Source organism: Novosphingobium sp. CCH12-A3, assembly GCF_001556015.1.
Lineage (GTDB): Bacteria > Pseudomonadota > Alphaproteobacteria > Sphingomonadales > Sphingomonadaceae > Novosphingobium > Novosphingobium subterraneum.
This window is the reverse complement of sequence record NZ_LSIA01000204.1, coordinates 1-44123: the sequence shown is the minus strand read 5'-3', so window position 1 is coordinate 44123 and position 44123 is coordinate 1. Positions and strand designations below refer to the sequence as shown.

Below are 44123 nucleotides of genomic sequence, written 5' to 3'. Positions count from 1 at the left end.
CCCATCGGCGTGGTAGCACCTCGAAGCCCTTGGCTTTGTCGGAACGCTTGATGATCTGGATTGTCCACCTGCCCATGCCGACGAGAGCGGATCGTAGTTTGTCGCCGGCATAGCCGCCATCAGCGAACACATGGCGCAGCCAGGGGAACCGCGTGCGAACAGCGGCCAGCACATCGACAGCACCGTCGCGATCCTGAATGTCGGCGGTGTGGACGAGAATGAAGATCAGGAAGCCGCAGGTGTCTGTCAGGATGTGCCGCTTGCGGCCTTTGACCTTCTTGCCAGCGTCAAAGCCCGTAATTCCGCCACTTTCAGTGGTCTTCACCGACTGGCTATCGATCACTCCAGCACTCGGCGAGGCTTCGCGTCCTTCGATTCCCCGCAAGTTCATAACCAGCACGGTGTTGATGGCTTCAAACAGACCGGCATCGCGCCAGGCGTAAAAGTAGCGCTGCACCGTCGACACCGGCGGAAAGCACTTGGGCAAAAGTCGCCACGCACACCCGCTCGCGGCAATGTAGAGTATCGCGTTCAAAACTTCGCGCATGTCTGCCGTTCGAGGTCGGCCTCCGCGCTTGGCCGGAGGAACGAATGGCGCTGACAGCGCCCACTCCGCATCGGTCATATCCGATGGATATCGCAATCCCTCCCGGCTATGCTCACGCCGGGCAATACCAGTCCATGTCACCATTCACTCCTTCTCTTCGCAAAGAGGCGTGAATCACAACATGCTGGTATTGCTCAACAACTTTCGGTTCGGGCTCTTAGGCCCGCCGCCGGTAGTCTGGATGAAGGGGGCATAGTCGAAGCAGAACGGCGGCGCAGACGGCGTGCCCGCCGGGCACTGCGGGCCGAGGTTGGCTCCGCCGAGCTGGCGGCTGTTGACGAAAGTGACGCTCGCCAGATCCGAATCCACGAAAGCCACGTTGGCATCGAAGCCGAAGCCGCCGAAGCGCCCTTGCACTTGCGCTTCCACGCCCTTGATCTCGACAGTCGAGATGTTCTCCACGCCCGCAAAGCCCGTGCTCGGTTCCACGACGTTGAACTGGAAGTTGGCATACTTGTTGTAGAACGCGCTGATCTGGGTGCGGATGCGGTTGCGCAGGAAGGCGGATTTCCACCCCGCTTCGTAGCTGATCACGCGCTCCGGATCGAAGTTCGATGTGGGCGAATTGAAGCCGCCGGGCTTGTAGCCACGTGCAACCAGCGCATAGAGCAGGTTGTCGGCATCGACCTTCCAGTTGAGCGCGAACTTGCCGGTGGCGAGCGAGTCCTTGTGGCTGCCTGCCAGCGAGGCAACGGCCAGGCCGCCCGGAGGGAAGCCCGGAATGCCCGCGCCGATCGTCACGTCGCCATAGCCGGTGGCCTTGTAGGTGGAATAGCGCGCGCCGAGCTGGGCTTCGAGGCCCGGGACGATCTCGTAATTGCCCTGCGCGAACAAGCCCGTGGTGGTGCGCTGGTTGCCGCCGATGATATCGGTCGGAAAACCCTGCTGGTCCTGCAGGATGCGGATCGCGATATCGTTGCGCTGGAAATATCCGCCAAGGATCCAGTCGAACCGGCCTTCGGTGGGCGAGATGATGTTGATTTCCTGCGTGTAGACTTTCTCCCCCGCAAAGTAGTCTTCGGCAATGCCGCCTGGCCCCGCCGAGGCGTCGACGTCGTTCAGGGCATTGATACGCTTGTTCTGGTAGCCAGTGACCGAGCGCAGGGTGATGCCGCTTGCCAGCTCCTGCCGCAGCTCGAGGCTGGCCTGGAATGAGCGTTCGCGGTTGGCGATGGGGGTATCGAAGCTGATCGTGCGGATATCGCCCACGCGGAAGACGTCGTAAGGCGTGCCCAGGATCGGGCGATAGGCATAACCGCCCGTGTCGCGATCGTTGAACGAGACCTTGGCCACCGCCTGGAACGAGCCGGGCTTCCACATGGCAGTAAGGCGGCCGCCACCTTCGCGCAGCTTGCCCGCATCATTCCCGACCGGGCCGACGCTGGTGTAGAAGCTGTCGCGGTTGCGATAGAAGCCTGCTGCGCGCAAGCCGAAGGTGTCGGACACGGGCAGGTTCACTGCGGCTTCGGATTGAACCGAGTTGTAGTTTCCGCCGCCGAACATGGCATATCCGCCCAGCCCCTCATCCAGCAGCGGGTTCTGCGTGTTGATGAAGATTGCGCCACCCGTGGAGTTCGAGCCGACGAGCGTGCCCTGCGGCCCGCGCAGCACCTCGACGCTGGCAAGGTCGTAGAAGCTGTTGGCCTGCACGATCGGTGGCTGGAACAGGCCGTCGACATACGTCGCGACACCTGCCGTCACGCTTGGCGAATTGCTGGCAAGGCCGATGCCGCGAATATTGATCGACTGCGTGATGCCGCCATCGGAGATGGACAGCGCGGGGCTGGCGTTCTGCAGGTCGGCCAGGTTGGTCACGGCCTTGTCGGCCAGAGCGCTGGCATCGAAGGCGGTGGCGGAAACGGCGACGTCCTGGAGCTTTTCCTTGCGACGCTGCGCGGTAACGATGATTTCGCCAACGCCTTCGCTGGCCTCTTCCGGCGCGCTGGCCGTATCTTGCGCCGCTTGCGCAAAAGCGGTGCCAGGCTGGGTGACAAAGGCGAGCGTCATCGCGCAGCCCAGCGCGAACCGAGTCTTCATGGTATCCTCCCTGTTGTTATTGCTTACGGTGCCGGCTTCCACGCAGAGGCGGCGGCAAGGAACGCCATGGTTTCCTGTCCGACACTGCCTTCCGCAGGAGGGAAGTAGCTCAGCTTGACCACCACGGTCCGGCTGGCGGGATCGACGTAGACGTACTGCCCCTGCAGTCCGATGGCCGAATAGGCAGGCGAATTGGCCATCGTCCACCACTGGTAGCCATAGCCACCTTCCGGTCCGTCCTCGTGGCCGGCCGGCGCTTGGGCCACGTTGACCCATTCCTCGCTGATGATGCGCTTGCCGTTGGCCATGCCGCCATCGAGCATCATCTGGCCGAAGCGCGCCCAATCGCGCAGCGTGGCGTTGAAGCCGGCGCCGCTGAACTCGCGCCCGGTGCCGGGCTGGCCATCCATGATGTAGAAGCCATCAGCCTCGGTGCCGAGCGGTTCCCACAGCTTGCGCGCGGTATAGGCCGCCACCGAGCCCCCGCTGACCCGTTCGATCAGCCAGCCAAGCACGGCGGTGTCGATGGTCTTGTAGGCGAAGACTTCGCCGGGCTTCGACTTGCGCTTGATGGTGCGGGCGACATCGGCAAAGCGCGCGATGTTCTTGACGAGAGCGTTGATGTGGTTGGTTGCCGCGATGCCGGGATTGGCGAAGTCGTAGCGCTCCTCGTAATCGACGCCCGAACGCATCTGCAGGATCTGGCGGATGGTCACGCCATCGTAGCCGCTCCCTTTCAATTCGGGCAGATAGCGCACGATCTGATCATCGAGCGAGCTGATCAGCCCATCGGCAAGGGCTGCGCCAACAAGCGTCGAGGTCAGCGACTTGGTCATCGACCAGCCCATGAAGCGCGTGCGCTCGTTCGAGCCATTGCGATAGATTTCGGTGACAATCCGCCCGTCCTTCATGATCAGGAGAGCGTTGGTATAAGTGCGCTCAAGCGCCTGTTCGGCGGTCCAGGTCTTTCCGCCGAATGCGTAGGTGAAATCCATCGGGCGTTCGACCTTGGGCAAGGCCCACGGTGCCCCGGAATGCGCGACCGTGCGCGTGGTGAACAGCTGATCCATGTTGCGAAAGGCAAAGCTGTTCACGTCGGCGTCGTTCATGCGCCAGCGCATCACCTGCGTTGCCACCGGCACTTCCGAAGCGGGACCGGATTGCAGTTGCGCCGGCAATTGTTGCTGCGCCTGAACGGGCAGTGGCAAGGCAAGCAGTCCGGACAGCGCGGCTGCGGTCAGGCGAAATGCAAGAGTCATCGTGAACTGTCTCCCTCGTGGACGACTCGCATCGGTCGACCTCGGGAGAAAGGCTAGGCTGCGCCCGAACGCGGCGCATGAACCATTTGGTATATGCCATAACAATTTTATTCCGCCCGCTGGTGACGGGCGGAACGCACAAAGAGAAAGCCCTCCCCTCCGCATCGGAGAGAAGGGCTTTCGTCATTGATCGTCAGGTAGCGGCCAAGGGCCGGCCTGATCAGAAGGCGACAGTAGCCGAAACAACCACGCGCGAACCGGCGATCGACGAACCATCCTTGGTCGACGAGAAGTTCGGCGTCAGGTAATTGAAGTCGGTCGGGGTGAGGTCGGTATCGACATAGGCCACGCCGAGCGTGACGTTGCCGAGGGTGTAATCGGCGCCAACCAGCCAGTCGACATAATCACCGGTCGGCGAAACCGAGGTGCCTTGAGGGCCAAGGCCCTTGTTGCCGCCGGTGGTGTAGCCGATGTGGCCCTTCACGGTCAGGCCGGTGTCAGGGATACCTGCCGACGCATCGGTCCAGACATAGAGATTGTCAGCCTTGGCACCCGGATTGTCGTAAACGCCGGTGGCAGCCGAAGCACCCGAATTGTACCACTGGCCGAGAGCTTCCTGCTTGGGAGCATAGGCTGCGCCGACAAGAAGATTTGCAGGACCGACCGAGCCGGACACCTTGACGTAGGGCTCGGCGAAGTCAGTGTTGTCGAGACCGCCCGGATACATGTACCAGGTCAGGCCGACATCGACCGTCACGCCGCTGATTTCGGTCTTGTAGCCACCGATGATGTCGAGTTCCATGTTGGAACCCGCGAAGGTGCCCCAGCCTGCGAGGTTTGAACCCCAGGTGCCGACATAGAAGCCGCTTTCATGCGCCACGGTGACGCCGGCCTGAACCGCCATTTCCTTGTCAGTCATGGAAACGCCGCGGAAGCGGTAGTCCGAAACGAGAGCAGCGCTGCCCGAAACGGTGATGGCGGGGGTTTCTTCCTGCGCGAAAGCCGGAGTCGCAAAGAGTGCGAGGGCGACAGGTGCCACGGCTGCGGCGAGACGGGTCTTCATACGGAACGCTCCCTGGATAGGTTATCACGTTCCACCTGCGTCTGCCGTGCGAGCGCTTCTCAAGAACGGAGCGACGTCACTGCAGAGCCCAAAGTATTACACCCGGTTTTGCTGCACTGCAAGATAGATTCTTGTGCAAAGTGGCAAGAGCCCGCAATTTCTGCGGACTCTTGCCACCATGCGCGCAACAAGAGGGGGTGGGATGTCGCGCGCGATTTGCCAGCTTTGGCCCTGAATCAAGCCAGTGGTCAGGCGTGCGCCAGTGTCTTCAGCAACGGCGCGGGGCCCGAAACGGTCACCGCATTCCCGCGCTGCTTGCGACGCGCCAGCCACTCCGTCAGCATCTCGGCCGTGGTGTGGTCCATCGCGTGGACACGATCGAGATCGACGTGGACAGGCTTGGCAACCGGAACCTGCTCGAGAGCATTGGTGAGGCGCGTGAGACCGAGGAAAGTGGCCGCGCCTTCCAGTTCAAGCCGCACGGTTTCGCCCACGGTCTGCTCGCCCACGCGGAAGCGCAGGTTACGCAGGTGCGGAACAAGTTCGAGCGCAGACAGCGCAAGACCGACGAGCACACCAGTCAGGAGGTCGGTCGTCACGACGAGTGTGAAGGTCGCGACCCAGATCAGAGCTGGCATGAAGCCGTGCACCTCAAAGAGGCGGCGAACCTGCTTGATGCTGACCAGCTTCCATCCGGTGACCACGAGAACGCCGCCCAGCGCCGCCATCGGCACTTCGCGCAGGATAAAGGGCAGCAGGGCCACAAAGCCGAGTATCCACACTCCGTGCATGACCGCAGACATTCGGGTCATCGCACCCGCCTGAACGTTGGCCGAACTGCGCACGATCACGCCCGTCATCGGCAGCGCGTTGACCACACCGCAAAGCAGGTTGCCGACACCCTGCGCCCGCAATTCCTTGTTGTAGTCCGTCCGCACGCCATCGTGCATCCGGTCAACCGCTGCGGCCGAAAGCAGGGTTTCAGCGCTGGCGATGAAGGCGATGGCAATCGCCGAGACGATCAGCGAGCCGTTGGTCAGCGGAGCAAGAAAGTCCCCACCGGGCAGAGCGAAGGCAGCACCGATCGAATCCGGAACGGCAATCCGCGCCACGTCGAGCCCGAGGCCCCACGCCACGCCTGTCGCCGCCAGCACGCCAAGCAGCGCGCCCGGGACCAGGCCAAGCCTTGCCGGCTTGAGCTTTTCCCACGCCAGCATCGTACCGATGGTGAGCAGGCCGAGCATGAGGGCGAGTTCCGTCGAACGCAGATCGAACGGGGTCAGGCCAAGCACGCGCGCTGGCATCATGGCAAGATTGTCAATGCCGTTGGAAAGCGGCTTGGCGTCGAACAGGATATGGAACTGCCCGATCACGATCAGCGCGCCGATCCCGGCCAGCATGCCATGGACCACTGCAGGCGAGATCGCGCGGAACACGCCGCCCAGCCTGGCCACACCCGCCACGACTTGCAGGGCGCCGGCCAGCACCAGTACCGGCCCGAGAGCGGACAGGCCATTGTCGCGAACGAATTCGAAGACGATCACGGCAAGGCCCGCGGCCGGCCCGCTTACCTGCAGCGGCGAACCGGCGAGGAGGCCAACGACGATCCCGCCGATGATCCCGGTGACCAGCCCTTTCTCCGGCGGCACGCCGGAAGCAATGGCGATCCCCATGCACAAGGGCATGGCGACAAGGAACACCACGATCGACGCGGTGAAATCGCGCACGAAGTAGCGGGAGAGCCCGCCACCGGCACCGTCGGCAGTGGCGGCTGTCATTCTGCAGCCTCGGCGATCCAGGTGTCGAGAATGCGGCGCGACCGGGCGGGAAGCGCCACGGGCAGGGGCTTGTCTTCGCGCAGCGGCACGAACTCGCCAGTCTCGCCATCGAGACCAAGCACCATGCCGGCACTGATGTCGACGAACCAGCCATGCAGCGACATTTCACCCTTGGCAATCGCCGTCGCCACCGAAGGATGAGTGCGCAGGTGATCAAGCTGGACGATCACGTTCTGCAGGCTGACCGCACGGCCGCGCTCATCGGTGCCGAGGTGGGGCGAGCAGCTTGAAACGACGCTTTCGGCTGCGGCACCATGACGCAACCACGCAACCACATTCGGCATGCCTTCCGGCAGCGTCGGCGCGGAGAGCGCCTTCATCGCGCCACAGTCGGAATGGCCGCAAACGATGATGTCACGCACGCCAAGCGCCATGACCGCGTATTCGACGGTCGAGGTCACGCCGCCGTTCATCGTCGCGTAGGGCGGAACCATGTTTCCGGCATTGCGGCACACGAACAGCTCGCCCGGCTGGGCCTGCATGATCTGTTCGGGAACAATGCGCGAGTCCGCGCAAGAAATCATCAGTGCCTTGGGGGACTGCCCCTCGCTCACGAGCTTGCCGAACAGTTCGCGGCTGTCGGGGAAAATGGTCTTTTCGAAGCTAAAGACACGTCCGATAAGTTCGTTCACGGTGCTGGACCTTTCACTAGAATCGACAACCGACTGAGGTCGCCGGGAAACTAGTCAAAGTATGTGTCGCATCTTTCCGCATAAGCGCGGGCGTGTAACGAACTGTTTCGCAACCCTTCAGCTGATCGCCAACGGGAAACGGACCGTGACGCGGAGCCCTCCCGTGGGCCGGTTGCGCAATTGCAAGGTGCCATTGTCCAGCTGGATTGCCCGGCGCACGATGGCGAGGCCAAGGCCCATTCCCGGTGTGTCCCGGGCACGCGCCGTGTCCAGACGGACGAACGGCTGCAGAACATCCTCGATCCGCTCGGCCGGAATGCCGGGGCCATCGTCATCGAACTGTAGCTCGGCCGCCCCGTCAACGCGCCGCACGGTAACCCGCACGTTGCCAGCGTAATGGAGTGCATTCTCGATCAGATTGGAAAGAGCACGCCGCACCGAGACGGGACGCGCCATGATCTCGAGGCTTTCAAGCCCGTGAAAGGTGGCATCGGCGCCATTGTCGGCCGCCGTGTCCACCAGAGTCTGCGCCATGACGGCAACGTCAATACGCTCTGCCGGCAAGCGACTCCCACCGGATTCGACGAAGGCCTGCAGCGATTCGAGCATGTGTCGCATCTCGCCAAGGTCAGCGCTCATGCCCTCGCGCGTTTCCTCGTCAAGATCGAGGCTTTCGACGCGCAGTTGCATTCGCGAGAGCGGCGTGCGCAGATCATGCCCGATTGCCAGCATGGACTGCGTGCGATTGGTCATGGATTCATAGACGCGTTGCTGCATCTCATTGAAGGCATGGATCAGGTCGCGCACTTCCGCCGTGCCTTGTTCGGAAAGAAGTTGCGGCGGCCCCGAACCAACCGTTTTCGACGCCCGGACCAGCGTCCGCAACGGCGCCAGCGTGGCCCGAAAAAGGACCCAGGCCAGCAGCACGAGGGCCAAGGTCGGCATCATCAGCGTGAGGATGCGCCCGGCATTGAGTGTCCAGGCATCGCTGGCATAAGTCTGGAACTGCACGACGCTGCGGTCAGGCAAGATCAGCGAACCGGTGACATTGCCGGCGACGGCAACCGGTTTGAGATGCAAGTGCAAGTCGGCACGGCCGAGTTCGGGTGCGTCTTCTATGATCTGTTCGCGCAAGCGTGAAAGCTGGATGGAACCGCTTGGACGCTTGCCTGACGGCTGCCAGTCGAGCGCGAACCGGGCCGAACTGAGATCCCTGGCAACCTGCTGGCGTTCGGTAACCGGCGCACGCTCGATCGCACGCGTTGCGATGATCAGGTTCTCGGCAACGCGCGCGGCATCATCCTCGCGCAGCGCGAACTGGCTGGCACGATCGAACAACAGGGTATTGGCCGCAAAATCGACCAACGCGACAAGCAGCAGGATTGCCAGCAGCCGCTCGGGCAGGCCAAAGCGGCGCGACAGCATCAGGCGCGCTGCACTTCGGCCTTGAACATGTACCCCACGCCGCGAACCGTCACGATCGGGGCATTGCCTCCGGCCGCCGAGAGCTTGCGCCGCAGGCGACTGACCAGCACGTCGACGCTGCGATCCGAACTGTCACCCAGACGGGTTCGCGAGAGTTCGATCAGGCGTTCGCGCCCCAGTACGCGCTGCGGCTGCCCGATGAACGTGGCCAGCAGATCGAATTCGGCCCCCGTCAGGTCAACCATCGCGCCGCTGGGCGAATGCAGTTCGCGCCGGGCCATCGAGACGGACCAGCCGTCAAAATGGATGTCGCCGCTCCGGCTGCCCGTATCGCCAGCGGTATCGGTGACGGCGTTTGCCCCGCGACGCAGCACCGCGCCGATCCGGGCTACCAGTTCGCGCGTGCTGAACGGCTTGGGCAGATAGTCGTCTGCGCCCAGTTCAAGCCCGAGGACGCGATCCTCCTCGCTGCCGCGAGCGGAGACGAAGATGATGGGCACGTCGCTTTGCTTGCGCAGGCGGCGGAACAGCTCGATCCCGCTCGTTCCCGGCAACATGATGTCGAGCACGACCAGGTCGGCCGGCTCGCTTTCCAGCGCAACCCACATTTCTGCGCCAGTGGCAGCAGTGCGGACATTGTAGCCGTTTTCCCGCAGGGCACGCGCGGTCAGCGTCCGCAGCGGCCCGTCGTCTTCCACAAGTACGATTGATGGAGATTGCATAAAGCTCCGGCGCGGTTGCAGCAACACGGTGCACGATAGCAGCGACGCCCGTGGTGCCAAGGTTGAAGAACAGGCACTATGGTGACGTTTGCTGGGGAAAACCGGCGGTTTGGCGCCCTGTTTGCGCCTGCCCGATCCGTTCGCCCCCGCAGACCGACAAGTCCTCTAGCTGAAGGCACCGTTTTGCGCGTAACGGGCGGCAATGCGACAAAATATTGCTGATTTACATTTTTGACTGAATTGATCCGAATTGAGCAAGGTTCAGAGCCTCGCTATCGCCCAACCACATGACATGGCGTGTGTGATCGTCCAGATCGTTGCCGCTGTTGCCGTGGCAGAAGATCGTGAAGTGCCCGCGATTTTGCATCATCCAGGCAATGGCCGGGCCGATTCGCTCCGCCTGAATCGTCAGCTGGCAAGAGCCTCGCGGATGCGGGCCAACCGGACGAGCATGCACTCGCCCCATTGCGACGCCAAGTTCGTCGCGCATTCGCGTGCACAGCGCGCCCGCTTCGCCTGCTTCCGCAGGATCGAAATAGACGTGCGCGTGATAGTCGGCGAAGGTTTGCATTTCCTGCTATTGCGTCAAGCGCTTGCCAATCGCAACATCGTGCTGCCAAGGGCTTATGGAGCGCCTTGCCGCTTCGGCGGAGTCGGCAGATATCTACGACTATTGTCCAAAAGCCCAAACGGCCGGCACACGGTAGACACGCGGGCAAGAGAAAGTTTCGAGGAGGGTTTGAACATGGGCGAAGCAGTCTATCCGGTCCCTGCAGAATGGGCCGAGAACGCCCTTGTCGATGAAGCGGGCTACTTCGAGATGTACCGCCAGTCGGTGGAATATCCCGAAGCGTTCTGGGCCGAACACGGCAAGCGGCTAGACTGGATCAAGCCCTTCACCAAGGTGAAGAACACTTCCTATCACGAAGCCGATTTCGGCATCCGCTGGTTCGAGGACGGCACGCTCAACCTCTCTGCCAACTGCCTTGACCGCCACCTGGCAGAGCGCGGCGATCAGATCGCCATCCTGTGGGAGCCGGACAGCCCGGCCACGCCCCATCGCGAGATCACTTACCGCGAGCTGCATGAACAGGTCTGCCGCTTTGCCAACCTGCTCAAGGCACAAGGGGTGAAGCGCGGGGAGCGCGTCACGATCTACCTGCCGATGGTGCCCGAAGCCGCCGTCGCTATGCTTGCCTGCGCCCGCATCGGCGCGATCCACTCGATCGTCTTTGCAGGTTTTAGCCCCGATGCCCTTGCCGGTCGCATCATCGACTGTGACAGCCGCATCGTCCTGACGTCTGACGAAGGCCTGCGCGGCGGCAAGAAGGTCCCGCTCAAGGCCAACGTCGACGAAGCGCTCAAGCAGTGTCCGGGCGTCGACAGTGTCATCGTGCTGCGCCACACCGGTGCCGACGTGCCGATGGTTGAAGGCCGCGACGTTGATTGGGCCACCGGCGTTTCGGCGCAAAGCGCGGACTGCACGCCGGAGGAGATGAATGCGGAAGACCCGCTGTTCATCCTCTACACTTCAGGCTCCACCGGCAAGCCCAAGGGCGTGCTGCACACCACCGGCGGCTACTCGGTCTGGGCCTCGATGACCCACCAGTACGTGTTCGATTACCGTCCCGGCCAGATCTACTGGTGCGCGGCCGACATCGGCTGGGTCACCGGCCACTCCTATGTCGTCTACGGACCGCTCGCCAACGGCGCGACCACCGTGATGTTCGAAGGCGTGCCGAACTTCCCCGATCCCAGCCGCTTCTGGCAGGTGGTCGACAAGTTCAAGGTCGAGATCTTCTATGGGGCTCCCACAGCCCTGCGCGCCCTGATGCGCGAAGGCGATGACTGGGTGAAGCAGACCAGCCGCGCCTCGCTGCGCCTGCTGGGCTCGGTGGGTGAGCCGATCAATCCCGAGGCCTGGGAATGGTATCACAAGGTCGTGGGCGACAGCCGCTGCCCGATCGTCGACACCTGGTGGCAGACCGAAACCGGCGCGGCGATGATCACCCCGCTGCCGGGCGCCACGCCGCTCAAGCCCGGCTCGGCCAGCCGCCCGTTCTTCGGCGTGAAGCCCGCCCTTGTCGACAATGAGGGCAACTTCCTCGAAGGTGCGACCGACGGCTGCCTGGTCATCACCGACTCATGGCCCGGCCAGATGCGCACCGTGTGGGGTGATCACGAGCGCTTCTTCCAGACCTATTTCAGCACCTTCAAGGGCCTCTATTTCACCGGTGACGGCTGTCGGCGCGACGAGGACGGATACTACTGGATCACCGGCCGTATCGACGACGTGATCAACGTCTCGGGCCATCGCATGGGCACCGCCGAGATCGAAAGCGCGCTGGTTGCCCACGCCAAGGTTGCCGAAGCCGCGGTCGTCGGCATGCCGCACGACATCAAGGGCCAGGGCATCTACGCCTTCGTTACCTGCAATGCCGAGGTCGAGCCGGACGAGGCGCTGCGCAAGGAACTGATCCAGTGGGTGCGCCACGAAATCGGCCCGATCGCCACGCCCGACGTGATCCAGTTCGCCCCTGGCCTGCCCAAGACCCGCTCGGGCAAGATCATGCGCCGCATTCTGCGCAAGATCGGCGAGAACGACATGTCGAACCTTGGCGATACCTCGACGCTGGCCGATCCCAGCGTGGTCGACAACCTCGTCGCCAACCGCCCGCAACTGGAAAAGGCCTGATCTGGAGAGGGCGCGGCCTTCAGGGCTGCGCCCCTGGCTTCACGTCAGCAGCTTGCCGCTCTTCTCGCGGATCACGCCTTCGATCATGCGCTTGGCAAAGCCTAGGCTGGCGGGAATATCCACCTCGACCACCAGCTCCTTCTCGGCCAGTTCCACTCCGCAATCGAGCGTGTAGCCCATCGCGCTGACGGTCATCACCATGTGGTCGTCATCGGTGAAGGCGCTGCTAACGGTCGCCATGCCATCGGCCTTGGCCGCCGCCTGCGCAGCCTTCTCGCGCAGGCGGCGGCGCGCTTCGTCACGGTCGAGCGAGTGGGGAATGGCGATACGCATCAGTAGACCTTCGGAGCTTCAAGCTGTGGCGCGGCCTCTAGACCCTCACCGTAGCGATAGTCCAGATAGCGTCCGCGCACGGCCAGCGCATCGAGATCGCCCGCCGCCAGCTGCCGCGTGATCTCGTCGATTTCCTTGCTGATCTTGGCAAGACCATCGGCCAGCTGCTGATCGGCATTGCGCCCGCCGCGCTCCTCGCGCCGCAGGTGCTGCGGAATCTTGCGGTAGCTTTCGACCATGCCCGGCAGATGCTCGCCCACCAGCTTGCGCACTTCGACGGCCGCAGGCTCTGCCGGGTCGATGCCTTCCAGCTGCAACCCCAGCCCATCGAGCTGCACGCCGATCTGGTCCACCAACTGCACTGCAGGCGCAGGCAGCGCCGGACGCTGCGCCTCAAGCCACAGTTCGGTCCGCCCGACCATCGTGCGAACATCGCCGGTGTTCAGTGCAGAAAGATCAGGGACCTTCATCTTCGGATATTTCGCGAAGAATGCCAGCGCAGCAATGATCGCCAAGCCCAGCACCATCACCCCGGTAACGCCGATGCCATCGAGGACCATCCCCGCCACCATCGCACCCACCAGCAGCACGCCGACCGACATCGCCATGCGCGCGGCCTTCTTGCCGAAGTGCTGGCGCTTCAGTTCGGCCGAACGCTTGCCGATGCTGCGTCGCCCCCCTGCCTGCTGGCGCACCAGCGAGGAGCGCGCTTCGGCAAGGATACGGTCGCTGTCATGTGCCGAGGAATTGGCCATGCGCTGCTCAGCCCTCCAGCGTCAGCAGCGGCGAGGTTTCCGGGCCGGCCAGCTTGGCCTGCGCCGCACCTTCCGCCCGCGCGATGTAGCCTTTCGACTTCTCGACCTCGCCCGAAAGCGTGTCGACGGTCTGCTTCATCGCGTCCAGCGCCTTGAGCTTGAAGGTATCGATCGTGTCCATCGTGTCGTAGATGTTCTGGAAGGCGCGCTGCAGCGTCTCCAGCGGGATCGTGCTCGAAGCGGCCATCTCGTGGATCTTGCCGGTCTGCTCGCGCAGCAACTTGCCGGTGGAATCGATCATGTTCGCCGTCGTGGTGTTGAGCGCGGTGATCTGCTGCAGCACCAGCCGCTGGTTGGTCATCGCCTGCGCCACGGTCACCGCCGTGCGCAGCGCTGCCACCGTCGTGGTGCTCGCACGGTCCACGCCCTTTACCAGTTCGACGTTGTTCTTCTTGACCAGATCGAGCGCGAGATAGCCCTGCACCGTCACCGCCATCTGCGTCAGCAGGTCCTGCGTGCGCTGGCGGGTATAGAACAGCGCGCTTTCGCGGATCGCCTTGGCCTTGGCCGGATCGGTATGGTCGAGGTCGGCGGCAGCCTCCTCAAGCTTGGCGTCGAGCGTCCTGGAGATGTGGATCATCTGCTCGAGATTGCCCATCGCTTCCCACAGCTTCTGGCGCTCGACGTCGATACCGGCGTTGTCCATCAGCAGCTCATCCTTGCCCGAGGCCAGGCGTTCGAGGATCGTCTTGATGTGCCCCTGCGCCGAGGTGTAGCCGTCGAAATACTTCTTCAGGCTGTTGCCGAAGGGGATGATCCCCAGGAACTTGCGGCCTGAAGACAGGTTGCCCTGCCGGCCGGGATCGAGGTCCTCGATCGTCCGGCGCAGCGCGGCAAGGTCGGCGCCGACGCCTGTATCCTTGTCCATCGCACGGATCGGCCGGTCGAGAAACCGGTTCGACATGCCCGCTGCCTGCGAAATCTCCTTGCGGCCCATGTTGGTAAGCTGGTCGACCTTCTTGCCGAATTCCGGGCTCTGCGCGTCGACCGAGATGAGGTCAGCCACGAAGGCATCGACCTTGGCCTCCAGCTTGGACCGGTTCTCGTCCGACACCGGCACCAGTCCTGCCGCCTGCGCGGGCGCGACCACCGGCACCGGATCGGGCGGGGTCAGGCTGATCGGGGTCATCGTCGCGGTTTCGGTCGGTGTGGAAGCCATCGTGCTGGGACTTTCGGAATTGAACGCGTTCAACGGTATCTTTGGCAACATGGTATGTCGCGCGGCTGCGCGCAAGCTGTCTTATACTCGCAACACAGCACCATGCCTTGGGTCATATCGACGGAGCGTTGCCACAGGTCCATCAACGGCGTGATGACCATGATGAAACGTTGCGCCGTATTCGGCGCGAGCGGCGGCATCGGCGCCGCCCTGACCGCCCTCCTCGCCGCGCGTGAAGACGTGCAAGCAGTCCACGCCCTGTCGCGTAGCGGCGGCGCGGGCCATGGCAAGGTCGTGGCCCACCGCTTCGACCTGCTCGACGAAAGCTCGATCTCCGCGGCCTGCGAATGGATCGGCACGCCGCTCGACCTTGTGATCGTGGCGACCGGCCGTCTGGTTCGCGAAACCGGCGAAGGCCCCGAAAAGTCATGGCGCGCACTCGATGCGGGCGCGATGGCCGAGCTCTACGCCATCAATACCATCGGCCCTGCCCTCATCGCCCGCCACACCCTGCCCCTGCTGCCCAGGGACCGCCCTGCCGTCTTTGCCGCCATCTCCGCCCGGGTCGGCTCGATCAGCGACAATAGCCTCGGCGGCTGGCATTCGTACCGTTCTTCCAAAGCGGCGCTGAACATGCTCGTCAGGAACCTGGCGGTCGAACTCGCCCGCACGCACCCGCAGGCCGTGGCCGTCACGCTGCATCCCGGCACGGTTGACACACCCCTGTCCCGCCCGTTCCAGCGTGGTGTTCCGGCAGAAAAGCTGTTAACGCCTGAGCGGTCGGCGCGGCATCTGCTCGACGTGATCGACGGCCTGACGACAGCGCAATCCGGCAGGTTGATGGCCTGGGATGGCGCGGAGATCCCGTTCTGACGGCCAGGCCGCACCTCGACTTATCGAAAGTGAATCCAAAATGGAGCGGCCCGACGCGGACTATTGCGACGAGAGGCTCTAGGGTGCCTTGAAGCTCGCTGTAATTCCGCGCCGTGTTCTCTTTCCGAAGAACGGTCGGCAGAAAGGCGGGCACAGACAGGGACCGACTGATAAAATGCCGCACCCGGACTCCACGTTTGCGGCACCGCATACGGCTGATCAGACCTGCTAATGACCAGTATCAGGTTGAAGATCGCCATGGTGGCCGTTCTGGTTCTGGCCGCAGCCTTGCGCCTGCAGCACATCGATTTCGGCCTGCCTGCACTCAATGATCCTGACGAACTGATGTTCGAGATGGGTGCCATCCGCATGCTGCGCACCGGCACGCTCAATCCCGGATGGTTCGGCCACCCCGCTACAACGACCATGTACATTCTCGCGCTGGTAGACCTGATCGTGTTCGGCGCGGGCTACGTCACCGGCCACTTCGCATCGCCCACGGCCTTTGCCGACGCGGTCTTTGCCGACCCGACATTGGTCATCCTGCCGGGACGCATAGTCATGGCCTCGTTTGGAGTCCTCAGCGTCTGGCTGACCATGCGCCTTGCCACCGAACTTCTCGATCGAAAGGCCGCACTGGGCGCGGGATTGGTCCTTGCGGCCAGCCCCTTGGCAGTGACCTGGGCGCAAGTCATCAGATCTGACATCATGGCGACGAGCTTTCTGCTTGCCTGCCTGATCGCAACGACACGCTATGCGCGCGAAGCCTCGAACAGCCGCTTCGTGTGGGCGGCGGCCTGGCTGGCTCTGGCCGTCGCCACCAAGTGGCCGTTTGCGCTGGGCGCCTTGGCGATGGTTGCGGTCCTGCTCGATCGCTGGAGCAAGAACGAGGCTACCTTGCGCGAAAGCTTGGCGCGGATGGCGTTCTTCGGCGCGGTGACCATGGCACTGCTCCTGCTGATCTCCCCCTACCTTGTGCTGGATCACGAAACGCTGTGGCGGAACCTGCAGGGCGAGGCACAGGCGCATCACCTCGGCGCAACCGGTGGCTCTCCCTGGCAGAATCTGGCGTGGTATGGGCAGGGGCCTGTTCTAGACGGCCTCGGCATGGCGGGAACCCTGCTTGCAATCTGGGGACTGTGGCTGCTCGCACGCCACGGGCTTGCGGCAAGAGTGCTGCTGCCGGTGCTGCTGGGCTTTATCGTGGTACTGGCGGCCCAGCGTCTGGTGTGGGACCGATGGGCCCTGCCGTTGCTGCCTCTCATTGCAATTGCCCTCGGTGCTGCGGCAAGCCGGGTTGCAAGCCGGGTCGCTTCGCTTGGGTCCTGGGCCCAAAGGCTTGCTCCTCCCGTCATTCTTGCCGGGGTCGCCGCGCCCTTGGCCGCAGCCACACTCGATCGCACCGACGCGCGGGCACACGATACGCGGCAGGCCGCATCCGCCTGGGCACTGGCCAACATTCCGCCCGGCTCCACGGTGCTTATCGAGCAGTTCGCCTTCGACCTGCAGCGCGCACCATGGCGCATCCTGTTTCCGATGGGCGATGCGGGTTGCGTCGATGCCAAGGCGATGCTGGCAGGCAAGATCGATTACGCCACAATCGAGGCCGCGCGGGGATCACGCGCCATCGTCGATTTCGGAACGCTTGCCCCTGAACGCGCCAGTTCCTGCGCGGCTGATTATGCGATAATCGCCCAGTATGATCGCTATGCAGCCGAGAGCGATCGCTTCGCCGGCGAACTGCGAATGTACCAGACGCTCCTGCAACAGGGACAGGAGCGGGTCGTGCTTCGCCCGCAAGAAAATGCGCCAAGAAGCGGACCGGTCGTCCGCATTATTAGCTTCTAAATGAAGGTAACTTTTCGCTTCTTCTCCATAATGGACGCGAATTGCCGCGCTTTTGGCAAACCTAAGTAATAATGAGGAGTGGTTGGGGCGACGCTCCTATATCATACAATCATTCTGGGGTATACTTTGACCAAAGCGGTCATTCTGGCAGGCGGTCTAGGGACTCGCCTCGGTGAAGAAACGTCTGTTCGCCCAAAGCCAATGGTCGAAGTCGGCGGATTTCCGATAATCTGGCATATCATGAAAATATATGCCGCCCACGGCGTGACTGATTTCGTGATATGCTTGGGTTACAAGGGATACGTCATCAAGGAGTTCTTCGCGAATTACTTTCTGCATTCGGCCGATGTGACAATCGATCTGTCACGCAACGCAATGGAAGTGCACCAGGCCAAGTGTGAGCCTTGGAAAGTCACCCTGGTCGAAACCGGTGCCGAAGCGCAGACCGGTGGACGGCTGCGCGCAGTCCGCTCCCATCTCGATGATGAGCCATTCTGCTTCACTTATGGCGATGGCGTTGCCGATATCGACGTGACCGCCGAACTCGCATATCACCGCGCTCATGGACGCAAGGCGACCATCGCGGCCGTCGCCCCTCCCGGACGGTTCGGCGCGCTGGAATTCGATGGCGACAAGGTTGTCGACTTCAAGGAAAAGCCCGCTGGGGATGGCGGGCTGATCAACGGCGGATTCTTCGTCCTCGATCCGTCTGTGATCGATCTGATCCCCAGCGCTGGCACGATCTGGGAAAGCGGCCCGCTTGAAACGCTGGCCCGGCAGGGCGAACTCGTCGCCTTCCGCCACAGCGGGTTCTGGCAACCCATGGACACGCTGCGCGACAAGCAATTGCTCGATCGCCTCTGGGCCGAAGGCTCTGCCCCCTGGAAGTGCTGGTAAGCATGACGCACCTGCACGATCCCACTTTCTGGGCAGGACGCCGGGTCCTGCTTACCGGCCACACCGGCTTCAAGGGCAGCTGGCTTTCCCTGTGGCTCACGCAGATGGGGGCAGGGGTCACCGGTCTTTCACTTGCCGCTGAAGAGACGAGCCTGTTCCGGCAGGCAAAAATCGATGCGATTGTTGACCACATCGAGGGCGACATCCGCGATTTGCCCACGTGTGTCGCCGCGGTCGAACGATGCGATCCGGAAGTCGTGTTCCACATGGCCGCGCAACCGCTCGTCCGTCTGTCCTACGAAACCCCGGTCGAGACATTCGCGACGAACGTCCAAGGCACGGTGCACGTGCTCGAGGCGTGTCGACGGGCAAAGTCACTCCGCGCGATCGTGTGCATCACGTCGGACAAGGCCTACGAGAATCGCGAATGGCTCTGGCCCTATCGCGAGAACGATCCGATGGGTGGGCACGATCCCTATTCCGCCAGCAAGGGTGCGGCCGAGATCGTGATATCGGCCTATCGCCGCAGCTTCTTCTCGGCCGAAGGCGCGGCGGGCCTTGCCTCGGTCCGCGCCGGCAACGTCATCGGCGGGGGGGACTGGGCACGCGACCGCCTGATCCCGGATATCGTCCGCGCGTTGATCGCTGGCGAGCGCCCGCTGATCCGAAATCCCCGCGCGATCCGTCCCTGGCAACACGTCCTTGAGGCCTTGGGCGGTTACCTGATGATTGCCGAGGCACTCGCTTCAGGGAAGTCTTGGGCAGCCGAAGGCTGGAACTTCGGTCCCGCCGATGACGACACCCGCCCGGTTGACTGGATTGCCGACAGGATGACCGAAGCCTGGGGCGTGTCCGGCTGGGACCGTCCAGGGACTGCAGCCGATCGCCACGAGGCGCACAATCTCAGGCTCGATTGCGCAAAAGCGCGCAGCGTCCTGGGCTGGCGACCGACCTGGGGTCTCGACGAAGCTCTGCGGCGCATCGTCTCGTGGCACCAGACCGTGGATCGCGGCGCCTGCGCAAGGGCCACCTCCCTCCGCCAGCTCGCCGAATACCGTGAAAAATTCCAGCAATTCCAATCAGGCAGTGCATGACATGACAACCGACACCCTTCCTCGCGCTGCCGACGTTCAGGCCGTGGCTGCCCATGCGGGCGAAGCTGAACTGCGCGAACTGATCGTCAGTCTCTCAGGCGAGTATGCTCGCCGCTTCCACGCACCGCGCCCCTTCGTACCGGGGCAGAGCCCTGTGCCGGTGTCCGGCAAGGTCGTGGGCGAAAGCGAGATGCGCAACCTGGTCGACGCCAGCCTTGACATGTGGCTGACCACGGGGCGCTACAACGCGCTGTTCGAAGAGCAGCTGGCAAAGCGCATGGGCGTGGCACACGCGCTCACCACCAATTCCGGCTCGTCAGCCAACCTTCTCGCCCTTGCCGCGCTGACTTCGCACTACCATCGCAGCGAAGCGCTGAAGGCCGGTGACGAGGTCATCACCGTGGCCACCGGGTTCCCTACTACGGTCAATCCGTCGTTGCAGTACGGCCTTGTCCCGGTGTTCGTCGACGTCGACATCCCGACCTACAACATCAAGCCGGAAATGATCGAGGCGGCGGTTTCGGAAAAGACCCGTGCGATCATGATCGCCCATACGCTGGGCAACCCGTTCGACCTCGCCGAAGTCATGCGCGTTGCCGAGAAGTACAATCTCTGGGTGGTCGAGGACACCTGCGACGCGCTCGGCGCCACTTATGACGACAAGCCCGTCGGCACCTTTGGCCATCTCGGCACGCTGTCGTTCTACCCCGCCCACCACATCACCATGGGCGAAGGCGGCGCCGTGTTCACCGACAAACCACGGCTCAAGCGCGTGGTCGAATCCATCCGTGACTGGGGCCGGGATTGCTGGTGTGCGCCCGGACAGGACAACACCTGCGGCAAGCGCTTTGCCCGCCGCCTCGGCACACTGCCGCATGGCTATGACCACAAGTACACGTACGGCCATGTCGGCTACAACCTGAAGATCACCGACATGCAGGCCGCCGTGGGCCTCGCCCAGCTTGCGCAGGTCGATGAGTTCATTGCCGCGCGCGGTCGCAATTTCGCCAAGCTGATCGAACTGATGCGCCCGCTCGAGGATGTGTTCATCCTGCCCGAGGCCACCCCGCGCAGCAAGCCGAGCTGGTTTGGCTTCCCGCTGACGATCCGCCCCGAAAGCGGCCTGAATCGCGAAGAACTCGTTCAGTACCTCAATGACAAGCAGGTCGGTACGCGTCTGCTGTTTGGCGGCAACCTGCTGCATCAGCCCTACATGAAGGGGCGCAATGTTCGTGTCGTTGGCGACCTTGCCAACGCCGATCTCGTGACGACCAACACCTTCTGGCTTGGTCTCTATCCGGGTCTTACTGAAGACCATCTTTCCTACAGCATCGAAATGCTCGCCAATTTCGTCAATGGCAAGCGCTGATCTGTTGGTTCAAAGGACAGGATGACAAGATGAATACTTATGAAAAACAGATGCTTGCCATTCTCGAAAAGGGACGGAAAGATCTCGGTTTCGTTGCGGTCAAGGCGGAATTCGAAGCGGAAGGCACACGATCCGACGAATTTCTTCGCCTGCTCGAACTGGCGCGCCGCGCCGGGCTCAAGGTGGCACTGAAGATCGGCGGGTGCGAGGCGATCCGTGATCTGATCGAAGCACGCCAGTACGGCGTCGACATGATCATCGCCCCGATGGTCGAAACGCCCTACGCGCTCAGCAAGTTCATCGCTGCCAAGAACAAGGTGTTTCCGGCAAAGGAACAGGAGGACATGTCCTTCCTGTTCAACGTCGAAACTGCGGCAACCTTCGAGCATCTCGAGGAACTCGGCAGCGTCGCACAGGCCGGCAAGGTGGGCTTCGTGTTCGGCCGCGTGGATTTTGCCGGTTCACTTGGCAAGGATCGAGGCTTCGTCAATTCGCCGGAAATGACTGCCTACGTGAACCGCGTGGCGCAGGAAGCTCGCATCCGCGGCGTCGAACTGGTCGTGGGCGGCGGTGTCAGCCCGGATTCGATTCCGCTTCTCTCAGGCGCTCGCCGCCACCGACTTGATCGCTTCGAAACCCGCAAGGTGGTCTTCGATTCAGTCGTTGCGGATGATGGCCGCGCTCAGGCCGGCATGGAACTCGCCATCGAGTTCGAACTGCTCTGGCTGAAGAACAAGCGCGATTTCTACCGCGGCATTGCCGAGGAAGATTCCGCTCGCATCGAGATGATGGAAGCCCGCCAGAAAGTCTCTGCCCGCACGGCGGAAGCAGCCTGATCCCATGGCGCAGACTATTCGTGTTGCAGACCTGATCGCGCGTCTGCTCGTCGAGCATGGCATCAGCGATTGCTTCATGCTCACGGGCGGAGGTGCCATGCACCTGAACGATGCGTTCGGCCGGGAAGCAGGCCTGCGCAAGATCTTCTCCCACCACGAACAGGCCTGCGCCATTGCCGCGGAAAGTTACGGGCGTCTGACCGGACGCCCGGCCCTGGTCAACGTGACGACCGGGCCGGGCGGCGTGAACGCTCTTAACGGCGTCTATGGCGCCTATGTCGATTCCATCCCGATGATCGTCGTTTCGGGGCAGGTGAAGCGCGAGACTATCGCAGGAAACTATCCGCAGATCCCCCTGCGCCAGCTTGGCGATCAGGAAGTCGATATTGTCGCGATGGCGCGCCCGATCGCCAAGTATGCCGTGCTGCTGCAGGACCCGCAGGACACACGCCGTGTGGTCGAACGCGCCATTCACCTCGCCCGCAGGGGCAGGCCGGGCCCGGTGTGGATCGACGTGCCGATCGACGTCCAGGCGGCCTCGGTCGATCCCGAGGCGCTGGCAGCATATGATCCTGCGTCCGAAGACGACATGGCCGACCTGCCGATCAACACCACAGTAGAGGCCGGCGCGCTTGAAGGCGCTGATCTTGAAGCGGAAGTCGGGGCACTGCTGGCGGAAATCACCGCAGCGGAACGCCCGGTTATCTTCGTGGGCGCAGGTGTGCGACTGTCCGGCACGCACGCAGCGTTTCTCGAATTCATCGAACGTCTCGGTGCTCCGGTCGTGACCGGTTGGAATGCGCACGATGCCTTGCACGACGCCCACCCGCTTTATGTGGGGCGGCCCGGCAGCGTGGGTGACCGTGGCGGGAACTTCGCGGTTCAGGCGGCGGACTACGTGCTGGTGCTTGGCAGCCGGCTGAACATCCGCCAGATCAGCTACAACTTCGGCAGCTTTGCCCGCAACGCGCGCATCGCCATGGTCGACATCGACAGCGCCGAGCTCGCCAAGCCGACCCTGCGTTTGCACCGCCCGATCCACGCCGATCTGCGCGCGTTCTTCTCAGCAGCTAAGACCATCCCGCTCCCGCCGACCGGCCAAGCCCAAAGAGCGGCCTACCTCGCCCGCAGCCGCGAACGGTCCGCCCGTTACCCCGCCGTTCTTGATACGATGAGGTCCGAAACCGGACCGATCAACCCTTACGTCTTTGCAGAGGCCCTGTTCGAGGAGCTGGACGAAGGCGATATTATCGTCACCGGAGACGGTACGGCCTGCGTCACGATATTCCAGGCGGCACGGATCAAGGCGGGTCAGCGGCTTTACACCAACTCCGGCTGCGCCAGCATGGGATACGACCTGCCCGCAGCGATCGGTGCATACTTCGGTTCGGCCACCATGGGGGCAACACCCAAGCGGATCGTCTGCCTGGCAGGCGATGGATCGATCATGATGAACCTGCAGGAATTGCAGACGATCGTCGGCGCAGAACTGCCCATCAAGATCTTCGTCCTCAATAACGACGGCTACCATTCGATCCGCCAGTCCCAGGTCGCGCACTTCAGCGGCTTTTCTGTGGGCTGTGGCCCCGAAAGCGGCCTCACATTCCCCGAGTTCGCCAGACTGGCCGAAGGCTTCGGCATCCCCGCGCGCAAGGCGGGCCGTGATGATGAGCTGTCATCAGCAATTCGGGCGACGCTTGACGCCCCCGGCCCACAGCTCTGCGAAGTGATGATCGACAAGACTCAGCAATTCGAACCGAAGCTGTCCAGCCGTCGCCTCGCCGACGGCTCGATGGTGTCGCCACCGCTTGAAGACCTGTCGCCATTCCTCAGCGATGCCGAATTGGCAGAGGCGATGAGCCCCTGCACCATCCTGAGATAGGCCATGTCGGGGGTGCAGAAATCGCTGATATTCGACCTCGATGGCACGCTCGTCGATAGCTGCGCCATATGCGTCGAGATCCTCGATGAAATGCTGCGTGACCGTGGCAGCAATCTCGTCGTCGATCCGCAGGTTGCCCGGCCATGGATGAGCGAGGGCGGCCCTCGCATGGTCGCCGCGCTGCTCGGTAGCGCCTGTGCCGATCCCGACGACGAAATAGCGGAATTCCGCGCGCGCTATGCCGCCAAGCGAACCGAGCGAAGCTCGCTTTTCGCCGATGTTGAAGACGGTCTGATCACCCTGCGCGAGGCAGGCTTCACGTTGGCAATCTGCTCGAACAAGCCGCAACAGCTTGTCGACAAGGTTCTGGCGGACACCGACCTCGCGCACCTGTTCTCTTCGGTTGTAGGCGGGCGCCAGGGTGTTCCGGCGAAACCTGCACCCGATCTGCTTGAAGCAGTCCTTGAAGCGCTGCAGGTGGGGCCGCGCGATTGCCTGTTCATTGGCGACAGCGAGATCGATCACGCTGTCGCCGACCGCCTCGGCATGCCGTTCATGTTCCTCACCCACGGCTACGCCAAGGCAGACTACATCCCCAACCCCGACCGCAGCTTTGACGGATTCAGAGATCTTGCCGGCACCATTCTGGCGGGCGCCCATGCTTGACCCAGTCGTGGCAGAGGCTCTGCGCAAGGATGGGCATCGCATCGTCATCACCGGTGCGGGCGGATGGATCGGCCTTGCCCTGCTCGACCTGTTGAGCGCGGCGCTTGGCCCGGACGTTCTCCGGCAACGGGTCCGCGCTTTCGGATCGAGCGCCAGAGATTTGGCGCTGGCTGATGGCAGCACTCTGCCGCAAGCTGCGCTTTCTTCCATCACCGACCTTCCCCATGCGCCGACGTGGGTATTTCACACCGCCTTCCTGACCAAGGATCGTGCTGTGGCAATGGACGAACGTGACTACGCCGCTGCCAATCGCGCCATCACCGGGCAAGTGCTTGCCGCACTGGACGCAATTGGCACCACGGGCCTGTTCGTCGCCTCGTCCGGTGCCGCCGCAAAAGTCGTAGCCGGCAGCGCCCAAGGTGCGCTCAAACTATATGGGCAGCTCAAGCTCGAAGAGGAGGAGCGCTTTGCCGCGTGGGCACACGAACGCCAGGCCACGGCCGCCATCGTGCGCATCTATGCCTTGCTTGGCCCCCGCATCAACAAGCCCGAAGCCTATGCCATTGCCAGCTTCATTCTCGATGCGCTGGCCGGCAGGCCCGTTGCAGTGCGCAGCCCCCGTCAGGTGGTCCGAGCCTATGCCAGCTTGCGCGAATTGCTGAGCCTCGTCCTGGCGATGATGCTGCGCGATGAAGGCGTCTCATGTTTCGACAGCGGTGGAGAGCCGATGGAGCTGGGGGACATCGCCCGGCTCGTCGCCAGCCTGGTTCCGGGGTGCGGAGTTGACCGCGCGGCGATCATTGCGACCGATGCCGACATCTATCACGGCGATGACGCCAGCTACGACGCCGTCCTCAGGTCGCACGGGATTGCCCGCGTGCCGCTGATCGAGGGCATCCGAGAAACGATGGACTGGCTCGGACAGTCGCACACCAAAACCCTTGCTTCCGGCGTTCCGGCTCCAGCCTGATCGAGAAAAGAAAGCGTCATGCCCATCAGCCCCCCTCCCGGTCGCCCCGTGCCTTTCGCGCGGGGTATTATTCCCGCAATCGCAGGGAGCCTGCTGGCCCTTGCTGCGCCCGCGTTCGCACAACAGGAATCGCAACAGAATTCCCAGCAGAGCGGGCAGCGCGACGATGACGAGAGCGAAAGCGCCACGACATCGACCCAGTTCACGCCGCTCGACATCACACAGACCACGAGAAGCAGCAGCGAGCGCGACGTCACCGCCGAAGGCTCGTCCGGGTCCGGCACCGACAAGATAAACCGTGCCTCTTCCAGCAACGACGCCAAGCGCCCCGAACCGAAGCTGAGCGAATTCGAACAGTTCCTCGCGAGCATGGCCGGTAGGAAGGTCCCCCGCTTCGGCGCAGACCTTCTGGTGCCCAGCGCCACCGATTACTCCGTGCCCTCGGCTCTCGTCATTCCGCCCGATTATCCCATCGGCGTGGGCGATGTCATCGCGATCAACCTGACCGGGTCAGTCGTCGGCAGCGCCGAATTCCCGGTGGACGCGAACGGGCGCATCTTCCTCCCGAATATCGGTGAGGTCAGCCTCATCGGGGTCCGCTATCGCGATCTCAAGCGGCATGTCTCGCAGGCCATTGGCGCCCAATATCGCGGCTACGACGTGTCGGTCAGCATCAAGAAGCTGCACGGCATCCGGGTGTTCGTGACCGGCTTCGCGCAGCAGCCCGGCGTTTACACGGTAAACTCGCTGTCTACGCTGCTCGGCGCCCTGATCGCCGCCGGTGGCCCCAACGCGGGTGGCAGCCTGCGCAGCGTCAAGCTCTACCGCAATGGTCAGGAAGTGCAGGATTTTGATCTCTACGACATCCTGCGCAAGGGCGATCGCTCGCGCGATCCGATCCTGCGCAACGAAGACGTGCTGTTCGTTCCCCCGGTGGGCAAGCAAGTCGCCGTGATCGGCAGCGCCAACGAGGAAGCGATTTACGAACTGCGCGGGCAGGAAACGCTTGAGGATCTTCTCGCCTACGCCGGTGGCCCGAACCAGCTTGCAGATCCCGATCGCGTCATCCTCTACCGTTTGGCAGACCGCGATAGCATCGGCAGCCGCGAGTTGCCCCGCGCCCAGCTTGCCCTCTCCCCGGCCGAAGGCGGCGACGTGCTGCAGATCCTCGCCAAGGGCAGCCTTGCCCGCCCGATCGAGAAGCAGTCCGTACTTGTGCGGCTTGAAGGCGAAGTCCAGCGCCCCGGCAATTACTTCGTCGCCCCCGGCACATCGGTCGGCGAAGTCGTTCGTCTTGCCGGGGGCTTCACGAGCCGGGCATTCGTCTACGGAACGGTGTTCAGCCGCGCCACGGTACGCGAACAACAGCGCGAAAGCTTCAGGGCTGCGGTCGAACAGCTGGAACAGATGGTCAATGCGGCCGCCCTCACCGGCTATGCCTCGCAAAGCCAGCCCGACCGTGAAGCGCAATTGGCATCGGCAAGGGCCCTGCTGCAAAGGATGCGCTCGGCAGAGCCCGACGGGCGTCTGGTGATGGACATCGCGCCAACCGCGACAGCCTTGCCCGAGACGGTCGTGCTGGAAAACAACGATCGCATCATCGTTCCGCCGCGCGTCGATACGGTGGGCGTGTTCGGCGCGGTCTATCGGCCGGCCTCGTTCCTGCTCGAGCCGGCACGCACCGGCAAGGTGAAGGACTATCTGGAATCGGCTGGCGGCGTCCAACGCTCGGCCGACAAGGGCGCGATCTTCGTGGTCCACGCCAATGGCGCAGTGGAAACAAAACGGAGAGGCGCTCTGAACGCCACCGCGTTGCCAGGGGACGTACTGTTCGTACCGGTGCGCACGCAATCGTCGACCCTGCTGGCCAAGATCAAGGACATTACCCAGATCATCTTCCAGGCCGGCATCGGTGCCGCTGCCCTTGCGGCGATCAAGTGATGACACCGCGCAAAAGCCTCGTCGGCACCCTCGCGCGCGGCCGCATCATCGGCAACGACCGCGTCCGCCGCACCGGTCTCGCCGTCGCGCTGGCGGTCAGTGCCGTATTCACGGTCTACCCGCAGAACTACCGCGCCGCGGTAAGCCTGACGCCGAGCGACCCGTCCACGCTCGGCCTGTCCGGGACATTGAGCCAGCTTGGGGCCGGTGCCAACATCTTCGGCAACCAGACGGCGATCGAAGTCAGCCTGAAGGTCGCGCGCAGCGTCTATGTGCGCCAGCTCGTCGCCAAGCGCGTCAAGCTGGGCGAGCGCCTTGGTCTGAACGAGACGCAAGGCCTGCGCTGGCTCGAAAAGAACGTAGACGTCCGCATCATGCGCGGCGGCATCATCGAGATCGAATTGGTGCGCCGTGACGGCGATTTCGCGCGCGAAGTGGTCGCCACTTATGCCGATGCCGTGCGCGAACAGCTTGGCGTGATCTCGCGTGAGCAGACTGCCTACAAGCGCCGCATTCTGGAACAACTGGTCGATCAGGCAGCGCAACGCCTCGACCGGGCGCAGGCAGAGTTCGACACTTTCCGCCTCAACACCCGCTATGGCGATCCGCAGTCCGCCGTCCAGGAGGTGGCCAAGAAGGTCCCGGCGCTCGATGCGCAGATCGAGGCCAAGCAGTCCGAACTCAATGCGCTGCGCCGTTTCGCGACGGACCAGAACATCCTTGTCCAGCGTGCCCGGGTGGAGCTGGATGAACTGCTGCGGCGCCGCGCCCTCGCAGCCGAACCCCAGCCGCAGCAGCGCGGCTCGGTCGGGCAGGTCGTGCAGGAATCAACCAAGGGCCTGAGGCTGCGACGCGAACTTGATGTCGCCCAGTCGCTCTACGACAACTACAAGCGCTTCCTGCAGGGCACTTCGGTCGAGGACCTGACCTCTACCGCGAACATCCGCATTCTCGAACCGGCTTATGTCGATCCCGACCGCCAGTACAATTTCCCCGCTCTGGCCATAGGCCTGCTCCTGCTGCTGCTCGGGCTGGCCGTGGAATTCTACAAGCTGCGCCCCCCACCGGCAGAGCCCCGAAAGGCAGCGCAATGACCTGCGCCAGCACTGCACCGGCACTCACCTCTGCCTCGGCAGGAGCCCCCGAGATCGAGGACATCTCGGTCGTCATCCCGTGCTACAACGAGGAACTCAATGCGCAGGCCATTGCCGCTGCGGTGATCGCTGAACTTGAGAAGACCGGAGCGAGCTTCGAAATCCTGTTCATCGATAATTGCTCCACCGATCGCACGGTGCCGATCATCCGCGAAATGTGCCTGCGCGATCCGCGCATCCGACTGATCGTCAACACCCGCAATTTCGGGCAGATGCGCTCCCCGACGCACGGCATCTTCGCTGCGCGTGGGCGAGCGGTCATCGGCATGTGTGCCGATTTCCAAGACTCCCCCGCCCTGCTGCCACACTTTGTGGAGCGCTGGCGGGCAGGCGTGGACATCGTGCTGGGCGTCCGTGAAGCCGAGGACTCCGGAACCGTGCTGCGCCTTGTCCGCGGCCTGTCCTACTGGCTCGCCAAGAACTTCGGCGATTTCCAGACCATTCCCAATGCCACCGGCTTTGGTCTCTACAGCCGCCGCGTGGTCGATGCGATCAAGGCGCTGAACGAGCCTGAACCGTTCTATCGCGCACTGTTGGTCGAAACGGGCTTCCCGCTCGAGACCATCGGCTACGTCCGCCCCCCCCGCGCGCGTGGAGCGTCGAAGAACAATTTCTTCACCTTGCTCGATTTTGCGGTGACGGGGTTGACCGGCTCCTCCAAGCGGCTTCTGCGCGTGCCGCTTTACTTCGGGGTGGTCGGCATCGTGATCGCCTTGGCCATGCTGGTTGGCGCAGGCATCGCCTTCTTTACCGGGCGCCCTATCGCCGGATGGCTGATCGGCAGCGTGATGCAGGCGCAGGTTTCCCTGATCTCCGGCTTCCTCGGCCTGATGGGTGACCATGTTCGCCAAATTTCGGAGAGGACCCGGGCAGCCCCGCTCGTCCACGAACGGGAACGCTACAATTTCCCGCAAGACTACTGACATGCCCCGCACGCGTATGCTGGAGATTATACGCTATCTGGTTGCCGGAGCCGTGAACACAGCCTTCGGCTTCGGCATCTATGCCGCCCTGGTCTGGCTGGGCCTAGATCGCTACCTGGCGCAAGCCATCGGTTATGTCCTTGGCACTGCGTTCAACTACGTCACCTATTCGCGTGGCGTTTTTATCGGGAGCGCCCCTGCCAAACTCCGCTTCGTGCTGTCCTACCTCGGCAACTATATCGTCAACCTGCTCGTACTGCGCCTGGCCTCCCATTACCTGGCCGATCCCTATGCCGCAGGGGCGGCAACCACCGCCTTGGTAGTCGTCCTGCACTATATCGTCCTCAAACGCTGGGTCTTCCGGCCCTCGGCCTCGTGATCATGGCCAGACGCGCAGGGCTCCGCTTCGAATGGGCGATGGCCGCGCTCATCGCCGCGATGACCGTGTGGAACATGTGGCACCTGGTCACGCGGGGCTATCTGCCGCAGCCGTTCTTCTACGAGTCTTCCGACACCTGGATGGACTGGTTCAACACCGCATGGTGGGCGCATGACCGCGGCATCTACGACAGCTGGGCCTCGATCTACCCGCCGCTTTCGTTCGTCGTCCTGCGCCCCCTCAGCCTTGCATCCTGCTACGGGCAGACGACGGCCGGGCTCGAGGTCCGCTCCTGCGACTGGCTTGGCATTGCCGCGATCCACGGGTTCTATCTTCTGGATATCGTCTTGGCCGCGCTCGCTTTCACCAGGCTGGACCGGCGCACCGCACTGCCACGGTCCTTCGCGCTCACGGCGGGCATGCCGCTGCTTTATGGACTGGAGCGCGGCAATCTCATCCTGCTTGCCTTTGCCTGCATGATCCTGGCCTTTGGCCCGTTGCTGAAGTCGGCCCGCCTGCGATGGCTGAGCCTTGCCGTAGCGATCAATCTCAAGGTCTATCTGGTGGCAGCCCTGGCGGCACAACTGCTCCGTCGCCGCTGGCGCTGGTTCGAAGGCGGCGCAATCGCCTTCGTTGCCGTCTATCTCGCCTCCTTTGCCATGCTCGGCATCGGTACGCCGGGTGAGATCGTCCGCAACATCACCGCCTTTTCGGGCGGCTTCAATGCCGCAAGTGTCCTTGATGTCTGGTATCCGGCGACCTTCATCCCGATGAAATCACTGCTGAACAGCACCGATTTCCCCATCACCGCTCTGATCGGTTCGCAACTGGTCGAAACCGGTGATCCGATCATTTCACTCGTTCTCCGGCTGGGTCAGGCCAGCATGGTGCTCGGCGCCGCCGCGATCTGGTTCCGCCCACAGGCGGTGCCGGCACACCGCGCCACGCTGCTGGCTGTCAGCCTTGCCCTGATCACTTCGGAAGCCGGCGGTTACACCCCCTCCCTCATCCTGTTGTTCGTGATGATGGAGCGTTGGGAAGGCTGGCTGCGCCCTGCCGCAATCGTCATCGCCTATGTCCTGTCCCTTCCGGGTGAGATCGTCTTCTCGACCATACCGTCGATGATCCAGGACAGCTACTTTGCCGGGCACACCGTGACCGTCCAGCACGGCATCGGCCTTGGCATGTTCGTCCGGCCGATCCTGAACATCCTGGCCCCCAGCCTGCTCGCCTGGCACACCATCGCACTCGTCTGGCGGGCCGTCTATCAGGGCCAGCAGAACCAGCGCCACCCCAATTTGGCAGGTCGTGCCGCTTAGCGCATCTGCAATTCGCTTGTCAGAACTCCGACCAGTCGTTGTCGATAGCGAGATTGCCTGTCGCCAGCGGGACCGACGGCGCAGGCGTTGTCGCCCTGACGCATGACGGCGCCACCGTCGGGACTCGTGGCAGGACGGGTGTCGGGAGGCGGCGCACTTCGCCGCCGATGCGGAAGCTGGAAAAGGCGTTGGCAAGCTGGCCGGCCTGCTCGCTCAGGTTCTTGGTCGCGGCGTTCGTTTCCTCGACCATCGCCGCGTTCTGCTGAGTCATCTGATCCATCGCACCGATCGCACCGTTGATCTTGCGCAAGGCGATGCTCTGCTCGCCCGCCGTCTCGGCAATGGTCGAGATCGACGAAGTGACCGCGCCAACGCGGCTGATGATCGTCTCCAGAGCCGAACCGGTCTCGTTGACCAGCGATACGCCCGACCTGACGTGGCTCGTCACCGCCTCGACGCGCTGCTTGATCGCGTTGGCGGCTTCTGTCGCACGCTGCGCAAGCGCGCGCACTTCCGATGCGACGACCGCGAAACCCTTGCCGGCCTCACCCGCTCGCGCTGCCTCGACGCCTGCGTTGAGCGCGAGCAGGTTGGTCTGGAAGGCGATCCCGTCGATCATTGTGGTGATTTCGGAAATCTCGGCACTGGCACGTTCCACGTTATCCATCGCCTCGATCGCCTTGCTGACGACAATTCCGCCATTCTCCGCCTCGCCGCGCGCCTCGACCATCGATCCGCTGACTTGTGCAGCGATCTTGGCATAGTCCTCGATCTGGGTCGTCAGGTGCTCCATCGCACTCGATGATGCCTGCAGGCTCGCCGCCTGCTGTTCGCTGCGGGTCGCGAGATCGGTCGTGGCCTGCTGGATCTCGGAAGATGTCAGGTTGATGGCGACAATGCTGTCCTGCACCAGTCCCATGGCCTGGCAAAGACGCTCCATCGCTTCGTTGAAGTCGTCCGCCACTGTCTGGAATGCCGGAGGGACGCCAGCAATGCGCACCGAAAGGTCCGCCTGGGCAACGGCTGAGAGGCGCTCGCCGATCTGCGCCATGGCTCGCTCGCGGTCGGCCACGGCGCGGGCGCGGTCAAGAGCGGCGTCGCGGAAGACCATGACCGCGCGAGCCATGTCCCCCAGCTCGTCGGCACGGCTGGTTCCGGGAATGGGCGCGTCATTCCGGCCGTCGGCAAGCGCCGTCATCGTTTCGGTCAGGTCCGAAAGCGGAACGGCGATAGACCGCGAAAGGCGCCGCGACAGCACGAGGGCAAGACCAATCAGGGTGGCACCGCCGATTGCCAGCGCTATCCACGCGAAGATGATCGCGCTTTCCTGCCGCGCCGTCTCCTCGGTGATCTCTTTGGTCTTGGCATCTTTCACCGCGCGCAGTGGCAAAACGGCATCGCTCACCAGCACGGCCTTGCCTGCCGCACGGACCGCCTCCTGCGCCGCATCGCGCTGGCCGGCCTTGACGACGGCGATATACCTGTCGCCCCAGCTTTCGCGCCACTTCAGTGTTTCGGTGCGGGAGCGACGCACAAGGTCCTGAAGCTCCGGCTCTGTGAGTCGGGCTTCCAGCGCAGCGGATGTCTTGTCGTAATCGACACGACCTTCGTGATACGATTTGAGATAGCTTTCGTCGGCGGTCACCAGGAAACCACGGAACTGGCTGTTCTGCCGCAGCAGCGCGGTCTCCAGTGCCAAGGTATCGGCCAGGACTGCCTGGCTTTCGGTATTGCGCGCACTGACATTCGACACCATCGCCAGGCTGATGCCGAAGACAACCATCATCAGGGCTGCTGTCACGTTCAGCGCGACGAAAGCGAAGCCGAGGCGGCGCGGAATGTTCATGCGGTCGAACACGAGTGTGGTTTCCTTGTCGGGCGTTATCGCCTTGGTGTCGATCGTGGCTCGCCCGCGGACGAACGAGCCACCCGAGGATCAGAAGCTGTAGCGGATCGAGCCGGTGACCGTGCGCGGGTTCAGCGTCCGGATGTTGGCGATCCCCGATGCAGGAATGGTGCTGGTCGATGCCGAATAGACAGCCAGCTTGTCGAACACGTTGAAGGCGTTGACCGCAAGCGTCAGCTGCTGTGCCGGATGGAACTGCACAAACGGGCTGACGACGACGTAGCCGGGCAGCTTGAGCTGGTTCGTATCCTGCGCATAGCTGCTCGTGGTGGCATTGATCACAGCTCCAAAAGCCAGGGACGCAAACTCGACGGTCGGCCGGGCATTGAAGGAAAGTGACGGAATGTAGCGTGGGACGTTCCCGACGAGTTCCGGGAAATCAGCATCCTTGACGATCTTTGCCTTGGTCCAGGTCCCGCCGATGGCCAGCCCGAAGGGACCGCGCTTGAATTCACCCTCGAGTTCGATGCCCTTTGCAGAATACTCGCGCACCACGTCCAGGACGATGACGTTGCCGTTCTTGTCGGCGGCCAACTGGGTATTGCGTTCCTCGGTTGATGCCCAAAAGCCGGTCACGTAGATGCCGACACCGTCGTTGCGATATTTTACACCCGCTTCCGCCTGCTTCACGATTCCGTACTTCAAGGCATCATTGGCAAGCTGGCCAGTCGTTGCATTCAGCGATCCAGGGCGCAGGACGCGATCCGCGCTGGCGCGTCCGCCGCGGCTGTAGCGGGCAAACACTGAAAGCGGCTGGGCTATACGATAATTGACCCCGGTCGAGTACGACAAGTAGCCGTAATTGTAGTCAACCCGGATCGGTCTTGTCAGCGGCAGCACGGCAACCGTCGATTCGACTGGTGCGATGGCGCCATCGCGGTTGATATCGAAGGGAGCAACCAGTTCGTCGGTAATGACCTTCCCACTCACGTCGCCACGATCATAACGCAAGCTCGCCCCGATCGAGAGCTTGCCGGTCGCAAAGTTGATCGAGCCATATGGCGCAGTGATGCGGTACTTCGTGTCGAAATTGTAATTGCCGTAAGCGCGCGGCTGTCCGAAGCCGAAGCCGTAGGCAAACACGCCGTTCTGGCTGAGCAGCGTCCCGCTGGCATTGCGCAGGTCAAGCGGCGCCATCCGTCCGTTCCCGACGACGTCGGAAATGGCGTTGGTGAAGCTCCAGTCGACATTGTAGTCCTGAATGGCGTTGTAAATGCCGCCGCTGACAGTCAGCTTGCCGCCATTGAGGGCGAAAACGCGTGACGCTCGCAGATCGTTGGTGATGTTATCGTTCGACTTCTGGTTCATGTTCAGCAGCAGATTGATGCTGGCGAGGCCATTGCCGTTGATCTGGTTACCGGGCGCGAGGACCTGCCCGAGATTCGGGCCGGCGGCGTAGGTCAGGCTGGCGCCCGGGCCGCCCAGGATGGTCGATATCACCGCCGACGGCGCGGAAAGCATGGAATCAACCTGATTGAAATCGCCGCTGATGTCGGCAAACCGGAAGCGATTGCTGACAGTCCAGTCGGCAATCTCGAATTGCGTTTCCAGCCCGATCGCCTTGACGATCGCACGCATGCCATTTTCAAGACTGCGGTTCAGGGGATTGTTCTGGTCGTCCGTGCCAAGGTAACCCGCGACAAGCGGCGAGCCATAGCCGTCACCTGCCAGGCGAGTTCCAGCGATGCTGGCGAAGACCGGCGCTTCATCCGTCCCGGTAATCCGCGCCGGTTGCGTTCCATAGTTCGGCTGTCGGTCGTCGAGGTACTTGCCATAAATGCGAACGTAGCCACCGGCGAAGTTCCGCGTCACGTTCAGCTTGATCTGACCGCCGCGGTAGGCGGTGTACCCATAATCGCGCGGTCCTTCCCCTTCGCGGTAGAAGCCGCCGACGTGAAAACGCCAATTGTCGCCCAGAGGACTGCCATAATCGAAGTCAATTCGCTTGAGATCGTGACCGATTCCGCTGGAAACCTGGAAATTGCCGCTTTCGATTTCGCCCGTCTTCGAGATCAGGTTCACGACCCCGCCAGGCGAGTTGGACGCGAATGTGGAGGCTGATCCGCCGCGGATCGACTGAATCTGGGATATGTTGAAGTCAGCCCGCAGATACCGGTCCGCGGCGTTGAACTGCATGTCAGCGAATTCCAGCACAGGCAGGCCGTCTTCCTGAAGCTGGAGGTACTTCGAACCATCGGCTGCCAGTGGTAGACCGCGGACGGTAATCGACGAGTAGCCATCGACGTCCGAGGTCAGCGACCGGATGCCCGGAATGTTCTGCATGATGCCGGAAATGGAGCTGACCGAGAACTTGGCCAGGTCGCTTTCGTCGATCACGCTGGCCGAGATGGCAGTGTCGAGAAGATCGCGCCCCTTGGCGACGCCGGTGCTGAACGTCTTTCCGGCTGCTGTCGATCCGGACACGGTTTCGGTCCGCTTGACCGAGGGCGTGTCGCCGGCCTCGCTCAGGTCTTCTGCGAAAGCCGGAGCCGCGAGACTGCAGCCAAGCAAAGTGGTAGCAAAAAGCTTCCAGGTATGCATAAAATCCCTCAATTGATTTATCTTCCTTGAGGGTCAATAATCACCGGTCGTTAAGTCACGACGATCAAAATATTACGTAATGATACGACTGAATTATAACATATTAACATAATATTTATTGCAGGATACGGAAAATCCGCAATTCTCGGCATTCGAATAATTGAGGACGACCTTCTAGGGTGTGGTTGCCCCGCCGTCAGACACCATGAAAGACAAAACCTTGCCGATCGCTGCCCTTGCCGAACCATTTGCCGCTTCGGCTTTCGCGACAGGGCGCGGCGCAGCGCAGCTCGCAGTGGAAGCGCAAAAGGCGCGAAACTTCGGAAAGATGTTTGTGGCAGCCGTCCTCGAGAGCGCGGCCCGGGTCCTTCCGCAGGCACCGAGCCTCGCCCATGCGATTGACACCTGGCCGGGCGACCTGGCCAGCGCTGGCGTGATTTTCCGCCTGAATGCCGGACTTCACGCTCTGGCGCGCTCAGGCAAATATCCGGGCCTTGCTGCAATCTACAGCCGAGCGCAGCCTGCCCAGGCGCCCGAACCCTCGTTGCTCGACAGAACGCTGTCAATGGCGCTCCACGATTGCGAGGCAGATCTGCTCGAATGGATGAGCGGACCGACCCAGACCAATGAGGTGGCACGCGTAGCCGGCCTTGCCGCAGTGCTGATGGAGCTGGACGCGCGCGCGCCTATGCCGACCCACCTGCTCGAACTGGGATCGAGCGCCGGATTGAACCTCAATCTCCGACACTACTCTCTGCGTCTGGGCACGCATGGCACGGGTGACCCTGCCAGTGCTGTATCCATTGCGCCACGCTGGATCGGCCCGTCGCCCAAAGGCGAACGGATCGATCTGGCCAGCGCAAAGGGCGTGGACCTGAACCCCCTCGACGTGCGCCGTGACGCCGACAGTGAGCGGCTTCACGCCTATATCTGGCCTGGCGAGCAAGTGCGATCGGAGCGCCTGCGGGCAGCTATCGCGATCGCCCGGGTCCATCCCCCACAGGTCGAACGGGGCCGCGCCGGCGAATGGCTTGTCCGCGAACTTGCCGCGCAGCAGCCGCAGGGTGAGCGGCGCGTCATATTCCATTCGATGGTCACCCAGTTCCTTCCTGAAAGCGACCGCAGAATGATCGACTGGGCAATGGCCGAGGCAGGTCGAGCAGCAAGTCCGGCGGCACCACTCGTGCGGGTTGGCCTCGAATGGAATCCGGGTCGAACCGCCGTTGAAGTCACGGTAACGCAGTGGAACGGGCGCCCGGGATCAGGACACCCGGTCGTCTTCGCCGAATGCCATCCTTACGCCGAATGGTTCTCATGGATCGGCCCGGAAGGGAGGGAGGTCGCAGCCCAACTCGATAACGGTGTCGCCGCGTAGCACACCTTGGGCGGCACGAACATGGTGGCACTGCGCGAGCAAGTCCGCGTTCGGTGAAAGCGCAGGGTCCATCAGGCCACCGTTGGCTCTGCCCCCCAAGGTCCCACGGGAGAACGCCATATAGCCGGACCACCCCGTCTCCCTGGCGCATATCTTTATCTGACAAGGCCGGAAAGTTGGCTTGCCCGACGAACATGATCAAAGCGGTCACGCTGGAGCGGTGAAGGGAGTCCCAAAGTCCATAAGTACATGACTTAGTTTCTCCAATGTCTCGCGTCAGACCTCCGATCCCTCCCAGGCCCGATGGCCCAGCATTCAATTCTCCGTTCGCGCTGACAGAATAATTGCATCGTCGACGTCGATCCCGAGGTAGCAAACGGCGTTCTGAATGTTCGGGTGTCCCAGCAAGGGTTACTGATCCGTCAGGATCTAATGCTGTAATGGATAGGCTGGAACGGGGCTGTAATCGACGCCCCTCCCCAACAGGCGGCAACTCCTTAACCCTTGACGTTCCAGGTCCAGTTTGACGGGATGGATTCCTACCTTTTGTTGATCACTTGCGGAATCGATAACATTTACCGCTCACCTCTGGCGTCGGTTCTTGTACAGGGCGGCAAAGATGATGCAGAGGAACGCAGCAAGCCTGACAAGATACAGCCAGCTTCTTTCCTCTTCCGCGACCTCCATGAGCGCCAGCATCGCCTGACCCGCGCCGAGCAGGAGGAATGCAACCGCGAATGCTGCGAACAGTCCGTCACCAGTGCTGCGCCAAAACCGAAAGAAGAACAGCGCCGCCACTGAGAAGCCGAATGTGATGGCGCCGGCCATGAAGGAGAGCAGGGTTTCCATCAGTCCTCTTGCTCCCAGATGAACCCGAACAAGAGCACCGAAACGGCGGCGAGTGCAAAAACCAGGCGAAGCAAACGCAGGTCGTACTCCTGCAGCAGAATCATGTCGAAGATCACCACGAGGTTGTTTGCAGCGAGCAGTGTGAAGCACATCCCGCTCCACAGCAGCAGGCGCAAGTTGCTGCGCAGATAGCTTCGGAGCAGCAGAACGGCGCAACCTGTACTAGTCAGGAAGCACAGCAGGTAGACGAGAGGTGGTGCCCACTGGTTCATTTCTCGTCCCTCAGGCGGAAAGCGTCGGCAAACGCGACCATGCTCGGGGAATTGGCCCGTACGATGGCGCGGCGGACTTTGTCGGGTGCCGATTTGTAAAGGCGGATCACCTGTTCAACGGTATCTTCAAGAGAGGCAGGGGCAGCGTAACGCACCGCTCCGGCAGCGTCCGAGACGACCAGCCCAGCGCCGACGAGAGCGTCGATACCCTGCTGCACCACCAACTCGCTCGCCCGCATTGCCGTCACGATGTCGGCGAAAGGCCACGTTCGTTCGGGCTCTGCCTGGAGCAGGCAAAGCAGTTCAACTGTCCACGCCGAGCGAAAATTGGCTGCAGCAAATGCGAGCGTTCGGGCATTGTCGTGATCCTTCATGACCGCCCAGTCATGCTGCTATTGCCCGCAACTGCGACGGCCTCACGCTGCAACCTCTCCGCTCAACAGGGCCTCCAGGTCCTCCACCGAAACCGGTTTGCGGAGAAGGTGCGTGGCATCTGGCGAGGAGGCGCCCAGACTGTCGTCGGCGTAACCTGTCATCAGCACGCACGGGAGGTCAGGATGCAGCGCTCGGGCCTGCGCGATGACCTCAAGTCCATTAGCGCCCGGCATGGCGTAGTCGGTCAGGAGCAGATCGAACGGTTCGACAGGCGAACGCAGCAGATCGAACGCTTCTGCGGCGCTCGATGCACATTGTACGGTCGCGCCAAGCTCGCGCAACTGCTCTGCGATGATCGTGCCCACCGTCGGATCGTCATCTACCACGAGGATCCGACGAAGGCTGACAGGCCGTGCAGAGCGGCTTACCTCGACAAGTCGTTCGGCGACCTCCGGCTTCCGGACGGCGGGCATGAGCAGGCGCACTGAAGTCCCTTCGCCCACGATGCTGTCGATCTCGATCCTGCCGCCGGATTGCTCTACAAAGCCCAGCACCATTGAGAGCCCGAGCCCAGTGCCCTTGCCGACTTCCTTGGTGGTGAAGAACGGTTCGGTAATGCGTTCGAGGACTGCCGGTGGAATGCCTGTCCCTGCATCGCGTACCTCGATGGAAAGATAGCTTGCCGCCGGGAAAGAAGGCATGTCCGACGACGCAGGTACCACGGCTATCGAGACCGCGATCCTGCCGCCTCCCGGCATGGCATCGCGCGCATTGATGATGAGATTCACCAGCGCCAGTTCAAGCTGCGAGCGATCGGCGAAGAGGACCAGCTCGGTTTCCTCGCAGTTCCACACCAGTTCGACATTTCCGCCCAGCGTCTGCTGCACAAGCCCGATAACGGCGTCGCAGACTTCCGATGGTGGCAGGTAGACAGGCGAGAGGTCCTGCTTGCGGGCAAACGCCATCATCCGGCGCACCAGGGCCACGCCCCGCTCTGCCGCCGCGCGTACCTGATCTAGGACCTGCCGCTCGCGATCTTCCAGTCTGGCCCGCTTTTCGAGGAGCGAGGCACCGCCGAGCACTGCTGCCAGGACGTTGTTGAAATCGTGCGCCACTCCGCCCGTCAGCTGCCCCAAGGCATCCATCTTTCCGGCCTGGAGCAGCTGCGCCTCAAGTTTCTTGCGATCGGTCACATCGAACAGGGTTCCCGCCCACCTCGAGTCGTCAGCGCCTTCCTCGGAGATGCGCACTGCCCGCTCGATGAAGTGCTTGTGGCCTCCTTCGTCGCTGATCCAGCGATATTCCGCGGAGAACACCTCGCTTGACGGGTCCACCTGCAATGCGCCGCGATCATCAGGATGAATGCGATCCTCCCACCGCAAGTCACCTGTCTCGATGGCAGATGCCTCGCGTTCGGCAAGCTTGGCCAGATCGCCTGCCACAAATTCGCGGACCAAGGTGCCGGTGCCATCGCTGACAGCTTCGAACAGGGCGAGAGGCAGCGCTTCCAGCACCGCAGCCTGTCGCGCCCGCGCGGAATGCAGCTCGTTCTCGATCCGCAGCCTTTCGAGCTCGGATCGGAACCCCGCTTCGCGCAGCTCCCGCTCCGCGCGACTTCTCGCCTCGACCTGCTTCCTCATTTCGAACAGATCGACGAAGACGCTGACCTTCGAAGTCAGGACAAGAGGATCGACCGGTTTGAACACATAGTCCACCGCGCCCATCGCATACCCCCGAATCAGGTGCTCGGTCTCCTTGTTCACGGCGGAAAGGAAAATGATCGGGATGCGAGCGGTCTGCTTGCGTTGCCGGATCAGGTCTGCAACCTCGTATCCGTCCATCCCAGGCATGAACACATCGAGCAGGATCACGGCGAACTCGCCGGCCAGCAGATGGCGCAAGGCATCACGACCCGACGTTGCCGTCACCACCTCGCCCAGATCGCCCAGAACCTGCGTCAGCGCGAGCAGGTTGCGCTCGTCGTCATCGACGACGAGGATGCGGGCAGACGGGACAAGTTCCTCGCCAACTGCCTCGCATGACCGCTCTTTCGTTGCTTCGGTGGTCATTGCAGCACGCCGCTGCGAGGCGGCACGAGCATCGCCTGAACCGACGAGGCATTGGCCCGGCTCCGTCCGATCCACACCCGCAGCAGCGCGAGTAGCAGATCGATGTCGACAGGCTTCGAGATGTAATCCGACGCACCTGCATCAAGGCACTTCTGGCGGTCGCCCTTCATCGCCTTGGCCGTCACCGCCACAAGTGGAATGTCTGCGATTGCCGGAAGGGAGCGGATCTTCCGGATGGTCACGTAGCCATCCATTTCGGGCATCATGATGTCGATCAGCGCGACATCGATGTCCTCGGTAGTTTCAAGCAGTCGGATGCCTTCAGCCCCTCTCTCGGCGTGCACCACCTGCACGTCATGGGCCTCAAGAACACTGGTGAGCGAGTAGATGTTCCGGATATCGTCATCGACGATAAGGACTTTACTTCCTCCCAGCGCCTGCATTTCGCCAAGCTTGGGCTTCCTGGCCCGCCCCGGCGCAGCGGCCGGCTTGGGCTCGTCCCCGGACAAGTTCGCAATCCGGGAAAACAGCGCCTCCAGTTCGTCGTGGCTGGCAGGTTTCTCTATGACCCCTGCCGCCCCGAGGTTGAGAGCATGCGCCGCCTGCTGCGCTCCGGAAATCACGAACACGGGAATGCCGGAAGTGTCCGGCTCGTGTCGCAGCAGGTCGAGCAGGACGAAACCGTCGATGTCGGACAATCCAAGGTCCAGCGTGATCGCACTCGGACGGAGCTTGCGCACCAATCCGATCGTCCCGGAGCCAGCCGAGGAAATGACGCCCTTCAGGCCGGCATGGTGCGCCAGTTCCAGCAGGACCGTGGCAAACGTCGGATCATCCTCGACGATGAGGACGAACGGATTGCCGTTGAGCTGCTCGCGATCGTCCGGCGGAGAATAGTTCACGACCGGATCGCGCTCTGGCGATGCCGCTGCCAGCAGGGCCTGCGAAGTCGCCACGGCGTTTAGCGGTACGTAAAGGGTGAATGTCGAGCCCTGCCCCGGAACCGAGCGCACCTGAAGCTCGCCGCCAAGGAGCCGTGCGATTTCACGGCTGATCGACAGGCCGAGGCCCGTCCCGCCATACTTGCGGCTCGTCGTTCCGTCTGCCTGCTGGAACGCCTCGAAAATCAGCTTCTGCTTGTCCTCGGGAATGCCGATCCCGGTATCGCTGACCGCGATCTCCAGCGCCGCATCGAGTTCGCCGAGCACCGGGTGGCTGGGGCTCCACCCCTCCCGCGCCTTGCGGACGGAAAGTGTCACGCCTCCGGCGGCGGTGAACTTGAAGGCGTTCGACAGCAGGTTCAGGACAATCTGCTGGAGACGCTGTTCGTCGGTCTGGATCGATTCCGGGAGGGTTTCGTCAAACCTGACATCGAACGACAGGCCCTTCTCGGACGCGAGCTGGCGGAATGTGCGCTCCATGTGCTGCTTGAGCGCGACCATCGGCATGTCGCTCATCTCGATCGAGACCGTGCCGGATTCGATCTTCGAGAGGTCGAGGATGTCGTTGATCAGGTTCAGAAGGTCGGTCCCCGCGCCGTGGATCGTCCGGGCAAACTCGGTCTGCTTCTCGTTGAGGTTGCCCTGCTGGTTGTCGGCGAGAAGCTTGGACAGGATCAGCAGCGAGTTGAGCGGCGTGCGCAGCTCGTGGCTCATGTTGGCAAGGAACTCGGACTTGTACTTCGAAGTCAGCGCAAGCTGCTCTGCCTTCTCTTCCACGGCGCGACGCGCCATCTCGATCTCGAAGTTCTTGGCCTCGACCTGCCTCTTCTCGTTCTCGAGGAGCTGGGCCTTCTCCTGCAGTTCCTCGTTGGTGGCGTGGAGTTCTTCCTGCTTGCGCGTCAGTTCGGTCTGCCGCGCCTGCAGTTCCTGGGTCAGCAACTGCGACTGCTCGAGCAATCCTTCGGTCCGCATGGTCGCGGCGATCGTGTTAAGAACGATACCGACGGTTTCCATCAGCTGCGCAAGGAAGCTGTGGTGGGTTTCGTTGAACTCCTCGAACGAGGCGAGCTCGATAACCGCCTTCACCTCATCCTCGAACAGGGCGGGCAGGATATTGATATTGGCCGGTGCTGCCGTGCCGAGGCCGGAGCCGATGCGGATGAAGTCACCGGGGACCTTGGACAGCCGGATTGGCCGCTTGTCCGCCGCCGCCTGGCCGATCAGGCCTTCGCGCAGCCCGAAGCGGTGGCGCAGCTCGCCGTGGTTCTCGGCGCCATAGCTGGCGACGAGGTCGAGCCGGATGTCCTCGTCGTCGCGGCTCGTGACGTAAAAAACGCCGTACTGCGCGTTCACCAGCGGGGCCAGTTCGGACATGATCAGGTTCGAAATCGTTGCAAGATCCCTTTCACCCTGCAGCATGCGCGAAAAGCGGGCCAGGTTGGTCTTCAGCCAGTCCTGCTCGGCATTCTTGAGCGTCTGATCCTTGAGGTTGAGGATCATCTCGTTGATGTTGTCCTTCAGCGCGGCCATCTCGCCCGAAGCCTCGACCGCGATCGAACGGGTAAGGTCGCCCTTGGTCACCGCGGTTGCCACCTCGGCGATCGAGCGCACCTGATTGGTCAGGTTCGTGGCCATCGCATTCACGTTGTCGGTCAGGTCGCGCCACAGGCCAGCTGCACCCGGCACGCGCGCCTGTCCACCAAGCCGCCCTTCGACCCCGACTTCGCGGGCCATGTTGGTAACCTGATCGCCGAACGTCGAAAGCGTCTCGATCATCCCGTTGATCGTCTCGGCCAGAGCGGCGATCTCACCCTTCGCGTCGAAGGTCAGCTTGCGCTTGAGGTTGCCTTGCGCAACCGCGGTAACGACGTCGGCAATGCCGCGAACCTGGTTGGTCAGGTTGGTGGCCATCAAGTTCACGTTGTCGGTCAGGTCTTTCCAGGTGCCGCCCACGCCCGGCACTTGCGCCTGGCCGCCAAGCTTCCCCTCGGTCCCCACTTCGCGCGCCACGCGGGTCACTTCCGAAGCAAAGCCGTTGAGCTGATCGACCATCGTGTTGATGGTGTTCTTGAGCGCGAGGATCTCACCCTTCACGTCCACCGTAATCTTCTTGGACAGGTCGCCCTTGGCGACAGCAGTGGTCACGTCGGCGATGTTGCGAACCTGGCCGGTCAGGTTGTCGGCCATCAGGTTCACGTTGTCGGTCAGGTCCTTCCATGTCCCTGCCACGCCGCGCACATGGGCCTGTCCGCCAAGCTTGCCCTCGGTGCCCACCTCGCGCGCCACGCGGGTCACTTCCGAGGCGAAGGAGTTGAGCTGGTCGACCATCGTGTTGATGGTGTTCTTCAGTTCGAGAATCTCGCCCTTCACGTCGACCGTGATCTTCTTGGACAAGTCGCCAAGGGCCACGGCCGTAGTCACTTCAGCGATATTGCGCACCTGCCCGGTCAGGTTGGCGGCCATGGCGTTGACGTTGTCGGTCAGGTCCTTCCACGTTCCGCCCACACCCTCGACCTGTGCCTGGCCGCCAAGCCGACCTTCGGTGCCCACTTCGCGCGCCACGCGCGTCACTTCGGAGGCGAAGGAGTTGAGCTGGTCGACCATCGTATTGATGGTGTTCTTCAGTTCGAGGATCTCGCCCTTCACGTCCACCGTGATCTTCTTGGACAAGTCTCCCCTGGCGACAGCCGTCGTCACCTCGGCAATGTTGCGCACCTGGCCGGTAAGATTGCCGGCCATGGCATTGACGTTGTCGGTCAGGTCCTTCCACGTTCCGCCGACGCCGGGCACCCGCGCCTGTCCGCCCAGCCGGCCTTCGGTGCCCACCTCACGCGCCACGCGGGTCACTTCGGACGCAAATCCGTTAAGCTGGTCCACCATCACGTTGATCGTGTTCTTCAGCTCGAGGATCTCGCCACGCACCTCGACGGTGATCTTCTTCGAAAGGTCTCCCTTGGCGACGGCCGTCGTCACCTCGGCAATGTTGCGGACCTGGCCCGTCAGATTGTCCGCCATGAGGTTGACGTTGTCGGTCAGGTCCTTCCACGTCCCCGCGACAC

General features: G+C 62.7%; 35 protein-coding genes. 16 read left to right on the top strand and 19 right to left on the bottom strand.

All coding sequences use genetic code 11. The annotated features are described in order from the left end of the window. The 9 genes from AX703_RS15560 to AX703_RS15520 form a co-directional block, all read right to left on the bottom strand. Positions 1–691, bottom strand: a 691-nt coding sequence (locus AX703_RS15560; RefSeq protein WP_062345362.1) for an IS5 family transposase, incomplete at its 3' end; no start/stop codon positions are given. Positions 692–721: 30 nt separating this feature from the next. After that, on the bottom strand, positions 722–2644 hold the full coding sequence (locus tag AX703_RS15555) for a TonB-dependent receptor (RefSeq protein ID WP_156452087.1): 1923 nt from the start codon (positions 2642–2644) through the stop codon (positions 722–724). A 23-nt stretch (positions 2645–2667) separates the two neighbouring features. After that, a complete protein-coding gene (locus AX703_RS15550) occupies positions 2668–3903 on the bottom strand; it encodes a serine hydrolase (protein WP_062345354.1) in 1236 nt (411 codons plus the stop codon). A 220-nt stretch (positions 3904–4123) separates the two neighbouring features. Next, entirely contained in the window at positions 4124–4966 is an 843-nt protein-coding gene (locus AX703_RS15545; RefSeq protein WP_039331780.1) for a TorF family putative porin, read from the bottom strand. Between the two features lie 248 nt (positions 4967–5214). Beyond that, the gene (locus AX703_RS15540; RefSeq protein ID WP_062345352.1) at positions 5215–6744 is read right to left on the bottom strand and encodes a SulP family inorganic anion transporter; all 1530 of its coding nucleotides are present in this window, start codon (positions 6742–6744) and stop codon (positions 5215–5217) included. Beyond that, complete coding sequence (locus AX703_RS15535; RefSeq protein ID WP_062345350.1) at positions 6741–7436, bottom strand: carbonic anhydrase; 696 nt, start codon at positions 7434–7436, stop codon at positions 6741–6743. Before AX703_RS15535 ends, AX703_RS15540 begins: the two co-directional genes overlap by 4 nt. Before the next feature lie 117 nt (positions 7437–7553). Then, positions 7554–8861, bottom strand: a complete 1308-nt coding sequence (locus tag AX703_RS15530; RefSeq protein ID WP_062345348.1) for an ATP-binding protein — start codon at positions 8859–8861, stop codon at positions 7554–7556. Continuing rightward, positions 8861–9583, bottom strand: coding sequence for a response regulator transcription factor (locus tag AX703_RS15525; protein ID WP_039331775.1), 723 nt, complete (start codon positions 9581–9583; stop codon positions 8861–8863). The genes AX703_RS15530 and AX703_RS15525 overlap by 1 nt, the downstream gene beginning before the upstream one ends. A 223-nt stretch (positions 9584–9806) precedes the next feature. Next, the gene (locus AX703_RS15520) at positions 9807–10154 is read right to left on the bottom strand and encodes a DOPA 4,5-dioxygenase family protein (protein WP_062345346.1); all 348 of its coding nucleotides are present in this window, start codon (positions 10152–10154) and stop codon (positions 9807–9809) included. Positions 10155–10328: 174 nt separating this feature from the next. Here AX703_RS15520 and acs point away from each other — a divergent pair, with 174 nt between their 5' ends. Then, a complete protein-coding gene (gene acs / locus AX703_RS15515) occupies positions 10329–12278 on the top strand; it encodes an acetate--CoA ligase (protein ID WP_062345344.1) in 1950 nt (649 codons plus the stop codon). Between the two features lie 39 nt (positions 12279–12317). On the opposite strand, the gene AX703_RS15510 is transcribed toward acs, so the two are convergent. The 3 genes from AX703_RS15510 to AX703_RS15500 are packed head-to-tail and all read right to left on the bottom strand — an operon-like array spanning position 12318 to position 14585. Beyond that, complete coding sequence (locus AX703_RS15510; RefSeq protein WP_062345342.1) at positions 12318–12611, bottom strand: polyhydroxyalkanoic acid system family protein; 294 nt, start codon at positions 12609–12611, stop codon at positions 12318–12320. Next, complete coding sequence (locus AX703_RS15505; protein WP_062345340.1) at positions 12611–13366, bottom strand: hypothetical protein; 756 nt, start codon at positions 13364–13366, stop codon at positions 12611–12613. The genes AX703_RS15510 and AX703_RS15505 overlap by 1 nt, the downstream gene beginning before the upstream one ends. Before the next feature lie 7 nt (positions 13367–13373). Next, positions 13374–14585 carry a toxic anion resistance protein gene (locus tag AX703_RS15500; protein WP_062345339.1) on the bottom strand — a complete coding sequence of 404 codons (1212 nt, stop codon included), beginning with the start codon at positions 14583–14585 and terminating at the stop codon, positions 13374–13376. Positions 14586–14747: 162 nt separating this feature from the next. Here AX703_RS15500 and AX703_RS15495 point away from each other — a divergent pair, with 162 nt between their 5' ends. From AX703_RS15495 to AX703_RS15430, 14 genes are all read left to right on the top strand, one after another. Next, entirely contained in the window at positions 14748–15458 is a 711-nt protein-coding gene (locus AX703_RS15495) for an SDR family NAD(P)-dependent oxidoreductase (protein ID WP_062345360.1), read from the top strand. A 231-nt stretch (positions 15459–15689) separates the two neighbouring features. Further along, positions 15690–17306: a glycosyltransferase family 39 protein gene (locus AX703_RS15490; RefSeq protein WP_062345337.1), complete on the top strand. Its 1617-nt coding sequence runs from the start codon at positions 15690–15692 to the stop codon at positions 17304–17306. A gap of 141 nt (positions 17307–17447) precedes the next feature. Then, the gene (rfbF, locus tag AX703_RS15485) at positions 17448–18203 is read left to right on the top strand and encodes a glucose-1-phosphate cytidylyltransferase (protein WP_304439896.1); all 756 of its coding nucleotides are present in this window, start codon (positions 17448–17450) and stop codon (positions 18201–18203) included. A gap of 2 nt (positions 18204–18205) precedes the next feature. Continuing rightward, positions 18206–19297: a CDP-glucose 4,6-dehydratase gene (rfbG, locus tag AX703_RS15480; RefSeq protein WP_062345333.1), complete on the top strand. Its 1092-nt coding sequence runs from the start codon at positions 18206–18208 to the stop codon at positions 19295–19297. A 1-nt stretch (position 19298) separates the two neighbouring features. Next, the gene (gene rfbH, locus AX703_RS15475) at positions 19299–20666 is read left to right on the top strand and encodes a lipopolysaccharide biosynthesis protein RfbH (protein WP_082734633.1); all 1368 of its coding nucleotides are present in this window, start codon (positions 19299–19301) and stop codon (positions 20664–20666) included. A 29-nt stretch (positions 20667–20695) separates the two neighbouring features. Next, complete coding sequence (locus AX703_RS15470; protein ID WP_039331766.1) at positions 20696–21502, top strand: aldolase/citrate lyase family protein; 807 nt, start codon at positions 20696–20698, stop codon at positions 21500–21502. A 4-nt stretch (positions 21503–21506) separates the two neighbouring features. Beyond that, positions 21507–23384, top strand: a complete 1878-nt coding sequence (locus tag AX703_RS15465; protein WP_062345331.1) for a thiamine pyrophosphate-binding protein — start codon at positions 21507–21509, stop codon at positions 23382–23384. A 3-nt stretch (positions 23385–23387) separates the two neighbouring features. Further along, positions 23388–24050, top strand: a complete 663-nt coding sequence (locus AX703_RS15460; RefSeq protein ID WP_062345329.1) for an HAD family hydrolase — start codon at positions 23388–23390, stop codon at positions 24048–24050. Beyond that, a complete protein-coding gene (locus AX703_RS15455; protein WP_062345327.1) occupies positions 24043–25020 on the top strand; it encodes an NAD(P)-dependent oxidoreductase in 978 nt (325 codons plus the stop codon). The genes AX703_RS15460 and AX703_RS15455 overlap by 8 nt, the downstream gene beginning before the upstream one ends. Positions 25021–25038: 18 nt before the next feature. After that, positions 25039–26961 carry an SLBB domain-containing protein gene (locus tag AX703_RS15450; protein WP_062345325.1) on the top strand — a complete coding sequence of 641 codons (1923 nt, stop codon included), beginning with the start codon at positions 25039–25041 and terminating at the stop codon, positions 26959–26961. Next, the gene (locus AX703_RS15445) at positions 26961–28055 is read left to right on the top strand and encodes a hypothetical protein (RefSeq protein ID WP_062345323.1); all 1095 of its coding nucleotides are present in this window, start codon (positions 26961–26963) and stop codon (positions 28053–28055) included. Before AX703_RS15450 ends, AX703_RS15445 begins: the two co-directional genes overlap by 1 nt. Beyond that, a complete protein-coding gene (locus tag AX703_RS15440; protein WP_062345321.1) occupies positions 28052–29038 on the top strand; it encodes a glycosyltransferase family 2 protein in 987 nt (328 codons plus the stop codon). The genes AX703_RS15445 and AX703_RS15440 overlap by 4 nt, the downstream gene beginning before the upstream one ends. A gap of 16 nt (positions 29039–29054) precedes the next feature. Beyond that, on the top strand, positions 29055–29417 hold the full coding sequence (locus AX703_RS15435; protein WP_231735562.1) for a GtrA family protein: 363 nt from the start codon (positions 29055–29057) through the stop codon (positions 29415–29417). Between the two features lie 2 nt (positions 29418–29419). Then, on the top strand, positions 29420–30736 hold the full coding sequence (locus AX703_RS15430) for a glycosyltransferase 87 family protein (RefSeq protein ID WP_062345317.1): 1317 nt from the start codon (positions 29420–29422) through the stop codon (positions 30734–30736). Positions 30737–30755: 19 nt separating this feature from the next. On the opposite strand, the gene AX703_RS15425 is transcribed toward AX703_RS15430, so the two are convergent. Further along, positions 30756–32594: a methyl-accepting chemotaxis protein gene (locus AX703_RS15425; RefSeq protein WP_082734631.1), complete on the bottom strand. Its 1839-nt coding sequence runs from the start codon at positions 32592–32594 to the stop codon at positions 30756–30758. Positions 32595–32672: 78 nt separating this feature from the next. After that, a complete protein-coding gene (locus AX703_RS15420) occupies positions 32673–35183 on the bottom strand; it encodes a TonB-dependent receptor domain-containing protein (RefSeq protein WP_062345314.1) in 2511 nt (836 codons plus the stop codon). A gap of 205 nt (positions 35184–35388) precedes the next feature. Here AX703_RS15420 and AX703_RS15415 point away from each other — a divergent pair, with 205 nt between their 5' ends. Beyond that, positions 35389–36558 (top strand): DUF2332 domain-containing protein, encoded by a 1170-nt coding sequence (locus tag AX703_RS15415; RefSeq protein WP_062345312.1) that lies wholly within the window; start codon positions 35389–35391, stop codon positions 36556–36558. 582 nt (positions 36559–37140) lie between these two features. Here AX703_RS15415 and AX703_RS15410 read toward each other — a convergent pair. From AX703_RS15410 to AX703_RS15390, 5 genes are all read right to left on the bottom strand, one after another. Further along, positions 37141–37407, bottom strand: a complete 267-nt coding sequence (locus AX703_RS15410) for a DUF5985 family protein (RefSeq protein WP_039331754.1) — start codon at positions 37405–37407, stop codon at positions 37141–37143. Then, positions 37407–37679, bottom strand: a complete 273-nt coding sequence (locus AX703_RS15405; RefSeq protein ID WP_062345310.1) for a DUF5985 family protein — start codon at positions 37677–37679, stop codon at positions 37407–37409. The genes AX703_RS15410 and AX703_RS15405 overlap by 1 nt, the downstream gene beginning before the upstream one ends. Beyond that, the gene (locus tag AX703_RS15400; RefSeq protein WP_039331751.1) at positions 37676–38053 is read right to left on the bottom strand and encodes a hypothetical protein; all 378 of its coding nucleotides are present in this window, start codon (positions 38051–38053) and stop codon (positions 37676–37678) included. Before AX703_RS15400 ends, AX703_RS15405 begins: the two co-directional genes overlap by 4 nt. 42 nt (positions 38054–38095) lie before the next feature. Further along, a complete protein-coding gene (locus AX703_RS15395; protein WP_082734634.1) occupies positions 38096–40123 on the bottom strand; it encodes a response regulator in 2028 nt (675 codons plus the stop codon). After that, positions 40120–44123: HAMP domain-containing protein (locus AX703_RS15390; RefSeq protein ID WP_062345306.1), on the bottom strand; the 4004-nt coding region annotated here is incomplete at its 5' end. The genes AX703_RS15390 and AX703_RS15395, both read right to left, overlap by 4 nt.

Coding starts and splice junctions, on each gene's coding strand:
- AX703_RS15435 (WP_231735562.1), top strand. CDS start 29,055: ATGCTGGAGATTATACGCTATCTGGTTGCCGGAGCCGTGAACACAGCC.
- AX703_RS15450 (WP_062345325.1), top strand. CDS start 25,039: ATGCCCATCAGCCCCCCTCCCGGTCGCCCCGTGCCTTTCGCGCGGGGT.
- rfbG (WP_062345333.1), top strand. CDS start 18,206: ATGACGCACCTGCACGATCCCACTTTCTGGGCAGGACGCCGGGTCCTG.
- AX703_RS15530 (WP_062345348.1), bottom strand. CDS start 8,861: ATGCTGTCGCGCCGCTTTGGCCTGCCCGAGCGGCTGCTGGCAATCCTG.
- AX703_RS15550 (WP_062345354.1), bottom strand. CDS start 3,903: ATGACTCTTGCATTTCGCCTGACCGCAGCCGCGCTGTCCGGACTGCTT.
- AX703_RS15525 (WP_039331775.1), bottom strand. CDS start 9,583: ATGCAATCTCCATCAATCGTACTTGTGGAAGACGACGGGCCGCTGCGG.
- AX703_RS15460 (WP_062345329.1), top strand. CDS start 23,388: ATGTCGGGGGTGCAGAAATCGCTGATATTCGACCTCGATGGCACGCTC.
- AX703_RS15505 (WP_062345340.1), bottom strand. CDS start 13,366: ATGGCCAATTCCTCGGCACATGACAGCGACCGTATCCTTGCCGAAGCG.
- AX703_RS15490 (WP_062345337.1), top strand. CDS start 15,690: ATGACCAGTATCAGGTTGAAGATCGCCATGGTGGCCGTTCTGGTTCTG.
- AX703_RS15430 (WP_062345317.1), top strand. CDS start 29,420: ATGGCCAGACGCGCAGGGCTCCGCTTCGAATGGGCGATGGCCGCGCTC.
- AX703_RS15465 (WP_062345331.1), top strand. CDS start 21,507: ATGGCGCAGACTATTCGTGTTGCAGACCTGATCGCGCGTCTGCTCGTC.
- AX703_RS15495 (WP_062345360.1), top strand. CDS start 14,748: ATGAAACGTTGCGCCGTATTCGGCGCGAGCGGCGGCATCGGCGCCGCC.
- rfbH (WP_082734633.1), top strand. CDS start 19,299: ATGACAACCGACACCCTTCCTCGCGCTGCCGACGTTCAGGCCGTGGCT.
- AX703_RS15545 (WP_039331780.1), bottom strand. CDS start 4,966: ATGAAGACCCGTCTCGCCGCAGCCGTGGCACCTGTCGCCCTCGCACTC.
- AX703_RS15420 (WP_062345314.1), bottom strand. CDS start 35,183: ATGCATACCTGGAAGCTTTTTGCTACCACTTTGCTTGGCTGCAGTCTC.
- AX703_RS15540 (WP_062345352.1), bottom strand. CDS start 6,744: ATGACAGCCGCCACTGCCGACGGTGCCGGTGGCGGGCTCTCCCGCTAC.
- AX703_RS15555 (WP_156452087.1), bottom strand. CDS start 2,644: ATGAAGACTCGGTTCGCGCTGGGCTGCGCGATGACGCTCGCCTTTGTC.
- AX703_RS15395 (WP_082734634.1), bottom strand. CDS start 40,123: ATGACCACCGAAGCAACGAAAGAGCGGTCATGCGAGGCAGTTGGCGAG.
- AX703_RS15445 (WP_062345323.1), top strand. CDS start 26,961: ATGACACCGCGCAAAAGCCTCGTCGGCACCCTCGCGCGCGGCCGCATC.
- acs (WP_062345344.1), top strand. CDS start 10,329: ATGGGCGAAGCAGTCTATCCGGTCCCTGCAGAATGGGCCGAGAACGCC.
- AX703_RS15455 (WP_062345327.1), top strand. CDS start 24,043: ATGCTTGACCCAGTCGTGGCAGAGGCTCTGCGCAAGGATGGGCATCGC.
- AX703_RS15440 (WP_062345321.1), top strand. CDS start 28,052: ATGACCTGCGCCAGCACTGCACCGGCACTCACCTCTGCCTCGGCAGGA.
- AX703_RS15405 (WP_062345310.1), bottom strand. CDS start 37,679: ATGAACCAGTGGGCACCACCTCTCGTCTACCTGCTGTGCTTCCTGACT.
- AX703_RS15500 (WP_062345339.1), bottom strand. CDS start 14,585: ATGGCTTCCACACCGACCGAAACCGCGACGATGACCCCGATCAGCCTG.
- AX703_RS15400 (WP_039331751.1), bottom strand. CDS start 38,053: ATGAAGGATCACGACAATGCCCGAACGCTCGCATTTGCTGCAGCCAAT.
- AX703_RS15520 (WP_062345346.1), bottom strand. CDS start 10,154: ATGCAAACCTTCGCCGACTATCACGCGCACGTCTATTTCGATCCTGCG.
- AX703_RS15470 (WP_039331766.1), top strand. CDS start 20,696: ATGAATACTTATGAAAAACAGATGCTTGCCATTCTCGAAAAGGGACGG.
- AX703_RS15415 (WP_062345312.1), top strand. CDS start 35,389: ATGAAAGACAAAACCTTGCCGATCGCTGCCCTTGCCGAACCATTTGCC.
- AX703_RS15410 (WP_039331754.1), bottom strand. CDS start 37,407: ATGGAAACCCTGCTCTCCTTCATGGCCGGCGCCATCACATTCGGCTTC.
- AX703_RS15510 (WP_062345342.1), bottom strand. CDS start 12,611: ATGCGTATCGCCATTCCCCACTCGCTCGACCGTGACGAAGCGCGCCGC.